At 60.0% G+C, this 55,756-nt stretch carries 59 protein-coding genes and 2 pseudogenes (2 of these 61 only partly in view); 4 read left to right on the top strand and 57 right to left on the bottom strand.

Annotation, left to right across the window (positions count from 1 at the left end; all coding sequences use genetic code 11):
- The 12 genes from phnD to ccmA form a co-directional block, all read right to left on the bottom strand.
- Positions 1-68, bottom strand: partial view of a phosphonate ABC transporter substrate-binding protein gene (gene phnD, locus ACZRJ6_RS21105; RefSeq protein WP_463969647.1) — the 5' portion only. The gene continues 934 nt to the left of window position 1, outside the view; the window shows 68 of its 1,002 coding nt (coding positions 1-68); its start codon is at positions 66-68; the stop codon falls past the left edge of the window.
- A gap of 32 nt (positions 69-100) precedes the next feature.
- A complete protein-coding gene (phnC, locus tag ACZRJ6_RS21110) occupies positions 101-934 on the bottom strand; it encodes a phosphonate ABC transporter ATP-binding protein (RefSeq protein WP_463969646.1) in 834 nt (277 codons plus the stop codon).
- Between the two features lie 252 nt (positions 935-1,186).
- On the bottom strand, positions 1,187-1,591 hold the full coding sequence (locus ACZRJ6_RS21115) for a hypothetical protein (protein WP_463969645.1): 405 nt from the start codon (positions 1,589-1,591) through the stop codon (positions 1,187-1,189).
- Positions 1,592-1,607: 16 nt separating this feature from the next.
- On the bottom strand, positions 1,608-2,801 hold the full coding sequence (gene ccmI, locus ACZRJ6_RS21120; RefSeq protein ID WP_463969644.1) for a c-type cytochrome biogenesis protein CcmI: 1,194 nt from the start codon (positions 2,799-2,801) through the stop codon (positions 1,608-1,610).
- Positions 2,794-3,267, bottom strand: a complete 474-nt coding sequence (locus ACZRJ6_RS21125; protein WP_463969643.1) for a cytochrome c-type biogenesis protein — start codon at positions 3,265-3,267, stop codon at positions 2,794-2,796. Before ACZRJ6_RS21125 ends, ccmI begins: the two co-directional genes overlap by 8 nt.
- Positions 3,264-3,800, bottom strand: coding sequence for a DsbE family thiol:disulfide interchange protein (locus ACZRJ6_RS21130; protein WP_463969642.1), 537 nt, complete (start codon positions 3,798-3,800; stop codon positions 3,264-3,266). The genes ACZRJ6_RS21125 and ACZRJ6_RS21130 overlap by 4 nt, the downstream gene beginning before the upstream one ends.
- Positions 3,797-5,785, bottom strand: coding sequence for a heme lyase CcmF/NrfE family subunit (locus tag ACZRJ6_RS21135; RefSeq protein ID WP_463969641.1), 1,989 nt, complete (start codon positions 5,783-5,785; stop codon positions 3,797-3,799). The genes ACZRJ6_RS21130 and ACZRJ6_RS21135 overlap by 4 nt, the downstream gene beginning before the upstream one ends.
- Before the next feature lie 3 nt (positions 5,786-5,788).
- Positions 5,789-6,244 carry a cytochrome c maturation protein CcmE gene (ccmE, locus tag ACZRJ6_RS21140; RefSeq protein ID WP_463969640.1) on the bottom strand — a complete coding sequence of 152 codons (456 nt, stop codon included), beginning with the start codon at positions 6,242-6,244 and terminating at the stop codon, positions 5,789-5,791.
- Positions 6,241-6,417, bottom strand: coding sequence for a heme exporter protein CcmD (ccmD, locus tag ACZRJ6_RS21145; RefSeq protein ID WP_133099115.1), 177 nt, complete (start codon positions 6,415-6,417; stop codon positions 6,241-6,243). Before ccmD ends, ccmE begins: the two co-directional genes overlap by 4 nt.
- Complete coding sequence (locus tag ACZRJ6_RS21150; RefSeq protein WP_463969639.1) at positions 6,414-7,169, bottom strand: heme ABC transporter permease; 756 nt, start codon at positions 7,167-7,169, stop codon at positions 6,414-6,416. The genes ccmD and ACZRJ6_RS21150 overlap by 4 nt, the downstream gene beginning before the upstream one ends.
- Before the next feature lie 78 nt (positions 7,170-7,247).
- Complete coding sequence (ccmB, locus tag ACZRJ6_RS21155; protein ID WP_133099117.1) at positions 7,248-7,916, bottom strand: heme exporter protein CcmB; 669 nt, start codon at positions 7,914-7,916, stop codon at positions 7,248-7,250.
- Positions 7,913-8,548 carry a cytochrome c biogenesis heme-transporting ATPase CcmA gene (gene ccmA, locus ACZRJ6_RS21160; RefSeq protein ID WP_149411407.1) on the bottom strand — a complete coding sequence of 212 codons (636 nt, stop codon included), beginning with the start codon at positions 8,546-8,548 and terminating at the stop codon, positions 7,913-7,915. The genes ccmB and ccmA overlap by 4 nt, the downstream gene beginning before the upstream one ends.
- Before the next feature lie 197 nt (positions 8,549-8,745).
- On the opposite strand from ccmA, the gene fliK reads away from it, so the two are divergent.
- Both fliK and ACZRJ6_RS21170 read left to right on the top strand, forming a co-directional pair.
- Positions 8,746-10,323: a flagellar hook-length control protein FliK gene (fliK, locus tag ACZRJ6_RS21165; RefSeq protein WP_463969638.1), complete on the top strand. Its 1,578-nt coding sequence runs from the start codon at positions 8,746-8,748 to the stop codon at positions 10,321-10,323.
- Positions 10,320-10,649 carry an EscU/YscU/HrcU family type III secretion system export apparatus switch protein gene (locus ACZRJ6_RS21170; protein WP_149411405.1) on the top strand — a complete coding sequence of 110 codons (330 nt, stop codon included), beginning with the start codon at positions 10,320-10,322 and terminating at the stop codon, positions 10,647-10,649. The genes fliK and ACZRJ6_RS21170 overlap by 4 nt, the downstream gene beginning before the upstream one ends.
- On the opposite strand, the gene ACZRJ6_RS21175 is transcribed toward ACZRJ6_RS21170, so the two are convergent.
- Positions 10,643-11,959: a hypothetical protein gene (locus tag ACZRJ6_RS21175; protein ID WP_463969637.1), complete on the bottom strand. Its 1,317-nt coding sequence runs from the start codon at positions 11,957-11,959 to the stop codon at positions 10,643-10,645. The genes ACZRJ6_RS21170 and ACZRJ6_RS21175 overlap by 7 nt on opposite strands.
- Positions 11,960-12,290: 331 nt before the next feature.
- On the opposite strand from ACZRJ6_RS21175, the pseudogene ACZRJ6_RS21180 reads away from it, so the two are divergent.
- Positions 12,291-12,554 (top strand): annotated as a pseudogene (locus ACZRJ6_RS21180) (type II toxin-antitoxin system RelE/ParE family toxin); the annotation flags it as partial.
- A 14-nt stretch (positions 12,555-12,568) separates the two neighbouring features.
- The gene (locus ACZRJ6_RS21185; protein WP_463969636.1) at positions 12,569-12,856 is read left to right on the top strand and encodes a HigA family addiction module antitoxin; all 288 of its coding nucleotides are present in this window, start codon (positions 12,569-12,571) and stop codon (positions 12,854-12,856) included.
- An 80-nt stretch (positions 12,857-12,936) separates the two neighbouring features.
- On the opposite strand, the gene ACZRJ6_RS21190 is transcribed toward ACZRJ6_RS21185, so the two are convergent.
- From ACZRJ6_RS21190 to flgK, 44 genes and pseudogenes are all read right to left on the bottom strand, one after another.
- The gene (locus tag ACZRJ6_RS21190) at positions 12,937-13,329 is read right to left on the bottom strand and encodes a DUF2802 domain-containing protein (protein ID WP_149411404.1); all 393 of its coding nucleotides are present in this window, start codon (positions 13,327-13,329) and stop codon (positions 12,937-12,939) included.
- Entirely contained in the window at positions 13,330-13,812 is a 483-nt protein-coding gene (locus tag ACZRJ6_RS21195; RefSeq protein ID WP_017849392.1) for a chemotaxis protein CheW, read from the bottom strand. It lies immediately after the preceding gene.
- A 73-nt stretch (positions 13,813-13,885) separates the two neighbouring features.
- On the bottom strand, positions 13,886-14,713 hold the full coding sequence (locus ACZRJ6_RS21200) for a CheW domain-containing protein (protein ID WP_463969635.1): 828 nt from the start codon (positions 14,711-14,713) through the stop codon (positions 13,886-13,888).
- Positions 14,714-14,797: 84 nt separating this feature from the next.
- On the bottom strand, positions 14,798-15,586 hold the full coding sequence (locus ACZRJ6_RS21205) for a ParA family protein (RefSeq protein WP_149411402.1): 789 nt from the start codon (positions 15,584-15,586) through the stop codon (positions 14,798-14,800).
- A gap of 51 nt (positions 15,587-15,637) precedes the next feature.
- Positions 15,638-16,525, bottom strand: coding sequence for a flagellar motor protein MotD (gene motD, locus ACZRJ6_RS21210; RefSeq protein WP_463969634.1), 888 nt, complete (start codon positions 16,523-16,525; stop codon positions 15,638-15,640).
- 15 nt (positions 16,526-16,540) lie between these two features.
- Entirely contained in the window at positions 16,541-17,281 is a 741-nt protein-coding gene (locus ACZRJ6_RS21215; protein WP_463969633.1) for a flagellar motor protein, read from the bottom strand.
- The gene (locus ACZRJ6_RS21220) at positions 17,281-18,399 is read right to left on the bottom strand and encodes a protein-glutamate methylesterase/protein-glutamine glutaminase (protein WP_463969632.1); all 1,119 of its coding nucleotides are present in this window, start codon (positions 18,397-18,399) and stop codon (positions 17,281-17,283) included. The genes ACZRJ6_RS21215 and ACZRJ6_RS21220 overlap by 1 nt, the downstream gene beginning before the upstream one ends.
- Before the next feature lie 49 nt (positions 18,400-18,448).
- Positions 18,449-20,638, bottom strand: coding sequence for a chemotaxis protein CheA (locus ACZRJ6_RS21225; protein WP_463969631.1), 2,190 nt, complete (start codon positions 20,636-20,638; stop codon positions 18,449-18,451).
- A gap of 12 nt (positions 20,639-20,650) precedes the next feature.
- Complete coding sequence (locus ACZRJ6_RS21230) at positions 20,651-21,439, bottom strand: protein phosphatase CheZ (protein ID WP_463969630.1); 789 nt, start codon at positions 21,437-21,439, stop codon at positions 20,651-20,653.
- A gap of 18 nt (positions 21,440-21,457) precedes the next feature.
- Positions 21,458-21,832: a chemotaxis response regulator CheY gene (locus tag ACZRJ6_RS21235; RefSeq protein ID WP_178114421.1), complete on the bottom strand. Its 375-nt coding sequence runs from the start codon at positions 21,830-21,832 to the stop codon at positions 21,458-21,460.
- 167 nt (positions 21,833-21,999) lie between these two features.
- Entirely contained in the window at positions 22,000-22,740 is a 741-nt protein-coding gene (gene fliA / locus ACZRJ6_RS21240) for an RNA polymerase sigma factor FliA (protein WP_133099133.1), read from the bottom strand.
- Positions 22,737-23,570 (bottom strand): flagellar synthesis regulator FleN, encoded by an 834-nt coding sequence (gene fleN, locus ACZRJ6_RS21245; RefSeq protein ID WP_460134917.1) that lies wholly within the window; start codon positions 23,568-23,570, stop codon positions 22,737-22,739. Before fleN ends, fliA begins: the two co-directional genes overlap by 4 nt.
- Before the next feature lie 124 nt (positions 23,571-23,694).
- Positions 23,695-25,011, bottom strand: coding sequence for a flagellar biosynthesis protein FlhF (flhF, locus tag ACZRJ6_RS21250; RefSeq protein WP_463969629.1), 1,317 nt, complete (start codon positions 25,009-25,011; stop codon positions 23,695-23,697).
- An 11-nt stretch (positions 25,012-25,022) separates the two neighbouring features.
- Entirely contained in the window at positions 25,023-27,158 is a 2,136-nt protein-coding gene (gene flhA, locus ACZRJ6_RS21255) for a flagellar biosynthesis protein FlhA (RefSeq protein ID WP_463969628.1), read from the bottom strand.
- Between the two features lie 176 nt (positions 27,159-27,334).
- A complete protein-coding gene (gene flhB / locus ACZRJ6_RS21260; protein WP_149411396.1) occupies positions 27,335-28,471 on the bottom strand; it encodes a flagellar biosynthesis protein FlhB in 1,137 nt (378 codons plus the stop codon).
- Between the two features lie 3 nt (positions 28,472-28,474).
- Entirely contained in the window at positions 28,475-29,260 is a 786-nt protein-coding gene (gene fliR, locus ACZRJ6_RS21265; protein WP_463969627.1) for a flagellar biosynthetic protein FliR, read from the bottom strand.
- A complete protein-coding gene (fliQ, locus tag ACZRJ6_RS21270; RefSeq protein ID WP_463969626.1) occupies positions 29,260-29,529 on the bottom strand; it encodes a flagellar biosynthesis protein FliQ in 270 nt (89 codons plus the stop codon). The genes fliR and fliQ overlap by 1 nt, the downstream gene beginning before the upstream one ends.
- Positions 29,530-29,547: 18 nt before the next feature.
- Positions 29,548-30,291: a flagellar type III secretion system pore protein FliP gene (fliP, locus tag ACZRJ6_RS21275; RefSeq protein WP_149411394.1), complete on the bottom strand. Its 744-nt coding sequence runs from the start codon at positions 30,289-30,291 to the stop codon at positions 29,548-29,550.
- Entirely contained in the window at positions 30,291-30,725 is a 435-nt protein-coding gene (gene fliO, locus ACZRJ6_RS21280; protein ID WP_463969625.1) for a flagellar biosynthetic protein FliO, read from the bottom strand. The genes fliP and fliO overlap by 1 nt, the downstream gene beginning before the upstream one ends.
- Position 30,726: 1 nt before the next feature.
- Positions 30,727-31,194, bottom strand: a complete 468-nt coding sequence (gene fliN, locus ACZRJ6_RS21285; RefSeq protein ID WP_133099140.1) for a flagellar motor switch protein FliN — start codon at positions 31,192-31,194, stop codon at positions 30,727-30,729.
- A gap of 34 nt (positions 31,195-31,228) precedes the next feature.
- Complete coding sequence (gene fliM, locus ACZRJ6_RS21290) at positions 31,229-32,197, bottom strand: flagellar motor switch protein FliM (protein ID WP_094950748.1); 969 nt, start codon at positions 32,195-32,197, stop codon at positions 31,229-31,231.
- Between the two features lie 9 nt (positions 32,198-32,206).
- Complete coding sequence (gene fliL, locus ACZRJ6_RS21295; protein ID WP_463969624.1) at positions 32,207-32,716, bottom strand: flagellar basal body-associated protein FliL; 510 nt, start codon at positions 32,714-32,716, stop codon at positions 32,207-32,209.
- Positions 32,717-32,866: 150 nt separating this feature from the next.
- Positions 32,867-34,180, bottom strand: coding sequence for a flagellar hook-length control protein FliK (locus tag ACZRJ6_RS21300; RefSeq protein WP_463969623.1), 1,314 nt, complete (start codon positions 34,178-34,180; stop codon positions 32,867-32,869).
- A gap of 95 nt (positions 34,181-34,275) precedes the next feature.
- Positions 34,276-34,623, bottom strand: coding sequence for an Hpt domain-containing protein (locus ACZRJ6_RS21305; protein ID WP_463969622.1), 348 nt, complete (start codon positions 34,621-34,623; stop codon positions 34,276-34,278).
- 31 nt (positions 34,624-34,654) lie between these two features.
- Positions 34,655-36,373 carry an ATP-binding SpoIIE family protein phosphatase gene (locus tag ACZRJ6_RS21310; protein ID WP_463969621.1) on the bottom strand — a complete coding sequence of 573 codons (1,719 nt, stop codon included), beginning with the start codon at positions 36,371-36,373 and terminating at the stop codon, positions 34,655-34,657.
- Positions 36,370-36,681, bottom strand: coding sequence for an STAS domain-containing protein (locus ACZRJ6_RS21315; RefSeq protein WP_463969620.1), 312 nt, complete (start codon positions 36,679-36,681; stop codon positions 36,370-36,372). The genes ACZRJ6_RS21310 and ACZRJ6_RS21315 overlap by 4 nt, the downstream gene beginning before the upstream one ends.
- Positions 36,682-36,791: 110 nt before the next feature.
- A complete protein-coding gene (gene fliJ, locus ACZRJ6_RS21320; protein WP_463969619.1) occupies positions 36,792-37,241 on the bottom strand; it encodes a flagellar export protein FliJ in 450 nt (149 codons plus the stop codon).
- Positions 37,242-37,244: 3 nt separating this feature from the next.
- The gene (gene fliI / locus ACZRJ6_RS21325; RefSeq protein ID WP_463969618.1) at positions 37,245-38,603 is read right to left on the bottom strand and encodes a flagellar protein export ATPase FliI; all 1,359 of its coding nucleotides are present in this window, start codon (positions 38,601-38,603) and stop codon (positions 37,245-37,247) included.
- Positions 38,593-39,369 (bottom strand): flagellar assembly protein FliH, encoded by a 777-nt coding sequence (gene fliH, locus ACZRJ6_RS21330; RefSeq protein ID WP_463969617.1) that lies wholly within the window; start codon positions 39,367-39,369, stop codon positions 38,593-38,595. Before fliH ends, fliI begins: the two co-directional genes overlap by 11 nt.
- 10 nt (positions 39,370-39,379) lie before the next feature.
- A complete protein-coding gene (gene fliG, locus ACZRJ6_RS21335) occupies positions 39,380-40,399 on the bottom strand; it encodes a flagellar motor switch protein FliG (RefSeq protein ID WP_463969616.1) in 1,020 nt (339 codons plus the stop codon).
- Positions 40,392-42,170 carry a flagellar basal-body MS-ring/collar protein FliF gene (gene fliF / locus ACZRJ6_RS21340; protein WP_463969615.1) on the bottom strand — a complete coding sequence of 593 codons (1,779 nt, stop codon included), beginning with the start codon at positions 42,168-42,170 and terminating at the stop codon, positions 40,392-40,394. The genes fliG and fliF overlap by 8 nt, the downstream gene beginning before the upstream one ends.
- 14 nt (positions 42,171-42,184) lie before the next feature.
- On the bottom strand, positions 42,185-42,514 hold the full coding sequence (gene fliE / locus ACZRJ6_RS21345) for a flagellar hook-basal body complex protein FliE (protein ID WP_133099151.1): 330 nt from the start codon (positions 42,512-42,514) through the stop codon (positions 42,185-42,187).
- A 145-nt stretch (positions 42,515-42,659) separates the two neighbouring features.
- Positions 42,660-44,048 (bottom strand): sigma-54-dependent transcriptional regulator, encoded by a 1,389-nt coding sequence (locus ACZRJ6_RS21350; RefSeq protein WP_463969614.1) that lies wholly within the window; start codon positions 44,046-44,048, stop codon positions 42,660-42,662.
- A gap of 5 nt (positions 44,049-44,053) precedes the next feature.
- Positions 44,054-45,247 (bottom strand): sensor histidine kinase, encoded by a 1,194-nt coding sequence (locus ACZRJ6_RS21355; protein WP_463969613.1) that lies wholly within the window; start codon positions 45,245-45,247, stop codon positions 44,054-44,056.
- 110 nt (positions 45,248-45,357) lie between these two features.
- Positions 45,358-46,833, bottom strand: a complete 1,476-nt coding sequence (locus ACZRJ6_RS21360; RefSeq protein ID WP_133099154.1) for a sigma 54-interacting transcriptional regulator — start codon at positions 46,831-46,833, stop codon at positions 45,358-45,360.
- Positions 46,834-47,004: 171 nt separating this feature from the next.
- Positions 47,005-47,301: a flagellar protein FliT gene (gene fliT, locus ACZRJ6_RS21365; RefSeq protein WP_463969612.1), complete on the bottom strand. Its 297-nt coding sequence runs from the start codon at positions 47,299-47,301 to the stop codon at positions 47,005-47,007.
- Positions 47,302-47,329: 28 nt separating this feature from the next.
- Positions 47,330-47,716, bottom strand: coding sequence for a flagellar export chaperone FliS (gene fliS / locus ACZRJ6_RS21370; RefSeq protein WP_463969611.1), 387 nt, complete (start codon positions 47,714-47,716; stop codon positions 47,330-47,332).
- Between the two features lie 140 nt (positions 47,717-47,856).
- On the bottom strand, positions 47,857-49,221 hold the full coding sequence (fliD, locus tag ACZRJ6_RS21375; protein WP_463969610.1) for a flagellar filament capping protein FliD: 1,365 nt from the start codon (positions 49,219-49,221) through the stop codon (positions 47,857-47,859).
- Between the two features lie 83 nt (positions 49,222-49,304).
- Positions 49,305-49,658 carry a flagellar protein FlaG gene (locus tag ACZRJ6_RS21380; RefSeq protein WP_463969609.1) on the bottom strand — a complete coding sequence of 118 codons (354 nt, stop codon included), beginning with the start codon at positions 49,656-49,658 and terminating at the stop codon, positions 49,305-49,307.
- Positions 49,659-49,731: 73 nt separating this feature from the next.
- Positions 49,732-51,471: a flagellin N-terminal helical domain-containing protein gene (locus ACZRJ6_RS21385; protein ID WP_463969608.1), complete on the bottom strand. Its 1,740-nt coding sequence runs from the start codon at positions 51,469-51,471 to the stop codon at positions 49,732-49,734.
- A 233-nt stretch (positions 51,472-51,704) separates the two neighbouring features.
- A pseudogene (locus ACZRJ6_RS21390) lies at positions 51,705-51,827 on the bottom strand (outer membrane lipoprotein carrier protein LolA); the annotation flags it as partial.
- Between the two features lie 44 nt (positions 51,828-51,871).
- Positions 51,872-52,801: a ketoacyl-ACP synthase III gene (locus ACZRJ6_RS21395; RefSeq protein ID WP_463969607.1), complete on the bottom strand. Its 930-nt coding sequence runs from the start codon at positions 52,799-52,801 to the stop codon at positions 51,872-51,874.
- Positions 52,802-53,111: 310 nt separating this feature from the next.
- Positions 53,112-54,740: a flagellar hook-associated protein 3 gene (locus ACZRJ6_RS21400; protein ID WP_463969606.1), complete on the bottom strand. Its 1,629-nt coding sequence runs from the start codon at positions 54,738-54,740 to the stop codon at positions 53,112-53,114.
- Positions 54,741-54,754: 14 nt separating this feature from the next.
- Positions 54,755-55,756, bottom strand: partial view of a flagellar hook-associated protein FlgK gene (flgK, locus tag ACZRJ6_RS21405; RefSeq protein WP_463969605.1) — the 3' portion only. The gene runs 1,047 nt beyond the window's last position; the window shows 1,002 of its 2,049 coding nt (coding positions 1,048-2,049); its start codon lies beyond the right edge, outside the window; the stop codon is at positions 54,755-54,757.

Below are 55,756 nucleotides of genomic sequence, written 5' to 3' on the forward strand. Positions count from 1 at the left end.
GCATTGCCCATCGCGACACTTGCCAACAAGACGGCGGACAGAAACACGTGGCCGATGCGGTTCAACATGGAAGGGATTCCTGTGGGTCGTGGATGGGGTTTCAAGCACGCGCCAGCGCCAGCCGAGGGGTGATCTCGGTGCGGCGGGACTGGTCGGAAAACATCAGGCTGGTGTCGACGTCGGCACCGTACAAATCATTGAGGAACTGGCTGCTCATCTGCGAGGCTTGGCCATCGAAATGAATCCGCCCGCCCTTGAGCGCCACGGCTCGCGGGCAGTAACGCATGGCGTAATCGACTTGATGCAGGGTCACCACCACAGTCTTGCCGTCGCGGCGGTTGATATCAGCGAGAATCTCCATAACCTTGCGCGCTGACTCCGGGTCGAGAGAGGCGATGGGTTCGTCGGCGAGGATCACTTCGGCACGCTGGGTCAATGCACGGGCAATCGCCACACGCTGCTGCTGACCGCCGGACAGGGTGGAGGCGCGCTGAGCGGCCAGATCAGCAAGGCCGACGCGAGCCAGGGATTCCATCGCGAACTGTTTTTCCTCGGTATTGAACAAGCCGAGGTTGCCTCGCCAGCGCGGCATGCGGCCCAGGCAACCGAGCAGCACGTTGTCCAGCACGCTCAAGCGGTTGACCAAGTTGAACTGCTGGAAGATATAGCCGATATCAGCCCGCAACCGCCGCACCTTGCCATTCAACCGCCCGCTGGCCTGCACTTCCCGGCCCAGTACCTTGACGCTGCCGCCGTTGCTCTTGTCGCAACAGGCCAGGCCCGCGAGGTGGCGCAGCAACGTGGACTTGCCGGAACCGGAAGCGCCAATCAGCGCGACCATCTCACCGGATGCGATGGTGAGTTCGAGGTCGACCAATGCGGACTTCTTCGCAAAGGTCTTGTTCAGATGATCGACATGGATAGCTGTAGTCATGGGCTTCTCTGTCTGGTTGAACAGCCGTCCGTGGCTGTATTTGAGTTCAAACGACAGTAAGCGCGGGGTGTGTCAGGCCTATGACTTGCACATGACCGGAGAAAAACCATTTGATGAAGGTTTGATGAAAGGTTGGGATGGGGGGCCAGCAACTGTGGCGAGGGGGCTTGCCCCCTCACCACAGGGGATTCGCCCATCATCAGGTTGCACTCCAGCCAGTAATGAAAAAGGCGACCCGAAGGTCGCCTTTTTTCATTGTGCGTATTGCTTGCTCAACCCCGGCGGTACGCCGTGGATATCGGTCTCTTCCCAAGGCCCGTTCGGGCTGATAGAGCGGCTCCAGCCGTTGCTCCAGCGGTAGTAGGTGCGCTGGCGGTAGAACGTATCTGACTGCTCTTCCAGCACATACACCTGCATCTTCCCGTCCCAATGGCTCGCAGCCCCAGGCGGCGGGGCGAAGGTGGCCGACTTGCTCGGCGGCGCCTTGGGCGGTGCAATTACTGGCCCGGAAGGTTTGGTACCAGGTTTGGTGCCCGGCTGGGTCGACGGCCCCGACGGCGGGATGGTCGGGCCGGTGGGCGCGGGAGGCCGATGAACCGCGCAAGCGCTCAACCCCAGAACCAGGCTGAGCAGGGTGATACGAGCGATGGCGGTCATGGGCGTTTCCTCGAAATTACTTATCCGGACTGTCGATGGTCAACTGCTGCGTCGCCGTGGTGCTGCTGGCCAAGGGTTGGCTGCGGCCGATCCATTCGCCGGCAGTCGGTTGACCGGCCCGGGAGATGCGCGCAACCAGTTGGACTTCGGGAAAGTTGGACAGTTTCAACTGCGGCATCATCGCGTCGGCGTCGCCCAGTTCGACGGTGATCGGCAGATCGGCCACGGTGACACGCTTGGCCGCCAATGGCGCAGGCGGACCTTTAACGGCGCGGGCGAAGATGAACACGCTGTCGCCCGGCAAGGCCTTGGCCTTCACATCAGCAGATAGATCGACGCGAACCTTGAGCACCGCGCCAACCTTGACCGGTGCCACGGCCCCGCCGCCCTCTTTCAACTTCTCTGCCGCGCGATCAATCCCACCTTGCAGCGCCGCACGGGAGTTGTCTTGCGGTGGCAGTAGGGCCAGCAGGCGGTTCCAGTAATCAATCGCCTCCTGATAACGCTGGCCTTCAAAGGCGGCAATACCGAGCAGGCCGAGGCTGGTGACTTCCTTCGGATCCAGCTTCAACGCTTCATCGGTCAAGGCCTGAATCTTGGGCGACCATTGTTTGTTGTCGGCAAAGTACTGCGCCTGAGCCCATTGCCCCAGCAGTTCCGGCTGACGGCCCGCCAATGCGACGGTACGTTCGAAGACTTTTGCGGCATCTGCCGAACGGTCCTGGGCCATGTAGGCGCGGCCGAGGAAGTACAAGCCTTCCGGCGAATCCGGCTGCGCTTCGGCAGCCCGCTCCAGGCGCTGGATCATGTCTTCCATGGACACCGGTGGCTGGGAAAATTCGCGGGTCAGTTCGACCTTGTCGCTGGCGCCGTAATGCAAGTACAGGGCAACGCCCAACACCGGCACGAGAAAAGCGGCCAACAACGGCAACGGCTTGCCCAGACGCGATTCCCGAGGCTTTTCAACGCCCTCGGTATCCGCCAGCAACTCACGGGCAGCTTCAGCGCGACCGGTATCCAGTTGCGCCGCATTGAGCACACCTTCGTCCTGCTGGGTTTGCAGTTCCGCCACGCGTTCCTGGTAGAGCGCCACGTTCAGCGCAGTGCGGTCCTCTTCACGCTGGGCACGGCGGCCGCGCAAAACCGGGATCAACAGGAAACTCAAGGCAACCAAAAGCAACAGACCTGCTGCGAGCCAGAAATCAATCATCAGTTTTTTTGTCCAGCAGTTGGTCGAGGCGTTGACGCTCATCGACGGAAAGCGTGTCCGACCCTTCGGCCGGGGCGGCGCGACGGCGGCGGATGATCACGACAATGATCACCAGCCCGCCCAGCAACAGCCCGGCAGGGCCGAACCAGAGCAGCGCGGTCTTGCCGGTGAGGGCCGGTCTGTAGCGCACGAACTCACCGTAGCGGTCGACCATGAAGTCGATGATCTGCTGATTGTCCTTGCCCTCGCCGAGCATGCGGAAGATCTCTTTGCGCAGGTCGGCAGCGATTGGCGCGTTGGAGTCGGCGATGTCCTGGTTCTGGCACTTGGGGCAGCGCAGTTCCTTGGTCAGTTCGCGAAAGCGCTCGCGGTCGCCGTCCTTGGCAAATTCGTAGGTATCGATGGCGGCGTGGGCCACGCCGGCCATGCTCAAGCCCAATACAGCAGCGGCTAACCAACGCTTCATGGCTTGGCCTCATCCACCAGCGCCTGGTATTTGGCGGCCAGTTGTTCGCGCCAGACCACTTCGTCGATCACGCCGACGAACTTGTCGCGGATCACACCCTTGGCGTCGATGAAGAAGGTTTCCGGGGCACCGTAGACGCCGAGGTTCAAGCCGAGATTGCCATCTTCGTCGCGTATATCCATCTGGTACGGATTGTGGAACTCTGCCAACCACTTCAAGGCCGCCGCGTTGTCATCCTTGTAGTTGACGCCGTAGATCACCACGCCCTGCTCGGCCAGTTTGTTCAGCACCGGGTGCTCGACACGACAGGAAATGCACCAGGTGGCCCAGACATTGACCAGCGCAGGCTTGCCGACCAGGTCGGCCTGGGTCAGGGTTTTGTCACCCTGCACCGTAGGCAACGAGAACGCCGGGAACGGCTTGCCGATCATCGCCGAAGGCAACTCGGTCGGGTCCAGATACAGCCCGCGATACAGGAACACCGCCACCAGCAGGAACACCGCCAGCGGCAACACCATCAACCAACGCTTCATACTGCTGCTCCCTGCATACCAAGAGCTTCACGCACCTGGCTCTTGACCTTGACTCGGTAACGCCGGTCCATCGCTGCCAGCAAGCCACCGAACCCGGTGAGCAGGGCGCCGAACCAGATCCAGCGCACGAACGGTTTGACGTGGACCCGCACGGCCCAGGCGCCATCGCCCAACGGCTCGCCCAGGGCGACGTAGAGGTCACGGGTGAATCCGGCGTCGATCCCTGCCTCGGTCATCACCGAATTTTGCACGGTGTACAAACGTTTTTCCGGGTGCAGTACCGAAATTTCCTTGCCGTTGCGAATTACGCGCACGGTGCCCTTGTCGGAGGTGAAGTTTGGCCCTTCGAAGTGCTTGGCACCCTCGAAGACAAACTGGTAACCACCCAGGTCCATGGATTCGCCCGGCGCCAGGCGCAGGTCGCGCTCGGCACTGTTCTGGCTGGACAACACCACGCCCAGGGCGCAAACGGCGATGCCGATGTGTGCGACCTGCATGCCCCAGTAGCTGCGGGTCAAGCTTGGCAAGCCTTTGATCAGGCCTTTGTGGCGGGTCTTGTCGAAAATGTCGCGTACGCCGGCCAGCAATACCCAGGCGGCGAGCATGAAGGTCGCCAGTACCGCCCAGTTGAAGTCGCCGTAGGCAATCCCGGCCACCACTGCCAGCGCGGCGCTGCCCAGCAGCACCGGGGTCAACATGCCCACCAGCCATTTCACTGGGGTGTCTTTCCAGCGCACCAGCATGCCGACCGCCATCACCACCATCAGCAGGCCCATCAATGGGATGAACAACGCGTTGAAGTACGGCGGGCCGACGGACAGCTTGGCGCCGGTCAGGGCATCGAGCACCAGCGGGTACAGGGTGCCCAGCAGGATCATCGATGCTGCTACCACCAGCACCAGGTTGTTGCCTAGCAATAGGGTTTCCCGCGACCAGAGGTTGAAGCCGACGTGGCTCTTGACCACCGGCGCGCGCAAGGCAAACAGGGTCAATGAGCCGCCGACCACGAACAGCAGGAAGATCAGGATGAACACGCCGCGCTCGGGGTCGGATGCGAAAGCGTGGACGGAGGTCAGCACACCGGAACGCACCAGGAAAGTCCCCAGCAAGCTCAGGGAGAACGCGGCGATGGCCAGCAACACGGTCCAGCTCTTGAATACGCCACGTTTTTCAGTGACGGCCAACGAGTGAATCAGCGCCGTGCCCACCAGCCAGGGCATGAAAGACGCGTTTTCCACCGGGTCCCAGAACCACCAGCCGCCCCAGCCGAGTTCGTAGTAGGCCCACCAGGAGCCCAACGTAATGCCGATGCCGAGGAAGGCCCAGGCGACGATGGTCCATGGCCGCGACCAGCGCGCCCAGGCTGCATCGAGACGCCCGCCCAAGAGTGCGGCAATGGCGAAGGCGAAGGCCACGGAGAAACCGACATAACCCATGTAGAGCATCGGCGGGTGGACGATCAGGCCGATGTCTTGCAACAGCGGGTTGAGGTCGTTCCCGTTCGTCGGAATTTGCGGCAGAAGCCGCGTGAACGGGTTGGAGGTCATGATCAAAAACAGCAGGAAGCCGATGCTGATCATGCCCATCACCGCCAGCACCCGGGCCAGCATCACTTGGGGCAACTGCCGGGAGAATATCGACACGGCAAAGGTCCAGCCGCCGAGGATCAGTGCCCACAGCAGCAGAGAGCCTTCGTGGGCACCCCACACAGCGCTGAACTTGTAGTACCAGGGCAAGGCGGTGTTGGAGTTACTGGCGACGTAGGCGACAGAAAAGTCGTCAGTCATGAACGCGTAGGTCAGGCAGCCAAAGGCAAAGGCGAGAAAGGCGAACTGGCCCCAGGCGGCTGGCTGGGCCAGGCTCATCCACAGGCGATCACCGCGCCAGGCGCCCAGCAACGGGACGATAGCCTGGACCACGGCGAAGCACAGGGCGAGGATCATCGCCAGTTGGCCCAGCTCTGGAATATAAAGTGCTGACGTCATCGCTTAGCCCTCCTTGGCAGGGGTTGGGGCCGATTGACCGCTGTCTTTCAACGCTTTGGTCACTTCCGGCGGCATGTACTTTTCATCGTGCTTGGCCAGCACTTCATCGGCCACCACCACGCCGTCGGCGTTGATCTTGCCCAGGGCAACGATGCCCTGGCCTTCGCGGAACAGGTCCGGGAGGATGCCGCGGTAGGTGATGGTTACGGACTTATTGAAGTCGGTGACCACGAACTGGACGTCCAGGGAGTCACCGGTACGTTTCAGGGAGCCGGCTTCGACCATGCCGCCAGCGCGGATGCGCGTGCCCTGCGGCGCTTCGCCGTTGGCAATCTGGGTCGGGGTGTAGAACAGATTGATATTCTGCTGCAAGGCACTCAGGGCCAGGCCGACGGCAGCGCCGACGCCTATCAGGATGGCAAGGATGATCAACAGACGCTTTCTACGCAGCGGTTTCACTTATCGGTCTCCCGGCGCAGACGACGCGCCTCTTGTTGCAGGTAACGCTTGCGGGCCAGGATCGGCGCGACGACGTTGAGGGCCAGCACCGCCAGGCAGATGCCATAGGCCGTCCAGACATACAGGCCGTGATGGCCCATGGCGAGAAATTCACTGAAAGAGGCGAAACTCATCCACGGGCTCCCAGGCTATTTTGTACTTGGGCCTTGACCCAACTGGCGCGGGGTTCACGCTTGAGCACTTCCAGGCGCATGCGCATCAGCAGCACGGCGCCGAAGAAGCAGTAGAAACCCAGCAGCATCAGCAGCAAAGGCGCCCACATTTCCACGGGCATCGCCGGCTTTTCGGTAAGGGTGAAGGTGGCGCCCTGGTGCAGGGTGTTCCACCACTCCACCGAGTACTTGATGATCGGGATATTGATCACGCCAACAATCGCCAACACCGCGCAGGCCTTGGCGGCGCTGTCACGATTGCTGATGGCGTTGCCCAGCGCAATAAGACCGAAGTACAGAAACAGCAGGATCAGCATGGACGTTAGTCGAGCATCCCACACCCACCACGAGCCCCAGGTCGGTTTGCCCCAGATCGCTCCGGTGACTAGCGCCACGGCAGTCATCCAGGCGCCGATGGGCGCAGCGCATTGCAGGGCGACGTCGGCCAGTTTCATCTTCCACACCAGGCCGACGATACCGCACACCGCTAGCATCACATAGCAGGACTGGGCCAACATCGCGGCAGGAACATGAATGTAGATGATGCGAAAGCTGTTGCCTTGCTGGTAGTCCGGCGGCGCGAAGGCCAGGCCCCAGACCAGGCCGGTGCCAATGAGCAAAACGGCGGCGACGCTGAGCCATGGCAGTATTTTGCCACTGATGCCATAGAACCACTTGGGCGAGCCGAGCTTGTGAAACCAGATCCAGTTCATTGCTGTGTCCATCACGGTTGCTTCAAGGCAGTGCAAGAAGCCAAGGGTCTTTACTGGCTAAATATTAGCCAGACCTCATTATTCGCCGACGCTTATTTTCAGGCCGGCGGCTATAGCAAAAGGTGTCAGGGTTACCGCCAGGGCGGTCAGGCTACCAAGCCACAAGAGGTAACCGGTTGCCGGCATGCCCATGAGCGCAGCTTGCAAAGCACCGCTGCCCAGGATCAACACCGGGATATACAAAGGTAAAATCAGCAGGGCCAGCAGCAGGCCTCCCCGTTTCAGGCCGACGGTCAGTGCCGCACCGACGGCTCCCAAAAGACTCAATACCGGCGTGCCAAGCAACAATGACATGAGCAACACCGGCAGGCACTCGGCGGGCAATCCCAGCATCATCGCCAGCAGTGGCGCGAGCAAAACCAACGCCAGGCCGGAAAACGCCCAGTGTGCCAGTACCTTGGCCAGAACCAGAAGAGGCAGGGGGTGCGACGAAAGGACCCACTGCTCCAGGGAACCATCCTCGAAATCACTGCGAAACAGCCCGTCCAGCGAGAGCAGGACGGACAAAAGGGCTGCTACCCAGACCAGTCCCGGAGACAAGGTTTGCAACAGTTTAGTCTCGGGTCCGACCGCCAACGGGAACAAGGCAATGACAATCGCGAAAAACACCAGCGGGTTGGCCAGTTCTGCCGGACGGCGACACAACAGCCGCGCTTCACGGGCGACCAACAGGGCGAAGACACTCATACCGACCACCGTCCCAGGTCCAGGTCACGGTAACCGGACGGCATCCGCGTCAGCGTATGGTGGGTGGTCAGGATCACCATGCCGCCCAATTCGCAGTGGTTGGCCAGGTGTTCTTCCAACTGAGCCACGCCCTGTTTATCGAGGGCCGTGAAGGGTTCGTCGAGAATCCACAGCAGCGGGCCGTCCAGATACAGGCGGGCCAGGGCCACGCGGCGCTGCTGGCCGGCGGACAGGGTATGACAGGGAACATCTTCAAAGCCCTTCAGGCCAACAGCGGCCAGGGCCTGCCAGATCGACTCGCGGGTTGCCGGGTGATGCAGGGCGCTGAGCCAACTGAGGTTTTCCTCGGGCGTCAGCACGTCCTTGATCCCCGCCGCATGGCCAATCCACAACAGATTGCGGGCCAGCTCTGTGCGTTGTTCGGCCAAGGGTTTGCCGTTGAGCCGCACTTCGCCCGCCGTTGGCGCCATCAACCCGGCCAACAGGCGCAACAGGCTGGTCTTGCCGCTGCCGTTGGGTCCGCTGATCTGCACCATGTCGCCGGCCGCCAGACGCAGTTCGAGGTGTTCGAAGAGCATCCGCAGGTCGCGCTCACAAGCGAGCGCTACGGCTTCTAGAAGAGGGCTGGTCAAGAGATCGCGGGCCTTTACGGTTCAAGTCGGCAATGGATCGGCCGTTATAGAGATGCAAAGTAAATGCATTGGCCGCCTGTTTTAGAGAGTTGGATCAATCAGTTGTGATGTTTTTGACACTCTCTTTGAAGACGGGCGGCATTATACATGCGATGCCCTACTCTAAAGAGGGCAATTTCCTTGAGACGGCGCGTGCGATGACCGGTGACATCAACCTTCCAACGCTTCCTCCAGCGGCCCCGGCCGGGCCTCGCCCTGCCCCGGCGGTCGGTGAATTGCTGAAACTGCTGGAGCCCCAGACCGGGCTGATCGATGCCGGAAAAACTGTGAACGCCGAGGTCCTGGCCCTCAAGCAAGGTGGCGAAGCCTTTCAGTTGTTGCTCAAGCTGACCCTGGAGGGCGGCCGACAAACCCTGGTGCAGGCCAACAGCACCCAACCGCTGCCGTTGGGCAGCAATGTGGCAGTGAGCCAGACCTCATCGGGCGACCTGGCCATCAGCCTGCAACAGGCCCTCAGCGCCAACGTAGCCGCTCTCACCCGCATCGACACCAACCAATTGCCAGTAGGCACATTGCTGCAAGCCAAAGTGCTGACCAGCCAGGCCTTGCCCCAGGGTGCCGGGCAGCCTGCGCTCTTTCGTTCGCTGATCTCGGTGCTCAACAATGCCCTGAGCGGCGCGACCCTGACCCTCGAAAGCCCACAGCCGCTACGGGTTGGCAGTCTGCTCAGCGCCGTGATCCAGGATGCGCAGACCTTGAGTTTCGTGCCCCTGAGCAATCGCCGGGATCAACTGGCCGTCAGCCAACAACTCGCCACCCAGCAGAGCCGCCAGGGCTCCCTGGAGGGCGTGCTCAAGGCCCTGCAAAACCTGCCCCGCAGCGACGACACGCCGGTGGAACTGCGCGCTGCCGTGGAGCGTTTACTGGCCGGATTGCCGGACTTGGCGCAAGTCAGCAATCCCAAGGCCTTGGCTCAGTTGCTACAGAACAGCGGTGTGTTTCTCGAAGCAAAATTACTGGCGGGACAGAATCCACAGGTGCCGCCCCTCGACATGAAAGGCAGCCTGCTGCGGCTGGTGGCAGAGTTGATGCCAGCCCTGCCCGCCAGCACCAACCTCAATGCGATCCTGGCGGCCAACACTCTTGCCCAAATGCTGCCCAGCTTCGTACGCAGCCCGTTAGGCACCCTCGGCCAGGTTGGTGCGAAGCCCTCCCCCGGCGGCTTTCCCTTGCCTGAACGGTTGATGCAACGCCTGGAAGGCGAAGGCAGCCTGGAAAACCTGCTGCGCCTGGCCGCCGGCGCCATCTCCCGCTTGCAGAGCCATCAACTGTCGAGCCTGGAACAAACCGGCACCACCGCCGATGGGCGGCTGCAAACCACCTGGCAACTGGAAATCCCCATGCGCACCTTGCAAGACATCGTGCCCTTGCAGGTCAAGTTCCAGCGTGAAGAACCGGCGCCAGACAAGGAACAGCCCGAACGCAAGATCGAACGGGACGCGAAAAAGATGCTCTGGCGCGTGGAACTGGCCTTCGACATGGAGCCCTTAGGCCCATTGCAGGTCCAGGCGCAACTGACCCAAGGCAAACTCTCCAGCCAGCTCTGGGCCACCCGCCCCTACACCGCCAGCCTGATCGAAAGCCACCTGGGTAACCTGCGCGAGCGCCTGGTGTCGTCTGGGCTCAACGTCGGCGACCTCGATTGCCACCTCGGCACCCCGCCCCGTGGCCCGAAAACCGGGCTTGAGCAACGCTGGGTGGATGAAACCGCATGAAAAACCCCACCCCGCCGCGCCAGGCCATCGCCCTCAAATACGACGGCAAAGCCGCGCCAACCCTGACCGCCAAGGGCGACGACGCCCTCGCCGAAGCCATCCTCAGGTTGGCGCGAGAAAATGAAGTACCAATTTATGAAAATGCCGAACTGGTCAAATTGCTGGCGCGGATGGAATTGGGCGACAGCATCCCCGAGGAGTTGTACCGCACCATCGCTGAGATCATTGCGTTTGCCTGGACGTTGAAGGGCAAGTTCCCGGTGGGGTACGACCCGGATGCGAGGCCGGTGGAGCGGGATGTGACGGAGCGTGGGGACGATTATTGAGCCCTCCCGCAGCGCAATCCACTCGGTAGCACTTGCTCCAGTACCCTTGCCGCAATCGAAGTCGGCACATGTGCCTTGTTGGCGTGCAACTCCAGCGCCTGGCTCAACGTCTTGCCTTCATAGCGGCTCAGCGCCTGAGTGAATACCTTCGCCGTTGCCGGATCCAGATCGCGAACAAACAGGTTGATAAACCCTGGGGCGATCACGGTATCGCGCACCCGTTGTATTTCTGCCGATATCGCGGCTGGATCACGGGCAACATGCTCGGCAAATAACGCTGCATCCTTGACTTCAATGGTGTTTGAGCCAGGAACACGTTCGGCGACCGTTACCGGCTTGGTGCCATCCCAGGCGGTTAACGAGTACTCGCTGACGACATCGCGGTTGTTCTCCACCGACTCTATAGTCCCTTGCCTGTTTTCCAGGGAGGCCTTGAAAAAAATGCTCAAGGTATCGAAGTTCATCAACGCCTCATCCGTGGAGCGCTTGAGGATGCGACAACACAAGGTAGCCAAGTCCACCTGAATATCGTGCACCGCCACTTTTTGCTCGCCTCTGGATACCGCTACGCCCAGCTTGCCATCAAAGTCTTTGGGCCACAGATAAAGCGCATCGCGGGTCAGCGCCTGATCAAACTTGCGCTCCATTGAACCCAGAAAACTTTGCAAAAGAGCGGCCCCCTGGGTGTGAACCTGGGGCATCGTCAGGCCTGGCAGACGATTTTGGATCATGTTTTTGACATCGTCGGCGCCCAAGGCAAATCGGCCCTTCAGGAACGACGTTTTACCCGCCGAAGGCGCACCCCGAACAATCGCAATGTCTTTTTTCTCGATGGGGTCCGGGCCGAGCAGCAATGACTGGAAGGTTGCCGCGTATTGGCTGCTCAATGTGGTGGTGAGGTTTTTCAGAATATTGGCATTGAGGCTATCGACTTCCGGCAGCCAGACGCCGGGGGCCATCAAGCGCGCTGTAAAGCCACCCCAGTCGCTTTTTTGCAGAGCCTTCAGCGCCTCGGGATCGCGGGTAAGTGCCTGCCATGACTCGATGCTGGGATCTGCTTTCAGGCAAGCCAGGCGGGCGTTATAGGTATTTTCGCCGCGCGCAAGCTTTAGCAGATTGCTCAACACTGACCGGGAGTTGTCTTGGTTGATGTAAGCCAATCCTGCGTCATGGAGGCCACAGCCCAAATGGCCATTTGCGGTGTTGCTCTTAAGCCTCAGATCGTCACTGCGTTGTTTGCTATCGATACTGTCAGGCACCCAAGCAGCAGGATGTGCGACCGGTATATTCCCAAGACTATTAGTAGGCATATGGAGCACCTTGATTGATCAAGATGGAAACATAATGGGGGAGCCCTGTACTGCATGTAGGACATAACTTACTGACGGGTAAGAAAGCCTAAAACCAGCAGGTCCAGCGCAATGGTAATAACTCCGGGAAGACTCAGAGTGCGCTCGCTGACGGCCAACCCGGAGTCTTCCGACAGGCATATAGGGTTGTCGCTCAGAACCCGCCCCTCTAGCCTCAGTAGTTTGAATCACATCAGCAGCGGGGCGTTATGAACCTGTCCACCCAATCAGATACGCGGTCATTGCGCAGCGTGATGCATCACATCACAATCGCACCATGATCGTCAGCTGAAAGCATAAAGGCCTCAGGGCGTTTTATGAGACTGGCTCAACTAAAGGAATCAACGCGAACCATGCAAATCGCTTGCGTCGCGCCTTGCTGATTCTGAACAGCGCCGGCCACTGGAGTGACTTGGCATTACCAGGCTGGCGCTTTCACCGGCTGAAAGGCGACCTTGTCGACTACTGGTCTGTGAGCATCAGTGGCAACTGGCGCATCATTTTTCGCATGCTCGATGACCAGGTCGAACTCGTTGATTATCTTGATTACCACTGAGTAGAGGTACCTATATGGGTATGCACAACCCTCCTCACCCAGGAGAAATTCTTCTTGAGGACGTGATCCCCGGATTGGGAATGACCATCACGGAAGTGGCTCGTCGCCTCGGCTTCGCCAGAGAAACTTTCTCAAGAATCCTGCATGGTCATGCCCCAGTCAGCCCTGACCTTGCGGTAAGGCTGGAACGAGCAGGCATCAGCACCGCGCGATTGTGGCTGTCGATGCAAAGTGGTTACGACCTGTGGCAGGCGGAGCATCGGGAGCAACCAAAAATAGAGCGATTTGCCCAGATTGAATGATCAACAATAAAAAACCGCTGAGCCAGTCTGGTCAGCGGTTTTTTTGTCGACAATTTGATCGTTACAACCAAAAATCCATGTCAGCTCTTGTGCAACTTACTCATCAACTGTGCCTCAGCCTGGGTCAAGCCGCAGGACTGGGTCAGCTCATCGACCGTAGCGCCCATGCCCACCAACTTCGCCGCTTGGGCAAAAGACAGGTTCGACGGATCGCGCTGTTCAAGCGCAGCCAGTTTGTCCGGCAATGGCGCCAGCACTGAACGCAACTCGTGCACGTCCTCCCCGACGCGCACAGCGCTTTGCTGGTAGTTGTCGACTCGCTTGGCCAGTTCACGCATGCGCTGGTCGCGCACAGCATCGCGCTCGGCCTGTTGCAGGGTCAATTCGCGTTGCTGGCGCATGTAGCGCAGCAAAATAACCAGTGTCCCGACCCACAGCAGGGCCAGGACGATCACCGCTACCTCAAGGATCAATCAGATGTTCTCCAGATCCGACCATTCTTCTTCGCTCATCATCTTGTCCAGCTCAACCAGAATCAGCAGTTCGCCGTTCTTGTTGCACACGCCCTGGATGAACTTGGCAGATTCTTCGTTACCGACGTTCGGCGCAGTTTCCACTTCCGATTGACGCAGGTAAACCACCTCAGCGACGCTGTCGACCATGATCCCGACCACTTGCTTGTCGGCTTCGATGATAACGATACGGGTGTTGTCGTTGACTTCGGTCGGGATCAAGCCGAAGCGCTGGCGGGTGTCGATGACCGTCACCACGTTGCCGCGCAGGTTGATGATACCCAGCACGTAGCTTGGCGCGCCCGGCACCGGGGCGATTTCAGTGTAGCGCAGCACTTCCTGCACGCGCATCACGTTGATGCCGTAGGACTCGTTGTCCAGTTTGAAGGTAACCCATTGCAGGATCGGATCATCCAAACCCTGTGCGGACGCTGACTTGTTCATACCCTGACCCCTTCAAGAACCGTTGATAACGGTGTGTGTTCGTAGGCAGCACAACGGTGCTGCGCTTTTTTATTCAAGTACGTTTGTTACCCGGCATAGCTTTAACCGCGCCGCTGGCAATCAGCTCCGCCAGTTCGGCGACGTCCAGCAACGCGCACATATGTTCGATCACGGTGCCCGCCAGCCATGGCCGCTGGCCACGGTGGCTGCGCCATTTGATTTCGTTGGGGTCCAGGCGCAGCGAGCGGCTGACTTGATGCACCGCCAGCCCCCACTCGTAGCCCTGGACCGAGATCACGTATTGCAGGCCCTGGCGAAAATCATCGCGATACCGGTCAGGCATGACCCAGCGCGCGGTGTCCAGCACCTTCAGGTTGCCTGCCTGGCTCGGCAAAATGCCGAGGAACCATTCTGGCTGACCGAACAGCGGTGTCAGCTCCTGGCCTTCCAGCGAGTAAATCGAACCCAGGCACACTAACGGCACCGCCAGGGTCAAACCAGCCACGTCGAACAGCAGGCACTCGAACGGCTCGGCGGCCCAGACTGGCCGGCCATCGCCCTCTACTGGCGGCGGGGTGATGCTCGGCGGCAGGTGAACATCAGCCACCGGTGTCACCACAACAGACGGCACCAGTGCCAAAGGCGCAGGCGCCTCCTTGGCAGGTTTCGTCACTGGAGCCTGAACCGGAACAACCAGGGCATCACGGGCCTGCTCTTCCAATACGGCCAGTTGAAACTCATCCAGGACGGTTTCCGGCTCGACGCTTGGCAGCTCGACGACTTCGTCCAGCACCAGGATCGGCTCAGGCAATTCATCCTCGGTCGCATCCTGCAACAACGCGTCCAGATAGGACTGCAAAGCCAGCTGCGGCCGGGTCTTGAGGTCGACAGGACGATTCATCTGTATGCCCACGCGCAAGCCCCGTTAACCCTGTATTCAAAGGTTATCGGCACAATGGCCCGCAGACTTGAATTCACGGTCATCTCACGCCACCTGCGCAACAAGCTGCTGCGACAGCAAGTGCTTGAGCAATGCCCGATACGCCAGCACGCCACGGCTTTTACCGTCGAACTGCGAAGGTACAAGCCCGGCACGGCTGGCATCGCGCAACCGGGTGTCCACCGGGATATAGCCTTGCCAGATGGTCTCTGGATAGGCATCGCGTAAAACGCGCAAGGTGCCGAGGGACGCCTGGGTGCGACGGTCAAACAACGTCGGGACAATGCTGTAGGGCAGCGCCTGTTTGCGCGAACGGTTGATCATCGCCAGGGTGCTGACCATCCGCTCCAGGCCTTTGACTGCCAGGTGCTCGGTCTGTACCGGAATCACCAGTTGCTGGCTCGCCGCCAGGGCGTTGACCATCAGCACGCCGAGCAACGGCGGGCTGTCGATAATGGCGTAGTCGAAGTCTTGCCACAGTTGCGCCAGGGTCTTGGCGATGACCAGGCCCAAGCCGCTCTGCCCCGGCGACTGGCGCTCAAGGGTGGCCAGGGCGGTGCTGGACGGCAACAGGGAAACCTTGTCATGACTGGTGGGCAGTAGCAGTTGCCCCGGCAAGCCGGTGGGTACGCTGCCCTTGTGCAGGAACAGGTCGTAGCAGCTGTGCTCCAGAGCGTCGGGATCGTAGCCGAAATAGCTGGTCATCGAGCCATGGGGGTCCAGGTCGATCACGACCACACGCTTGCCCGCCTCGGCCAGCAAGCCGGCTAAGGCGATGGAGGTGGTGGTCTTGCCGACTCCACCCTTTTGATTGGCAACTGCCCAGACTCTCATTCGGATTGTTCCTCCCGGCAGGCACAGGCTCGACCGAGAAATAGCATGGGGTTATAGAACCGGTGACGGAGAATTGACGGCACTCTCTCGACCCGGCGGCTTTACAGGCGTCGGTGCAGTTTGTGTGCCAGCCCGCTTCAATGCGGCATCCGGTCGCGCATTGGCGGTGCCGGTGCCGGTCAAGCTGCGGCGCACATCCAGGTTGCGTGACACCACCAACACCACCCGGCGGTTGCGCGCGCGGCCTTCGGCAGTGGCGTTATTGGCCACTGGCTGGAACTCGCCATAACCCACAGACGCCAGGCGCCCTGGGTTCACACCCTGCATCGCCATCATGCGCACAATGCTCGCCGAGCGGGCCGAGGACAGTTCCCAGTTGGTCGGGTACTGCGCCGTGCTGATGGGCAGGTTATCGGTAAAACCTTCGACGTGGATCGGGTTGTCGAAAGGTTTCAAAATCGTCGCCACCTTGTCGATAATGGTGAAGGCCATATCGCTGGGCATGGCGTCGGCGCTGGCGAACAGCAGGCTGGAGTTGAGCTCGATTTCGACCCACAACTCGTTGCCGCGAATAGTCATCTGGTTGGAGCTGATCAGGTCGCCAAAGGCGGCGCTGATGTCATCGGCGATGCTTTTGAGCGGATCGCTGCCGCCACTGACGCCGGCGTCGGTTTCATCGCTATCCTTGACCAGGGGCTTGGCCGGGGTCACGGTCTTCGGGCGTTCGTCACCAATGGGGATGGGCTTGAGGGCGCGGTCCGAGTCGTTGAACACGCCCACCAGCGCTTCGGAGATAACTTTGTACTTGCCTTCGTTGATCGACGAGATGGAGTACATCACCACGAAAAAAGCGAACAGCAAGGTGATGAAGTCGGCGTAGGACACCAGCCAGCGTTCATGGTTGACGTGTTCTTCAGGCTCGCGGCGACGACGACTCACAACACATACCTCCCATCAATCCATGAAGCCCTGGAGCTTCAATTCGATGGAGCGCGGGTTCTCGCCCTCGGCAATCGACAGGATGCCTTCGAGCAGCATCTCGCGATAACGGGACTGGCGCATGGCGATAGACTTGAGCTTGCTGGCCACCGGCAACAGCAGCAGGTTGGCACTGGCCACGCCATAGATGGTGGCGACAAACGCCACGGCGATACCGCTGCCCAGTTGCGAAGGGTCGCCCAGGTTGCCCATCACATGGATCAGGCCCATGACCGCACCGATGATGCCAATGGTCGGCGCGTAGCCGCCCATACTTTCAAAGACTTTGGCAGCATTGATGTCGCGGCTTTCCTGGGTGCAGAAGTCCACTTCCAGGATGCTGCGAATGGCTTCCGGCTCGGCGCCATCCACCAGCAATTGCAGGCCTTTGCGCGCGTAGTTGTCGGGCTCGGCATCTGCCACGCCCTCAAGGCCCAGCAGGCCTTCCTTGCGCGCCGTGAGGCTCCAGTTGACCACCCGGTCGATGCCGCCTGGCAAATCCACACGCGGCGGAAAAATAATCCATATCAGGATCTGCATGGCGCGCTTGAACGAACTCAGGGGCGACTGCAACAACGCCGCCCCCACGGTACCGCCTATCACGATCAACGCCGCCGGGCCGTTGGCCAGGGCGCCGAGATGGCCGCCTTCCAGGTAGTTGCCGCCGATGATGGCGACAAATGCGAGGATGATGCCCAACAGGCTCAACACATCCATCAGAGACAGGCCTCCACCAGGTGCTTGCCGATGTCGTCCAGGCTGTAGACGGCGTCTGCCAGGTCAGCCTTGACGATGGCCATGGGCATGCCATAGATCACGCAGCTGGCTTCATCCTGGGCCCAGATCGCACTGCCGCCCTGTTTGAGCAGGCGCGCACCTTCGCGACCGTCGGCGCCCATGCCGGTGAGCACCACCGCCAGAACTTTGTCGCCGTAGGACTTGGCGGCGGAACCGAAGGTAATATCCACGCAGGGCTTGTAGTTCAGGCGCTCGTCACCGGGCAGGATTTTGATCGCGCCACGGCCGTCGATCATCATTTGCTTGCCGCCTGGGGCCAGCAGGGCCAGGCCAGGGCGCAGGATGTCGCCATCCTCGGCTTCCTTGACGCTGATGCGGCACAGCTTGTCCAGACGCTCAGCGAAAGCCTTGGTGAACGCGGCAGGCATGTGCTGGATCAGCACGATAGGTGCCGGGAAGTTCGCCGGCAGTTGAGTCAACACCCGTTGCAGGGCTACCGGACCGCCGGTGGACGTACCGATGGCAACCAACTTATAAGCCTTGCGCTTGGGGGCCGGCGAATGGGGGCTGGGTGCCGCTGCACGAGCCGGCGCCACAGCAGCGCGCGCAACCGGTGCAGGTGCCGCGCGACCGAACGTGCTCGGCGCCACGGGAGGTGCTGCCACCGGGGCAGGCGCCGCAGCCCTGAAACTGCTGCGATTACTGCGCGAGATGCTGTGCACCTTCTCGCAGAGCATCTGCTTGACCTTCTCGGGGTTACGCGAGATGTCTTCGAAATTCTTCGGCAGGAAGTCCACGGCGCCAGCGTCCAGCGCATCGAGGGTCACTCGCGCGCCTTCGTGGGTCAGCGAGGAGAACATCAACACCGGGGTCGGGCAGCGCTGCATGATGTGCCGCACAGCGGTGATGCCATCCATCATCGGCATCTCGTAGTCCATGGTGATCACGTCCGGCTTCAACGCCAGAGCCTGATCGATCGCCTCTTTGCCGTTGGTGGCCGTTCCGACCACCTGGATATTGGAATCCGCTGAAAGAATTTCCGAGACGCGGCGGCGGAAGAAACCCGAATCATCCACCACCAGAACCTTGACTACCATAACCACTCCGTTAGGCGGGGCGAGGGACAACCGCCCCGCCCAGCCAGAATCAAATACGCCGTGCGGCGTAACGCTTGAGCATGCTCGGAACATCGAGAATCAGTGCGATCCGACCGTCACCGGTAATGGTCGCACCCGACATGCCCGGGGTTCCCTGCAGCATTTTGCCCAAAGGCTTGATGACCACTTCTTCCTGGCCTACCAGTTGATCGACGACAAAGCCGATACGCTGGGTGCCCACGGAGAGAATCACCACATGGCCTTCGCGCTGCTCTTCATGTTTGGCCGAGGCCACCAGCCAGCGCTTGAGGTAGAACAGTGGCAACGCCTTGTCGCGCACGATCACCACTTCCTGGCCGTCCACCACGTTGGTGCGCGACAGGTCGAGGTGGAAGATTTCGTTGACGTTGACCAGCGGGAAAGCGAAGGCCTGGTTGCCCAGCATCACCATCAGGGTAGGCATGATCGCCAGGGTCAACGGCACCTTGATGACGATCTTCGAGCCCTGGCCCTTGGTCGAGTAGATATTGATCGAGCCATTGAGCTGGCTGATCTTGGTTTTCACCACGTCCATGCCCACGCCACGGCCGGACACGTCGGAAATCTCGGTCTTGGTCGAGAAACCCGGTGCGAAAATCAGGTTGTAGCACTCGGTGTCCGTCAGGCGGTCGGCGGCGTCCTTGTCCATCACGCCGCGCTTGACCGCGATGCCCCGCAGAATGTTCGGGTCCATGCCTTTGCCGTCATCAGAGATGGACAGCAGGATATGGTCGCCTTCCTGTTCCGCCGCCAGAATCACCTTGCCGCCACGGGTCTTGCCCGTTGCTTCACGTTCTTCCGGGGTTTCGATGCCGTGGTCAACTGCGTTGCGCACCAAGTGGACCAGCGGGTCGGCCAGGGCCTCGACAAGGTTTTTGTCGAGGTCGGTTTCTTCGCCCACCAGTTCCAGGTTGATCTCTTTCTTCAACTGCCGAGCCAAGTCGCGAACCAGGCGCGGGAAGCGGCCGAAGACTTTCTTGATCGGCTGCATCCGGGTCTTCATGACGGCGGTTTGCAGGTCAGCGGTGACCACGTCGAGGTTCGATACAGCCTTTTGCATGGCTTCATCGCCGCTGTTAAGCCCCAGGCGCACCAGACGGTTACGCACCAGCACCAGCTCGCCGACCATGTTCATGATGTCGTCCAGCCGTGCGGTATCAACCCGTACGGTGGTTTCGGCTTCACTGACGGGTTGCTTGTCCGGGGTGGGGGCAGCAGGTGCTCGCGCTGGGGCCGGGGCAGGCACAGGTTTCGCAGCCACTGGCGCAGCGGCCTTGGCGGCAACCGGAGCCGGTGTGGCAACAGCGGCCGTGGCCGTGGCAGCAGCGGCAGGTGCGACGTCGGAGAACTTGCCCTTGCCATGCAGGTCATCGAGCAGGGATTCGAACTCGTGATCAGAGATCAGGCCATCGGCAGCGGGTGCGGCTGGCGCAGCAGCCGCAGCGACTGCCGGCAGCGCTTCAGCGGCAAACGAGCCCTTGCCATGCAACTGATCCAGCAATGCTTCGAATTCGTCGTCGGTGATTTCATTGCTGGCAGGTGCAGCCGCTTTCACTGGAGCGGGCGTCGCCGCCACGGCGTCGGGGGCAAACTGGCCCTTGCCATGCAACTGGTCGAGCAACGACTCGAACTCGTCGTCGGTAATGTCTTCGGTAGTCGGCACCATTGTTGGTGTCGCGGCTACCGGAGCCTCAGCCTGGGCCTTGACGGCATTGAGCGAGTCCAGCAGTTGTTCAAATTCGCTGTCAGTGACATCACCCTCAGGCTCGGCCACAGGTTCAGCCACCGGTGCAGGTGCAGGTGCATTGGCAGCCGGTTCTGCCAGGCGCGCCAGAGCGGCCAGCAGTTGCGGGGTGGCGGCAGTGATCGGTGCACGTTCGCGCACTTCACTGAACATGCCGTTGACCGCGTCCAATGCTTCCAGAATCACGTCCATCAATTCCGAGTCGACGTGCCGCTCACCCTTGCGCAGGATGTCGAACACGTTCTCGGCGATGTGACAGCACTCCACCAGCTCATGGAGCTGGAGGAAGCCGGCGCCCCCTTTTACAGTGTGAAAACCGCGAAAAATTGCATTGAGCAGGTTCGCATCATCCGGTCGGCTTTCCAGCTCAACCAGTTGCTCGGACAGTTGCTCCAAAATTTCGCCGGCCTCTACAAGAAAATCCTGAAGGATTTCTTCATCGGCGCCGAAGCTCATGTACGTGTGCTCCTAAAATCCAAGACTGGACAGCAAATCGTCTACGTCATCTTGCCCTGACATAACGTCTTCACGTTTATCGGCATGAATCTGCGGACCTTCACCCTTGGCGAGGTGTTTTTGTGGATCTTTTTCCGAGAGGATCGCTTCGCGGTCATGTTCAATACCGGCAAAACGATCCACCTGCCCGGCCATAAGCACCAGTTTGAGCAAATTGCTTTCCACTTCAGTGACCAGTTGGGTCACTCGTTTGATCACCTGGCCGGTGAGGTCCTGGTAATCCTGGGCCAGCAGAATGTCGTTGAGGTTGCTGGAAACCGTGCGGTTTTCCTGCTCACTGCGCGACAGAAACCCTTCGACCCGACGCGCCAGCTCACGAAATTCTTCGGCGCCCACTTCCCGGCGCATGAAACGGCCCCAGTCGGTGCCCAGCGCCTTGGCTTCATTGGACATGCCGTTGACCAGAGGCGTGGCGTTTTCCACCAGATCCATGGTGCGGTTCGCCGCCGCCTCAGTCAGCCTGACCACATAGGACAGGCGTTCGGTGGCATCGGTGATTTGCGAGATTTCTTCGGCCTGGGGCATGTGCGGGTCAATCTGAAAATTGACGATTGCACTGTGCAACTCACGGGTGAGTTTGCCCACTTCCTGATACAGGCCGCGATCACGGGTCTGGTTAAGCTCATGGATCAACTGCACCGCATCGCCGAACCGGCCTTTTTCAAGGCTTTCGACCAACTGGTGAGCATGTTTTTTCAGGGTCGATTCGAAATCGGCCTGCGATGATTCGTTATGCTCCATAGCTCCCCCGTGGCGACATCAATGGTTGATGCGTTCGAAGATTTTTTCGATCTTCTCTTTCAAGGCCAATGCGGTGAATGGCTTGACCACGTAGCCGTTGACCCCGGCCTGGGCGGCTTCGATGATCTGTTCACGCTTGGCTTCGGCGGTCACCATCAGCACGGGAAGGCTGCGCAGTTTTTCATCAGCGCGCACATGACGCAGCAAATCGATACCGGTCATGCCCGGCATGTTCCAGTCGGTTACCAGAAAGTCGATGCTCCCGCTGTTGAGGATCGGAATCGCTGTAATGCCGTCATCCGCCTCGACCGTGTTAGTGAACCCAAGGTCACGCAACAGGTTTTTTATGATCCGCCGCATCGTTGAGAAGTCATCAACGATGAGGATTTTCATGTTCTTGTCCAATTCGACCTCCAAGCAGTCTTAAACGCGTCCAGCACCTGGCGCGCCATTTCAATCAACAGGCGTTACACAAAAAGGACTGCTGGGGTACACCATGGGCTAACCCGCCCACACCAAGAGCATGGACGGTGTCGTTCGCAGTGTCCCCACACTGCCTGTCAGCGCGCTCGCCACTCTCCCAAACGCCCCCGCAAGCGGGCCGCGCACTGGCTGTGTAACTGGCTGACCCGCGATTCGCTGACCCCCAGGACCTCACCGATTTCCTTGAGGTTCAGCTCTTCGTCGTAGTACAGCGCCAACACTAGTCGCTCACGCTCCGGCAAATTGGCAATCGCGTCCGCCAGTGCGCCCTGGAAGCGTTCATCTTCCAGATCGCGCGACGGTTCAAGATGAGCACTCGCGCCGTCCTCATGCAGCCCTTCATGTTCGCCGTCCTGCAACAGGTCGTCGAAACTGAACAAGCGACTGCCCAAGGTATCGTTCAAAATCCCGTAGTAATCGTCGAGACTCAATTGGAGTTCGGCCGCAACTTCGTGATCTTTAGCGTCACGACCGGTTTTTGCTTCAATTGAGCGAATTGCGTCACTTACCATGCGGGTATTGCGGTGGACCGAACGCGGCGCCCAATCACCTTTACGCACTTCGTCGAGCATCGCGCCACGGATACGGATACCCGCATACGTCTCGAAACTCGCACCCTTGCTCGCGTCATATTTGGTCGACACTTCGAGCAAGCCGATCATGCCTGCCTGGATCAGGTCTTCGACCTGGACGCTGGCGGGCAAGCGTGCCAGCAAGTGGTAGGCAATGCGCTTGACCAAGGGCGCATAGCGCTCAATCAATTCGCCTTGGCTATCACGAGCCGAACTTTTGTAAAGGTTATAGCCGCTGGCTGTCATAACACCGGTCCTGCGCTCGTCTGATGCACCAATCGCTCGACGAAAAACTCCAGATGCCCCCGGGGATTGGCGGGCAACGGCCAAGTATCGACCTTCTGAGCAATAGCCTTGAACGCCAGTGCGCACTTCGAACGAGGGAATGCTTCATAGACTGCACGCTGCTTTTGCACAGCCTTGCGCACACACTCGTCATAGGGAACTGCGCCAACATATTGTAAGGCGACATCGAGGAAGCGATCCGTGACCTTGGTCAACTTGGCGAACAGGTTGCGTCCTTCCTGCGGGCTTTGGGCCATATTGGCCAGCACGCGAAAGCGGTTCATGCCGTAGTCGCGGTTAAGCAGTTTGATCAGGGCGTAGGCGTCGGTGATCGAGGTGGGCTCGTCGCAGACCACCAGCAACACTTCTTGCGCTGCGCGCACAAAGCTGACCACGGACTCACCAATCCCGGCGGCGGTGTCGATCACCAGCACGTCGAGGTTGTCGCCAATATCGCTGAAGGCCTGAATCAGGCCCGCATGCTGCGCCGGGCTCAGATGCACCATACTCTGGGTGCCAGAGGCAGCCGGCACGATGCGAACCCCGCCGGGGCCCTGCAACAGCACGTCGCGCAGCTCACAGCGGCCTTCGATGACATCGGCCAATGTATGTTTGGGCGTCAGTCCCAGCAGAACGTCAACGTTCGCCAGTCCCAGGTCGGCATCCAGCAGCATGACGCGGCGGCCAAGCTCTGCCAGGGCCAGGGACAAATTCACTGACACGTTAGTTTTCCCGACGCCACCTTTGCCGCCGGTCACCGCGATCACCTGTACGGGATGCATGCTGCCCATTTTATTTCTTTACCTTGTCTTGCTTAGACGCAGGCTACATGAGGTGGTCGCGCGAACTACTGGCAGACCATCGATGTAGGTACTTTTTTGCACTGTCGTTTTAAAATTGAAGGCCATGTTGCCCTCAGCCGACCCGTTTGGCCGGACTGTGGTAGAGATCCGCGAACATGTCAGCCATCGCTTCCTCACTGGGTTCTTCCTGCATTTGCACGCTGACAGCACGGCTGACCAACTGATGACGGCGCGGCAGATGTAAATCATCCGGAATCCGCGGCCCGTCGGTCAGGTAGGCGACCGGTAATTCATGACTAATTGCCAAACTCAGCACCTCGCCCAGACTCGCCGTTTCGTCGAGTTTAGTCAGGATGCAGCCCGCCAGCCCACAACGCTTGTAACTGTGATACGCAGCGGTGAGAACCTGTTTTTGGCTGGTTGTTGCAAGCACCAGATAATTTTTTGACTTGATCCCGCGCCCAGCCAGGCTTTCCAGCTGCATGCGCAGGGCCGGATCGCTGGCTTGCAGGCCAGCGGTGTCGATCAACACCACACGTTTGCGCAGCAGCGGATCGAGGGCGTTGGCCAGCGACTGGCCTGGATCGACATGGGTCACCGGCACGTTGAGGATGCGGCCCAGGGTCTTGAGCTGTTCCTGGGCGCCAATGCGGTAGCTGTCCATGCTCACCAGCGCGATGTTCTGCGCGCCGTACTTGAGCACGTATCGGGCTGCCAGCTTGGCCAGGGTGGTGGTCTTGCCCATGCCGGCAGGGCCGACCATGGCAATCACGCCACCCTCTTCCAGGGGTTCGATTTCCGGGGTAGCAATCATCCGCGCCAGATGGGCCAGCAACATGCGCCAAGCCTGGCGAGGCTCTTCAATTTCGGTGGTCAGCGCCAACAGATCGCGGGACAACGGGCCGGACAGGCCGATGCGTTGCAGGCGGCGCCAGAGGTTGGCCTGTTGCGGTTTGCTGCCCTGCAATTGGTTCCACGCCAACGAGCCAAGCTGCACTTCCAGCAGCTCACGCAGGCCGTTGAGTTCAAAACGCATCGAGTCGAACACACGCTGATCGACCGGGGCGGCCTGTGCGGGCGCCGCAGGACGTGGTGGCTCGACAAAGGTCGGCTCCACCAGCGGCTCGGAGGCAGTCAGCGGCAGGCCGGCGAACAACTGGCGATTGGTGGTGGCGTCGCTGTCGCCGCGCATGCTCAATTCGGCCTGGGCCGAGACAATGCGCGAGGCAGTCTTGCGCAGCTCGTCTTCCAGTTCCATGTTCGGTACGCGCGGCGCCAGCGCCGAGGGTTGGTAATCCAGGGCAGCCGTCAGCTCGACACCGCCGGCAATGCGACGGTTACCGATAATCGCGGCGTCGGCGCCCAGCTCATCACGAACCAGTTTCATGGCCTGACGCATATCGGCGGCGAAAAAACGCTTCACTTGCATAACCCACTACCTCAGCCGTTGGGGCCTACTGTCGCGACGATAGTCACTTGCTTATTGTCAGGAATTTCCTGATAAGCCAAAACGTGCAAATTCGGTACTGCCAGGCGTCCAAACCGCGACAACATCGCCCGAACGGGGCCTGCCACCAGCAGAATCACCGGCTGGCCCTGCATTTCCTGGCGCTGTGCGGCGTCGATCAACGAACGCTGCAGCTTTTCAGCCATGCTTGGCTCCAGCAGAACGCCCTCTTCCTGGCCTTGCCCTGCCTTCTGAATACTATTGAGCAATATTTGTTCCAACCTTGGTTCCAAGGTGATCACAGGTAGCTCGGAGTCAAGCCCTACAATGCTTTGGACGATGGCGCGGGACAATCCGACGCGCACCGCGGCAACCAGTGCGGCAGTATCTTGACTCTTGGCGGCATTGTTGGCGACGGCTTCGGCAATGCTGCGAATGTCCCGAACGGGCACCTGTTCGGCCAACAGCGCTTGCAGCACCTTGAGCAGTTGCGACAGCGACAGTATTCCCGGCACCAGCTCTTCAGCCAGTTTCGGCGAGGCTTTGGCCAGTAACTGCATGAGTTGCTGGACTTCTTCGTGGCCAATCAGCTCGTGGGAGTGCTTGTAGAGAATCTGGTTAAGGTGGGTGGCGACCACCGTGCTGGCATCCACCACGGTGTAGCCCAGGGACTGCGCCTGGTTGCGCTGACTGGCTTCGATCCACACGGCCTCCAGGCCAAAAGCCGGATCTTTGGCGGTTATGCCGCTGAGGGTACCGAAGACCTGGCCGGGGTTGATCGCCAACTCCCGGTCCGGGTAGATTTCGGCTTCTGCCAGGGTCACGCCCATCAAGGTCAGGCGGTAGGCGCTGGGGGCCAGGTCGAGGTTGTCACGAATGTGCACCGTGGGCATCAGAAAGCCCAGGTCCTGGGACAGCTTCTTGCGCACGCCCTTGATCCGCGCCAGCAATTGCCCGCCCTGGTTACGGTCCACCAGGGGAATCAGGCGGTAGCCCACTTCCAGGCCAATCATGTCGATAGGCGTCACGTCGTCCCAACCCAGCTCCTTGGTTTCCTGGGCACGGGACGGCGATGGCAGCAATTCCTGCTGACGTGCAACTTCTTGCAGCGCCTGGACCTTGACCCCGCTCTGCTTTTTCCAGAACAGGTAGGCCGCGCCCCCCGCGAGGGCTGCCATGGAAAGAAAGGACACATGGGGCATGCCAGGCACAATACCCATCACCGCCATGATGCCGGCCGCCACCGCCAGAGCCTTGGGCGAGGAGAACATCTGCCGATTGATCTGCTTGCCCATGTCTTCGGAGCCCGAAGCACGGGTCACCATGATCGCGGCAGCGGTGGATAACAGCAGTGATGGCAATTGCGCCACCAAACCGTCACCGATGGTCAGCAAGGCGTAGACCCTGCCGGCGTCGCCGAAGGTCATGCCATGCTGGAAGATACCAACCGCCATACCGCCGATCAGGTTGATAAACAGAATCAGCAGGCCGGCGATGGCGTCACCGCGCACGAACTTGCTGGCGCCGTCCATGGAGCCGTAGAACTCGGCTTCCTGGGCCACTTCAAGGCGGCGGTTCTTGGCCTGGTTCTGGTCGATCAGGCCGGCGTTGAGGTCGGCGTCGATAGCCATTTGCTTGCCGGGCATGGCGTCGAGGGTGAAGCGCGCGCTCACCTCGGAAATCCGCCCGGCGCCCTTGGTCACTACCACGAAGTTGATGATCATCAGGATCGAGAACACCACGATACCGACCACGTAGTTACCGCCGATCACTACCTCGCCGAAGGCCTGGATCACCTTGCCCGCAGCGGCGTGGCCGTCCTGACCGTGAAGCATGACCACCCGCGTGGAGGCCACGTTGAGCGCCAGCCTCAGCAAGGTGGCGACCAGCAAAATAGTGGGGAAAACCGCGAAATCCAAGGGCCGCAGGGCGTAGACGCAAACCAGCAGCACGACGATGGACAGGGCAATGTTGAAGGTAAAGAACACGTCGAGCAGGAACGGCGGCATTGGCAACATCATCATTGCCAGCATGACCAACAGCAACAACGGTACGCCCAGATTGCCTCGTGAAAGGTCTGTCAGCGTGCCTCGGGCATTGTTGAGCATTTGAGAACGATCCACCGGCATTCCTCGTTTCCTTGAAGCAAACTTTTGACGCCAGAAGGCGACGTGAAGGCGTCATTGCAAGAAGCCTTCCAACTTTTGCTTGAAGGAGCAGATCGTTCTCTCGCCCGATGAGGTTCAAGACGGTATCTACGACGGGGGGCCTGACTTAGAAAGGGTCATTGCAGGCAACAGAAGCCTCAAGAATCGCGGCGCAAATCCGGTGGGATCGGCAGATCCTTGAGGGGGTCTGGGCGCTTGCCCTTGCCCGCGCGGTATTGGCGGATCTGATAGACGTAAGCCAATACTTGGGCCACGGCCAGATAAAGACCGGCAGGAATTTCGTGGTCCAGGTCGGTGGAGTAGAAAATCGACCGGGCAAGTTCCGGCGATTCCAGCAGCAGGATGTCGTTGGCCACGGCGATTTCGCGGATTTTCAGGGCGGTAAAGTCGCTGCCCTTGGCCAGCAGCATCGGTGCGCCGCCCTTCTCCGGGTCGTACTTGAGGGCCACGGCGTAGTGAGTCGGGTTGGTGATGACCACATCAGCATCGGGAACCGACGACATCATCTTGCGCTGGGACATCTCGCGCTGCAGTTGGCGAATGCGCTGTTTCACTTCCGGCCGGCCTTCCTGGTCCTTGTGCTCGTCGCGCACCTCCTGCTTGGTCATCAGCAGTTTCTTGTGGCTTTCCCACAACTGTACCGGGACGTCGACGGCGGCGATCAACAACAGGCCGAGGGCCATCCACAGTGAACTCCAGCCCACCACCTGGACGCTGTGGATGATTGCCAACTCCAGCGGTTCATGGGCGATGCGCTGCAGATCGTCGATATCCGCTGACAACACCGCCAGAGCCACAAACAAAATAATGAAGAACTTGGCCAGGGCCTTGAGCAACTCAATCAGCGCCTTGGCCGAAAACATCCGCTTGATCCCGGCACCGGGGTTCATCCGGCTGAATTTGGGCGCCAGGCTGCCGGCGGCAAACAGCCAACCACCGAGGGAGATCGGCCCAATGATTGCTGCCAGCAGCAACGTGACCAGCACCGGCTGCATCGCCAGGATGGCAATTTTCCCCGAGTGCAGCAGGTAGATACCCATGGAGCGCTGATCCAGCAGCACCTCGCGAGGCAAGGAGAAGTTCAGGCGCATCAACTCCATCAGGTCAATCGCCAGGCCGCCACCGTAGATCAGCAGGCCACCGGCACCGGCAAGCATCACCGCGAGGGTATTGAGCTCTTTGGAGCGGGCAATCTCGCCCTTTTCCCTGGAGTCCTTTTTTCGTTTGTCCGTGGGGTCTTCTGTCTTGTCCTGACCACTCTCGCTCTCGGCCATGGCTCAGCGCGCCCGTGCCAGATCACGTAAAAACTGCAAGGCGTCACTGGCCAGCGGTTGATACTGATTGAGAATGTCGGCCATGCCGACCCAGAAAATCCCCATGCCCAGCACCAGGGTCAGGGGGAAACCGATGGAGAAGATGTTCAACTGCGGCGCCGCCCGGGTCATCACGCCAAAGGCGATGTTGACCACCAGCAGCGCGGTGATCGCCGGCAGCACCAACAGCAAGGCGGCGCCCAGCACCCAACTGAGGCGACCCACCAGCTCCCAGAAATGACTGACCACCAGCCCCTCACCCACCGGCAAGGTGGTGAAACTTTCGGTGAGCACTTCGAATACCACCAGGTGGCCGTTCATGGCCAAAAACAGCAAGGTCACCAGCATGGTCAGAAATTGCCCGATTACCGCCACCGACACACCGTTGGTGGGGTCGACCATGGAAGCGAAGCCCATGCCCATCTGGATCGAGATCACTTGCCCGGCGATCACAAAGGCCTGGAAAAACAGTTGCAGGGAAAAACCCAGCAGCGCGCCGATCAGGATCTGCTCGGCAATCAGCAGCAACGCACTCAGGTCTAGGGCATTGACGGTGGGCATCGGCGGCAAGCCAGGGACAAGCACCACTGCGATCGCTACCGCAAAAAACAGGCGCACTCGCGTTGGAACCAGGGTAGTACCGAACACCGGCATGGTCATCAGCACTGCGGCGATGCGAAACAGCGGCAGCATGAATGAGGCCACCCAGGTGCCGATCTGCGCGTTGGTCAACTCCAGTAGCGGGCTCATCAGCCGATCAGCTGCGGAATACTGCCATACAGCTGCAGGATGTATTCCATGAAGGTTTGCACCAGCCAGGGACCTGCGACGATCAGGGTGACCAGCATCACCAGCAGACGCGGGAGGAAGCTCAAGGTTTGTTCGTTGATCTGGGTCGCGGCCTGGAACATCGCCACCACCAGGCCCACCAATAGGCTGGGCACCACCAGCACAGCCACCATCATGGTGGTCAGCCATAACGCTTCGCGAAACAGGTCGACTGCGACTTCTGGGGTCATGAGGCGTTACCTATCGAACTAAACACCACCAAAACTGCCAGCCAGGGTGCCGATAATCAGCGCCCAACCATCCACCAGCACAAACAGCATGATCTTGAACGGCAAAGAAATGATCAGCGGCGACAGCATCATCATACCCATCGCCATGAGCACACTGGCCACCACCAGGTCGATGATCAGGAACGGGATGAAAATCATGAAGCCTATCTGGAATGCAGTCTTCAGTTCCGAGGTGACGAACGCCGGCACCAGGATGGTCAGCGGCGCCTGGTCAGGGCTGGCAATGTCGGTGCGCTTGGACAGGCGCACGAACAGCTCAAGGTCGCTGGAGCGGGTCTGGGACAGCATGAAATCCTTGATCGGGCCCTGGGCCTTGTCGATCGCGTCCTGGGCCGTCATTTTCTCGGCCAGATACGGTTGCAGGGCTTGCTGGTTCACCTTGTCAAACACCGGGGCCATGATGAACAGCGTCAAAAACAACGCCATGCCGGTGAGGATCTGGTTCGACGGCGTCTGCTGCAGGCCCAGGGCCTGACGCAGGATCGAGAAGACGATGATGATGCGGGTGAAGCTGGTCATCAGCATGACGAACGCTGGGATAAAGCTCAGCGCAGTCATGATCAACAAGATCTGCAGGCTGACCGAATACTCCTGCGCCCCGGCCGCGTTGGTGCCCAGGGTGATCGCCGGGATCGACAACGGGTCGGCCCCCAGTGCCAGAGGCGCAGCCAGCAACAGCATGAGCGTCAATAAAACGCGCATCACTTCTTATCCTTCTGGTCCTTGCCCAACAACTCCATCAGGCGCTGGGCGAACTCCGGCGTAGCCGTTTGGGTCTGGGCCACGTGCACCGGCTGCTTGAGTACATGCAGCGGGGAGATGCGCCCGGGAGTGATGCCCAGCAGAACCTGTTCTTCACCCACTTGCACCAGCACCAGCCGGTCACGCGGGCCAAGGGCTCGCGAACCCACCACTTCGATGACCTGGGCATTACCCGGACCAATGCGCTGCACCCGGCGCAATAGCCAAGCCAGGACGAAAATCAGCCCGACCACCAGCAACAAGCCCAGTACCAGCTGGGTCAGTTGCCCGGCCATGCCGCTGCTGACAGCAGGCGCTGCCGCTTGAACCACCGGTTCAGCCGCCAAGGCGCTTAATGGCAGCGCCCACAACAGTCCCACCACCAAGCGCTTCATGTCAGCGCAACTTCTTGATGCGTTCGCTTGGGCTGATCACGTCCGTCAGGCGGATGCCGAACTTTTCGTTAACCACCACCACTTCGCCATGGGCGATCAGCGTGCCGTTGACCAGCACATCCAGCGGCTCGCCGGCCAGGCGGTCGAGTTCGATCACCGAACCCTGGTTGAGTTGCAGCAGGTTGCGGATGTTGATTTCGGTGCTGCCCACTTCCATGGAAATCGACACCGGGATATCGAGGATCACGTCCAGGTTCGGACCGTCCAGGGTCACCGGCTCGTGGTTCTTCGGCACGCTGCCGAACTCTTCCAGGGGCAGGCGATTGCCCGCCGGTGCGGTGGCGGCATCGGCGGCCAGCAGCGCGTCGATATCGTCCTGGCCGACATCACCGGTTTCTTCCAGGGCCGCTGCCCATTCGTCAGCCAGGGCCTGGTCTTCGGCGGAAGTGTTCTCGTGTTCGGTAGCCATTACATGTCCTCGGCGAAGCAAAAATAATTGTTGATCAGCGACGGTTGATCGGTTCGATCACTTGCAACGCCAGGTTGCCTTTGTGGGAACCCAGCTTGACCTTGAACGACGGCACGCCGCTGGCACGCATGATCAGTTCTTCCGGCAACTCGACGGGAATAATGTCCCCCGGCTGCATATGCAAAATATCGCGCAAACGCAGCTGGCGACGGGCCACGGTGGCGCTCAGGGGTACGTCGACGTCCAGCAGGTCTTCGCGCAGGGCCTTGACCCAGCGTTCGTCCTGGTCGTCCAGGTCGGACTGGAAACCGGCGTCGAGCATTTCCCGTACCGGCTCGATCATCGAGTACGGCATGGTCACGTGCAGATCGCCGCCACCGCCATCGAGTTCGATGTGGAAGGTGGAAACCACAATGGCTTCGCTGGGGCCAACGATGTTGGCCATGGCCGGGTTCACTTCCGAGTTGATGTACTCGAAATTGACTTCCATGATCGCCTGCCAGGCTTCTTTCAAATCGATGAAAGCCTGCTCCAGCACCATGCGCACCACCCGCAATTCGGTGGGGGTGAATTCGCGGCCTTCGATCTTGGCGTGACGGCCGTCGCCACCGAAGAAGTTATCCACCAGCTTGAATACCAGCTTGGCGTCGAGGATAAACAGCGCAGTACCGCGCAACGGCTTGATCTTCACCAGGTTGAGGCTGGTGGGCACGTACAGCGAGTGCACGTATTCGCCGAACTTCATCACCTGCACGCCGCCCACCGCCACGTCCGCCGAGCGGCGCAACATGTTGAACATGCTGATACGAGTGTAACGGGCGAAACGTTCGTTGATCATTTCCAGGGTCGGCATGCGTCCACGGACGATGCGATCCTGGCTGGTCAGGTCGTAGCTTTTGACGCTGCCGGGTTCGGCAGCCATTTCGGTCTGTACCAGACCGTCGTCGACGCCGTGGAGCAACGCATCGATTTCATCCTGGGACAGCAGGTCCTGCACGGCCATGTCGTGATCCTACTGCAATACGAAATTAGTGAAGAGCAACTGTTCGACCACGACTTTGCCGATTTCCTTCTGAGCCACTTCCTGCACGCTGGCAGTCGCTTTCTGGCGCAACATCTCCTGGCCCACCGGAGTGGTGAGGCTGTCGAAGCTCTGTGCGGAGAACAGCATCACCAGGTTATTACGGATAACCGGCATGTGCACTTTGAGGGCATCCAGGTCCGCCTGGTTACGCGCCAGCAGGGTAATGCTCACCTGCAAGTAGCGTTGACGGCCGTTCTGGTTGAAGTTGGCGACAAAGGCCGGGAGCATCTGCTCGAAGATTGCCGGTTGCTTGACGTTGCTGTTGGCCTCTACGACAGGCGCCGGTTTGCTCTGGGCGCTGTGCATGAAGTACCAGGTCGCGCCCACCGACAAGCCGATCGCCAGGAACAAGGCCAGGACAATCAGCAGGATAAGCTTGAGCTTGCCCTTGCCTGCCGGTGCGGGTGCTGCTGTTGCTGCGTCGTCAGTCTTCGCCATGCCAATAATCCGTCACTATTCGGGTTTTCACAGATCTACGGCAAGGCAAGAGCAAGTGTTATGCCAGAGTTGTCTGATCAAACTGAAGAGTGTGGGTACAGGCTTATTGTGGCGAGCGGGCTCGCCACAGAGGAAGCTTTCCCAGCCAGATCAGGCGTAGTAATCCACGGCACTGGAGCCGATCACTGTACGGACAGCCGGCGCGGCGACTTCGGCCAGGTCACCAGACCCGCCCCCCTCACGCCCATCACCGCGCTCGCCGCTGCCACTGACGCCACGGCTCTGATTCTGCTGTTGCTCCTGACCCTGTCCCTGCCAACCGCGAGACTGGTCGGAAACATTGACGTCCACTTGGCCCATGCCCTGCTGGGCGAACATTTCCCGCAGCCGCCCCGACTGGCTTTCCAGGGCTTCACGCACCACCGCATGACTGCTCATGAAGTTGACCTGGGCCTGCTGGTCCGCCGTGATGTTCACGCGAATATCCAGGCGACCCAGTTCCGCTGGTTGCAGCTGAATTTCTGCCGACTTGAGGTTGGCGCTGGACAGGTACATGACCCGGTTCACCACTTCCTCGGTCCAGCCGCCCTGGTGCATAGCCAACGGCTGATTGTTGAGGGGCAAGGCATTGGCGGTTTTCGGCGTCGCTGCCTGGGTCAATGCCGCCAGGCGATTGGCGAAGTCGTCGACACGGGTGTCACTGCTGGCGTTCTTAAGGTCTTTGAGGCCGTCTTCGATCAAGCCACTGAAAGCCTTGTCACCGCCCTGGTCAGTGCTGTCCTTGGCCGCCTGTTGATCCACCATGGCCGCCAGGCCGTTGGCGAAACTTTGTGCGGCGGTGGGCTCAGCCTGGGTTGGAGCGGTTTTTTGTGAGGCCTGGCTGCTGGCCGAGACGTGCCCACCCTGCTCCATCGCCAGGCGTACGGCCGGCAATGCATCCAGTGGATCCGCTTCTGGATCGAAGGCCGACTTGACCTCTTCAGTGGCAACCGGCAGCGCAACAACGGCAACCGGCGTGGCAGCGTCGTCCACAGGTACTGGAGCGGGAAGCGGCACTGGCGTGACTGCGGCCGTCAGCGCCGGGTCAACAACCGGGTCGACCGGTGGCTGCTGAACCAGCGCAGGGTCCTTGGTCGTATCGTCATCGGTGCTGGCCGCTGCGTCGGTCTTGCTCGGCGAGCCAGGCAAGTTCTTGCCGCTATCGGCAACCGCTGGAGTGCCAGCGGCAGGCTTGTCATTACTGAAATCTTTCTTGGCGCTGGTGTCGGCAGGCTTGTCGCGGCTTGGTTTGGGCGCCATGTCCGTGGACTTGGTCGGCGTTACCTGCGACTCCTTGGCGTACACCTGAGCGAAGCCCGGCCCCTTGGCACGCGGGTCCGCGACCACTGCCGGAGCATTGGCGGAGGAAGCTTTAGGCTTGACCGCAGGGGCAGCCTGAAGGAGCGAGTTCGGGGCGAGAGGCATAAGTGAGTCTCCACTGCACAGGGTCGAGGGCGCAGTAAGAAGAGGTAGAGCAAGAGTCGGGCCAGGTTTATGGAAGGCTTCGACTCTCGCGGGGATCAAAGCTGGAAGCGCTGGCGCTCGTGCTCATACAACGGCCGTATAAAGGCAAACTCATGATCAATCTCGTCCACCAGCGCCCCCAGGCCAACCTGCGCCTGCTTCGCCGATTCGTCTTCCAATCGCCGACACAGTTCCGCCAGGCGCAAAGCCCCGAGGTTGCCACTGCTGCCCTTGAAACTATGGGCAATCTTGCCCAAGGTGTTGGCATCATTGCGAGCATCACGCAGCGCTTGCACGCGTTTTTGCGAGTCATCCAGAAACGTATCCAGCAGCTTCGGATACTCGCCTTCCATTACGTCCTGCAAACCCATCAACACATCAGGGTCCAAATGAATCTCTGCCACTTGTTCGCTCCTTGATCAAGAATCGGCGCGATTATGCCAGAGCCTCCCAGGAAAACTCTACGCAGACACTGCGCCCACCGTCCGACCAGCGTACATCGCTACTGAGCTGGCGGACCAGGCTCAGGCCGCGTCCGGACAGACGGTCGACGTCCAGCGGCCGCGCCAGCACCTGCTCCACGTCAAAGCCTGGCCCACTGTCTTCGATACGCAGGGTCAGGCAACCACCCACCGGCGTCGGCACCACGTTGACATGCACTCGCACAAAGCCGCTGTCCAACTGCCCCAAGCGCTCATTGCGCTGGCGGTAATAGTTGGCGAAACCCTGGGCGTCACGCTTGAGGCGCGAGTCCAGGCCCAGCACGCCGTGCTCCAGAGCGTTGGAATACAGCTCGGCCATTACGCTGTACAGCGCCCCGCTCTGCCCCCGCAAGCCGTGGATTTCCAGCAACAACTGCAGTAAGTAAGGCAACGGGTTGTAACGCTTGAGGGTCTCGGCGCGAAACTCGAAGCTCACCGACCAGTCCAGCGGGCACGACTGGCCGCTGTCGGAGTAGACCATGGCCGGCGACCGCAGAGGCTGGTCGGGCAGCAGGCTGACTTCCACCATGCTGATGTCGTCCCGCACCTGGCCGCGAAAGCCGGCGAGCGCCCGTTCGATTTCTTCGAACAGCTGTTCAGGCTGGCGATTGGCAGCAAACACCTGCAGTAACCGCTCGGCACCAAACAACTGTTCATTGGCGTCCGCGGTATCGAGCACACCATCGGACAACAAGAAGACCCGGTCGCCCAACGCCATCGGCCAGACCTCGGTGCGATCACTAAAGGACTCGGCCGCCAACACCCCCAAGGGTAAATGCCGCGACACCAGCGGCGTGCGCCGGCCGCTGGCGACCTCATGCACATAGCCGTCGGGCATGCCGCCGTTCCATACTTCCACCATCCGGCGCTGGGCGCTCAGGCACAACAACGTCGCGCAGCAGAACATATCCACCGGCAGGATACGTTTGAGCTTGGCGTTCATTTCCCGCAGGGTTTGCGCCAGGCCGTAGCCCTTGGCGGTCATGCCGTAGAACACTTCGGCGAGCGGCATCGCGCCGATAGCTGCCGGAAGGCCATGGCCGGTAAAGTCGCCCAGCAAAACGTGCATATCGCCAGAGGGCGTATAGGCCGCCAGCAACAGGTCACCGTTGAACAAGGCATAGGGTGATTGCAGATAACGAATATTCGACGCTGCATTGAGGCAGCCGGAATGGGCAACCTTGTCGAACACCGCCTTGGCCGCCCGCTGCTCATGGAGCAGGTAGTCGTTGTGCCGGGCGATCAGGTCGCGCTGCTGCAACACCGTGGCCTGCAAGCGGCGCAGACGATCCATGGCGTTGATCTTCGCCGCCAGGATCACTTGGCTGTAAGGCTTGGCCAGGAAGTCGTCACCACCGGCGTCCAGGCACCGGGCCAGGGCTTCGTTCTCGCGCAGGGAGGTGAGGAAGATAATCGGCACCAGCGCCTCCCCCGCCAGGTGCTTGATCTGCCGGGCAGCCTCAAAGCCGTCCATCACCGGCATCAGCGCGTCCATCAATACCAATTGCGGGCGCTCGCGAGCGAACACCTCCACGGCTTCCTGACCATTGCTGGCAGTCAGCACCAAATGGCCCTGGCGGCGGACGATGGTCGACAGCAACAGAAGATCGGCGGCGCTGTCTTCGGCGATCAGGACGGTCAGGGCTTCGAGCACCGGGGCCAAGGTGCTCAACTGATGTCGAACAGTTTGTCGAAGTTGGAGATGGCGAGGATTTTACGTACGTCGGAGCTGCTATTGATTACACGCACGTCAGGCTCCCGGCCCTGGCCATCGGCGTAGTCGCGCAGCAGCAGAAGCATGCCCAGCGCAGAGCTGTCGAGGTAGGTGGCTTCCTTCAAGTCCACGACGTAAGTCTCGGGCTTCTTGACGAGGCGTTCGTAGGAATCGCGAAACTCTTGATGTTTGCCGAAATCGAATCGCCCCTTGATCGAAATCGTCACCTTTTGCCCGTCTGCGGATACTTCTGTAGCAACTGACATACAACTGCTTCCTTGTCATTGGCAATGTGCAACAAGGTTTAGCAGGTGAAGAGGGGGTGGGCAACTGCGCCTATGGCAACACACTGAAAAAGATGCAGGAACAGCTGCTATCAGTATTGGTCTTGGCGCGGCAAGCGCTGGGACAATTCATCCAGCAACTTCTGCTCGCGCTTGTCTTCCAGGGTGCGGGCTTCTTCGATGTAGCGCCGCACCAGCTTGCGCAGGCCTTCGACCCGGGCATAGGCCTGTTGCCAGCCTTCGCGGGCCTTGTCGAGGTTGTTCTGGTGCCAGGCCAGGCTTTGGCGCTGCTGGCCGACAGCCGTTTCCAGCTGGTTGAGGAAGTGCTGGTAATTCATCAGCCACTGCCCGGAAACGCCGTGGCTGCCGCGGTCGATCCATTGCTGCTGGTATTCGCCGCGAAAGCGCTCCAGGTCGCCCAGCTTGCTTTCCGCCAGGCGCACCTGGCCCTGGAAATGCCCCAACCGTTGGACGGCGGTGCGTTCGGCGCTTTCGGCCATCTCCACCACTGGCGCCAGGCGGGATGCGCGACTTGTGGCCACGGCTTAACCGCCGGGCGCAGGTGCGAACACCGACGCCAGGTGCCCTTCGCTCTCGGCCATGCTGATGTTGTCGTTGAGGCCCTGGCGCAGGTAGGTGACCAACTGCGGTTGCAGGGCAATCGCCAGGTCAGTCTCACGATCACCGCCGGGCACGTAGGCGCCAACGCTGATCAGGTCGCGACTCTGCTGATAGCGTGACCACAATTGCTTGAACTGCTGGGCGCGGGCCATGTGTTCAGGGCTGACCACCGACGGCATCACCCGACTGATGGACGCTTCGATGTCGATAGCCGGGTAGTGTCCTTCCTCGGCCAAGCGCCGGGACAACACGATGTGGCCGTCGAGCACGCCCCGGGCCGAGTCGGCTATTGGGTCCTGCTGGTCATCGCCTTCGGACAGCACCGTGTAGAACGCCGTGATCGAGCCGCCACCGGCCTCGGCATTACCGGCCCGTTCCACCAGCTTGGGCAGCTTGGCGAACACCGACGGCGGATAACCCTTGGTGGCCGGCGGTTCGCCGATGGCCAGGGCGATTTCCCGCTGGGCCTGGGCGAACCGCGTGAGGGAGTCCATCAGTAACAGGACATTCTTGCCCTTGTCGCGAAAATATTCGGCAATACGCGTGCAGTACATCGCTGCGCGCAAGCGCATCAGCGGCGCATCATCCGCCGGCGAAGCAACCACCACGGAGCGCTTGAGGCCTTCCTCGCCGAGAATGTGTTCGATGAATTCCTTGACCTCGCGGCCCCGCTCGCCGATCAGCCCGACCACGATAATGTCCGCCTCGGTAAAGCGGGTCATCATGCCCAGCAGCACACTCTTGCCCACGCCGGTACCGGCGAACAGGCCCAGGCGCTGGCCGCGGCCCACCGTCAATAAACCGTTGATGCAGCGAATGCCCACGTCCAGCGGCTGGCTGATGGGGTTGCGCTTGAGGGGGTTGATGGTGGGGCCGTCCATCGGCACCCAGTCTTCGGCTTTCATCCCGCCCTTGCCGTCTAGGGCGCGACCGGCGCCGTCGAGTACCCGGCCAAGCATGCTCATGCCCATGGGCAAGCGGCCGGTGTCGGCCAATGGCACGACCCGCGCACCGGGAGCGATACCGGCGAGACTACCAACGGGCATCAGGAAAATCTTGTTGCCGGAGAAGCCCATCACTTCCGCTTCGACCTGCACCGGGTGATAGCTGTCGTCGTTGATCACCATGCAGCGGCTGCCCATGGCAGCGCGCAGACCTTCGGCTTCCAGGGTCAGGCCGACCATGCGCAGCAGCCGACCTTCGAGGATTGGCTGGCCCGGCAATTCGGCGACTTCGGCATAGCCGCCCAGGCGCTTGGCGAAGCTGGTGCGATCAAGGCGCATCAGGAGCGTCCAGGTCGTCGCTTAATTCAAGATGCAGATCAGCTGCCGCCGGGTGCAGTGCCTGCTCGTGCAACTGGTCAAAAAGTTTGGCCATGATCTGGCTGATACGCGTCTCGACGCTGGCATCGATACGGCTGTGTTCGGTCTCGACCCGGCAACCGCCCGGCTGCAGCGCGGCATCTTCAACGATGCGCCAGGTTTCCTCATGGCGTTCACGCAGGCCTTTGACCTGCTCGAAATCCTGGGGATTGATGTACAGGCGCACATTGCCCACGCCCAACGGCAGCAACTTGAGGGCTTCGCGCATGACGCTTTCGATCTGGGTCGAGTCCATCTTCAGCTCGCGCTGGATCACCTGGCGAGTGATGTGTTCCACCAGGCCGACCATGGTCTTTTCGATCTGCGAATCCTGGTCGGCGATGGGTGCAAACAAGTTGCCCATCAACCGCTCCAGACTGGCCAGCTTGGCGCTCAGGGCGGCGTCAGCTTCCTGGCGGACCTTGAGAGTGGCGCTATGGAAGCCTTCTTTCTCGCCGGTGGCAAAGCCTTCGTTGTAAGCCTCCTGACGGATGCTTTCCAGCTCTTCCAGGGTCAGTGGCTGGACTTCGTCCAGGGGCACTTCTTCCATTTCCACCGGGGTTTCTTCAACAGGTTCCGGCTCGGGCTCGGGCCGGTGCGGGTCGAAGCTGGGCAGCGACCAGACGTCGAACCCGCCGACGTCACGGGCGCGAATCAAATCGCTGGGCGTCTCATCTTTGTTCGACATGTGCGGCGCCTTAAATCATTTCTTCGCCGCCCTTCCCGCCGAGAACGATTTCTCCGGCTTCGGCCATACGGCGGGCAATGGTGAGGATTTCCTTCTGCGCGGTTTCCACATCGCTGACGCGTACCGGGCCCTTGGCCTCCAGGTCGTCGCGCAACAGTTCGGATGCCCGCTTGGACATGTTCTTGAAGATCTTTTCCTTGACGCCCTCATCCGAGCCTTTAAGGGCAAGTACCAGCACATCGGAGGAGACTTCGCGCAGCAGCGCCTGGATGCCACGGTCGTCGACATCCGACAGGTTGTTGAAGACAAACATAAGGTCTTCGATCTGCACGGACAGGGTGTCGTCGATCTCACGGATCGAGTCCATCAACTGGCCCTCGATGGAGCTGTCGAGGAAGTTCATGATGTCCGCCGCACGCTTGATGCCACCCAGGGTGGTGCGCGAGGCGTTGGAGTTGCCCGAGAATTGCTTCTCAAGAATGGTGTTCAGTTCTTTCAAGGCCGCCGGTTGCACAGTGTTCAACGACGAGACCCGCAGGATGATGTCCAGGCGCACCTTGTGGTCGAAATGACCAAGCACTTCGCCAGCCTGGTCCGGGTCCAGATACGCCACGACAATGGCCTGGATCTGCGGGTGTTCGTAGCGGATCACGTCCGCCACGGCACGGGGTTCCATCCACTTCAGGCTGTCGAGGCCGCTGGTGTTGCCGCCCAGCAGGATGCGGTCGATCAGGCCGTTGGCCTTGTCCTCGCCGAGGGCGGAGGTGAGCATCTTGCGAATGTAGCTGTCGGAACCGACGCCCAGGCTGGTCTGGTCGCCGACGATCTCGACGAACTCGCTCATCACCTGTTCGACCTGCTCGCGGTGCACATTGCGCATTTGCGCCATGGCCACACCAACACGCTGAACCTCTTTGGGGCCCATGTGGCGCAGCACTTGGGCGGCGTCGGTTTCCCCCAGGGACAGCAGCAGCACGGCGGCTTTGTCGACCCTGGAGAGTTTGGCTACAGCAGCTCGACTATCACTCATCTGCGTTGATCCACTCTTTCACGACCTGGGCCACACGACCCGGATCTTCTGCCACCAAACTCTTGATTGCGTTCAACTGTGCGTCATAGCCTTCGCTCGGGCTAGGCAGCAAGATGCTTTGTGGGCCGCCGAGGCTGACACGGTCGTTGGCCAGTTCGCCATCCAGGCCGCCCATGCCACCCAACTCGACATCGCTGCCGCCAAAGGGTGCCAGTTGCTTCTTGCCGTGGCCGGTGATGTTGTTAAGCACCGGGCGCAGCACGCCGAACACCAGCACCAGGATGAACAGCACACCCAGCACTTGTTTGACGATATCCCAGAACCATGGCATCGAGTAGAACGGGGTCTCGGCGATCACCTCACCGCGCTCCAGGGAGAACGGCATGTTGATCACGCTGACGCTGTCGCCACGGCTGGCATCAAAGCCCACGGCGTCCTGCACCAGGCGGGTGAAGCGCGCCAATTCGTCGGCGCTCCACGGTGCGCGGCTGGTTTCGCCGTTGGCGGCGTTGATCTTGACCTGATCATCCACCACCACCGACACCGACAGGCGATTCAAGCGGCCTTGTTGCTGCTTGGTGTGGCTGATGGAACGGTCCAGCTCGAAGTTCTTGGTGGACTGTTGACGTTTGTCCGCAGGGTACGGCGCAAGCATCGGCTGGCCGGTGGCCGGGTCCATGATTTGCTGACCGTTGGCGTCGAGCAGCGGCTGGCCGGGCTGGATCGCGGCAGCGGTAGCCGCAGCGCCACCGGTGGTTTGCGGGGCCGAAGCCGGGGCTGGCGGCTGATTGCTCAGGGCGCCGGGCACGCCTTGCGGGCCACTGCTGGCGGTGCGTTGTTCGCTGGTCGACTGCTCACTGCGCAGCGCCGGTTGATCCGGATTGAACTGCTCGGACGTCGACTCGATCGCGCTGAAGTCCACGTCGGCAGACACTTCAGCCTTGTAGCGATCATTGCCCAACACCGGTTGCAGGATGTTATGCACCCGCTGGGTCAGCATGCTTTCCATACGACGGCTGTAGTCGAACTGCTTGCCGGCCATGGTCAGTGCGGAGTTTTCCGCCTGGTCGGAGAGCAGGTTGCCCTTCTGGTCGACCACGGTGATTTGCGACTTGCTCAACTCGGGAACGCTGGTGGCCACCAGGTTGATGATCGCCAGGACCTGGCCAGGCTCAAGGGAGCGGCCGGAAAACAGCTCAACCAAGACCGAGGCGCTGGGTTTGCGTTCATCGCGCACAAACACCGAGCTTTTCGGAATCGCCAGGTGCACGCGGGCACCCTTGACGTTATTCAGGCTGGAGATAGTGCGTGCCAGTTCGCCTTCCAGGCCACGACGGTAGCGGGTGGCTTCCATAAACTGGCTGGTACCCAGGCCCTGGTCCTTGTCGAGGATTTCAAAACCGATATTGCCGTCGGTGGGGGTGACGCCGGCTGCCGCCAGTTTCATCCGCGCACGGGATACGTCATCGGCTTTTACCAGCAACGCGCCGGAATTGGGCTCAACGGTGTAGGCGATGTCGGCGGTGGCCAGGGTTTCCATGATCTGCTTGGCGTCCATACCCGCCAGGCTGCCGTAGAGCGGCCGGTAATCGGGTTGCTGGGACCACAGCACCACGGCAAAACCAATCGCCACGCTGGCAGCCAGGCCGACCATCAGGCCTACCTGACGCAACATGGTCATCTCGGAAAGGTTTTCCAGGAACGACAGGCCAAACAGCGGCGGTTTGCCGTCTGTCTTAGCGGGTGCGTTATCCACGACTGCTTCTGCCATGACTCAAATCGTCCTTAAACCGGCATCTGCATGATGTCTTGATAGGCCTGAACCAGCTTGTTGCGCACCTGGGTCAAGGCCTGGAAGGAAACGCTGGCCTTTTGCGAGGCGATCATCACGTCGGTCAGGTCCACGCCGCTCTTGCCGATCTCGAAGGCAGTCGCCAATTGGCTGGAAGCCTGCTGGGTATCGCTGACCTTGTTGATGGCTTGACCAAGCATGTCGGCAAAGTTGCTCTTGCCCAATTCCGGCACTTGCGTGACGGATTTCGAGCTAGCCATGGCATCCATTTGCATGGAGCGCATATCCAACATCAACCGATTGAACTCAACACCTTGGCTCATGAACTTCTCTCTCCGACGACCCGCAATTTTTTGACACTACGTCTGCGGTTAATAGGGTGGTAGCAACAAGGGTGCCAGCTCCGTGGCTGCTTGTAAGAAAAGGCGACTGATCCTGTCGCCCCTAAGGTTTTCACGTGGGAAATTTTCAGGTGGCGAAAAGGTAGGCTTCCACGTCCATCCCGGCATCGCGCATTTGCGCCAGCTTGTAGCGCAAGGTCCGCGGGCTGATGCCCAGCCGCTCGGCAGCCTCTTTGCGACGGCCGCGCTCGGAGCGCAGGGTGTCGATGATCATCTGGAATTCGCGGCGGCGCAGGTCGTCGCCCAATGCGCCAGCCGATTCGGCGGGAGCGGCTTCAACCTGCGGGGCAGCCAGGCTGGGTAGCGGCGCAGCGCCACTGCTGCTGTTACCCAACACCAGGCAAAAGTCCTGAGGCTGGATCAAGCCGCCCTGCTGCAAAATCAACGCACGCTGGATCGCATTGTCCAGCTCGCGCACATTGCCTGGCCACGGATAGCTGATCAGGCACGCCTGGGCGTCAGCTGATAACCGCGCCTGGGCATGCTTCATTTTATTGACGTACTTGCTCAGCAGGCGCTCGGCCAGCGGGATGATATCCGCCGGGCGCTCACGCAAAGGGCGCCAGGCCAGAGGGAACACCGAGAGCCGGTAGAACAAGTCTTCACGGAAGCGCCCCGCCGCCACTTCACCCGCCAGGTCACGGTTGGTGGTGGCGACCACGCGGATATCCAGCTGAATCGGCTTGCGTGCGCCGACCCGCTCCACTTCGCGTTCCTGCAGCACCCGCAGCAACTTGGCTTGCAGGCCCAGGGGCATTTCCGAAATTTCATCGAGCAGGATGGTGCCGCCGTCGGCCTGTTCAAACTTGCCGGCTTGCGAAGCGATAGCACCCGTGAAGGAGCCTTTTTCATGGCCGAACAAGGTGGCTTCGAGCATGTTGTCGGGGATCGCCGCACAGTTGATCGCGATAAACGGCTGGCTGGCGCGGTGGGATTGCTGGTGGATATAACGCGCCAGCACTTCTTTGCCAGTGCCGGACTCGCCAGAGATCAGCACCGTGGAATCACTGCGTGCCACACGGGCCGCCAGCTCCAGCAATTGAGCACTGGCCGGTTCAAAGGCAATCGGGCCTTCGCCATCGGCGGCACCGAGAGTGCCAAGGGCGTGACGGGCGACCAGTTCGATCAAGGCCTTGGGCTCGAAGGGTTTTACCAGGTAGTCCGCCGCGCCCTGACGCATGGCCTCCACAGCGCGCTCGACGGCGCCATGGGCGGTCATCAGCAGCACCGGCAATTGCGGCTGGCGGGCGCGCAACAGGCCGAGCAGCTGGTGGCCGTCCATGCCCGGCATGTTGACGTCACTAACCACCAGGCTAAAGGATTCGTGCTCTACAGCCTCCAAGGCCTCCTCGGCAGAACCGACCGCCCGGTAGTCATGGCCCGCCAACAGCAGCGTGTCAGCCAATGCTTCACGCAAGGCGCGATCGTCTTCAACCAATAAAACCTTGATAGCCATTACCTTTACTCCGCGCTTGGCGCGCTTGAAAACAGCGGCAGCGTCATCAGCGCACAGGTGCCGCGACCCAACCGGGAACGCAGCTGCAATTCTCCCTGATGTGCCCGCGCCACTGCCTTGACCACGGTCAGGCCCAGCCCGGTTCCGTTGGTCTTAGTGGTAAAAAAGGGTTCACCCAGGCGCTGCAACACCAGCGGATCGATCCCGCTGCCGCTGTCGCTGATGCACAGCCGCAGGGTATCGGCGCGGGTGTACAGGTGCACCTTGAGCTGCGCACCGGGGCCGCTGGCCTGGGTCGCGTTTTCAATCAAGTTGAGCAGCGCACCCACCAGCGTGTCGCGATTGCACAGCAACTCCCCCAGATGGCTGTCGCACTGCCAACGTACCGACACGTCTTGAATATGGGTGGCCGCAGCGGCTTGCAGGGACTGCATCAGCGCCGACGGCGTGACACGGTCGGTCAGCGGCAACTCGCCGCGGGCAAACACCAGCATGTCGCGCACCTGGTGCTCAAGCTCGTGCAGACGCTCCTTGAGCCGACCGGCAAAACGCTGATGAGTGGCCGCCGGCAATTGCTCGTCAGTCAAATGACTGGCGTAGATCAGCGCGGCCGACAGCGGGGTACGAATCTGATGCGCCAGAGAAGCGACCATGCGCCCCAGGGACGACAGGCGCTCATGGCGCGCCAGTTGATCCTGCAGGTGACGGGTTTCAGTCAGGTCGTTGAGCAAGACCAATTGGCCGGGCTCGGCGTCCAGGGAACGGGTGGCGATGGACAGCCGACGACCGTCCTTGAGGGAGATTTCGTGACCGTCGTCTTCGCGTGGCGCAAAGCAGCGGGCAATGACATGGCGCCACAGCTCGCCTTCCAGTGGCAAACCCAGCAAGTCGCAGGCCGCCGGGTTGGCTTCGCGCACGCGGCCCTGATCGTCGATGACGATAACGCCACCGGGCAACAGGTCGAGGAGGTTTTGCAGGCGGTTGGCCAAGCGTTCTTTCTCGGCCAGCTCTGCCATGCGCTGGGCACTGACCACCGCCAACTCGCCTTTGAGCTCAGAAACCCGGGCCTCCAGCAGGATGTAGGAATCGGTCAACTGACTGGACAGCGAGAACGCCTGCTCAAGCCCAAGCCGGCTGATCTGCTCTACGGAAGGCCCCTGAGTGTCAGGGACTGAAGATAGTTGGGCGACGTGGGGCATCGTGCTCTCTCGCTTGGCTGACCGTCAGTTAAACGGAACGTTGCGAGAGCTGTAGCAATACCCGTGCCTAAAAAAAACCACCTATATATCAGTGAGTTGAAAAACAGGCGTCAATCATCCGCCTGTTCATCACCTTCACGACGGCTCATGCCGTACTTGCGCATCTTCTCCACCAGGGTGGTACGACGGATGCGCAGGCGCTCGGCGGCACGGGCAACGATGCCATTGGCGTCGTCCAGGGCCTGCTGGATCAGCCCTTGTTCCAGGCTGCCGAGGTAGTCCTTCAAGTCCAGGCCTTCGGGCGGCAGCATGGCAGTGGCGCCGAAGTCCGGGGTGTGGCCGTTGATGGCCACCCGTTCTTCCAGGTCACTGCGCAGGCTGTCCACCAGTTGCTCGTCTTCGTCGTCGACGTAGCGAAATTTCTTCGGCAACTCGACCACGCCAATGACCCCGTACGGGTGCATGATCGCCATGCGCTCCACCAGGTTGGCCAACTCGCGGACGTTGCCCGGCCAGCCGTGACGGCACAGGGACATGATCGCCGCCGAGTTGAAACGGATTGAACCGCGTTTTTCGTGCTCCATGCGCGAGATCAGCTCGTTCATCAACAACGGGATGTCTTCCACGCGCTCACGCAGGGGTGCCATCTCGATGGGGAATACGTTGAGGCGGTAGTACAGGTCTTCGCGGAAGCTGCCGACCTCGATCATGCTTTCGAGGTTCTTGTGGGTCGCGGCGATGATGCGCACGTCGGCACTCTGGGTCTTGTTGCTGCCCACGCGCTCGAAGGTGCGCTCTTGCAGGACTCGCAACAGCTTGACCTGCATCGGCAACGGCATGTCGCCGATTTCGTCGAGAAACAGGGTGCCACCATTGGCCAGTTCAAAACGCCCGGCACGGCTGGTGATCGCCCCGGTAAAGGCGCCCTTTTCGTGGCCGAACAGTTCGCTTTCCAGCAGCTCTGCAGGAATCGCCCCACAGTTGACCGGCACAAAAGGCCCGTCGCGGCGCTTGGAATGGTAATGCAGGTTTCGCGCGACCACTTCCTTGCCAGTGCCCGACTCGCCGAGGATCAGTACGCTGGCATCGGTATCAGCCACTTGCTGCATCATCTGGCGCACGTGCTGGATGGCGCGGCTGGTGCCGACGAGGCTGCGGAACAGGTTGGGTTCGCGGTGACGTCCGCGCTCGCGGGCCTGGTCGTACATCTCGCGATAGACCTGGGCACGGTGCAGGGAGTCGAGCAATTTGCTGTAGCTGGGGGGCATTTCCAGGGTGGAAAGGACGCGGCGGCGCTGGTCTTCCGGAAGCTCGACAGAAGAAATATCGCCCATTAGCAACACTGGAAGGAACTCATCCCAGGTTGAGAGTGTCTTTAACAGGCCCAGAACTGCGCCAGGAGCGTTTACCGTCCCGATCAGCACACAGATGACTTCACGGCTCGACGACAAAGAGCTGACCGCCTGCTGCCAATCGTGGCTGCCGCAGGGCAGATTTTCTTCGCCAAGAAAATTCAAGATCACCGCCAGGTCGCGGCGGCGAACGCTATCGTCATCGATCAGCAGAATTTTGGTTTCACGCCACATGCAATAACAACTTCCCTAGTAAAACTCTAATGCCCTCGATTCGGGGCAATCTAGATAGCTGTAGGCATTTTCTGCGCTACGGCCACCTGACGTCTGAAATAGCACTAGTTAAGTCAAAAAAATGTGCACAGTCAAATTTATGACGCGCCCGTTCGGATTAACTGAGCCAGATCAGCCGAACAGATGGTAAACCTTTGACGCACTCTTCGCTCGATTGATCTGCGACATCTCTTCGAAAATCGCCTGGCGCTCCCCGGTCGTCACCTCAAGCAACTGCTGGTAAACCACCAACAGGCTCTCCAGTTTTTCCCGCAGGGCATCCTCGTCGACCGGCGCCTCGCAGAGCACGTCGTCAATCACGTTACGGCAGCCCAGGTCCAGTTCGCCGATGGCGTCCCAGTTACGTTCTGCCAACGCGTCGATCAAGGCTTCGCGGGTTTCATCAATGCGTTGCAGTGCATGGCTCATGACGTGTACCTCAAGGCCTCAGGCCTTATTATGTTGCGATGGCATCCCAGCCTTCTTTTACGGTAATCAGCAGACGAGCGACTTCGTCGATCAAGTCAGCATCATTCACACGATTGGCTTCCACCAGGCGGTTACTCATGTAGCCATACAGGGCGTCCAACTGATGCACCGCTGCCGGATCTTCAGCTTTTTCCGGCTCCAGGCCGTCGCGCAGACCGGTGATGATTTCAATCGCCTTGCCCAGCATTAGCCCTTTTTGTGCAATATCACCACGACTCAACGCGCCCTTGGCTTGAGCCATACGATCGAGACCACCTTCCATCAGCATCTGCACCAGACGGTGCGGGCTGGCTTCGGAGACCTGAGCGTGGGAATTGACCTTCTGGTATTGGCGAAGGGCTCTCATAGGGTTCATGTTGCTACCTCAGTTACAGGCCACAGTCGAATAGGTTTGCTTAACCAGTTTTTCGACAGCACCGCAAAAAACTTTAATCCAGACTTCAAGACCCGGACCACCGGCACATGCTTTTTCGGAGCGTTGAACGCCCCGAAAAATCAGCTCGACTTCGGATTGTTCAGCGAGTTGAGGGTGGTCATGATGCTGGAGCTGCTGGCGTTGATCTGGGCGATCATGGTGTCCATCGCCGTGTACTTGGCGCTCAAGGACTTCTGCAAGGCCTCCATACGCCGATCCAGGTCGGCCTTCTGGGTGGTCAGGTCGGTCAACTTGGTGTTGAGGTCTGTCGCCCGCGAGGCCAGCGTCCCGGTGGTGCCTACATAGCTCGCGGTCGCCTTGTTCATGCGGGTGACCAGACCAGTGTCGCCGGTGAACAGCTTGGCAATATCGCCAGCACCCTTAACCACAGCCTTGTCCCACGCCTTGTCCTCCAGGCTCAGCAGCCCGGTTTTCTGGTCAGTGGTGATGCCCATCTGGGCCAGACTGGTCATGCTGCCAGCACCCGAACCGTTGACCAGCTCACTGCGCAGGCTGGCAACCAGCTGACGCATCGACGCATCGCCGGTCAAGGCGCCCGCCGTGGTGGTGGAGGCATCGCCCGTGGCGGTGACCTTGGTCTGGGTGTTGATGGCGGTCATCAGGGCGTTGTAAGCGGTGACGAACGACTGCACCGAGGTCTTCAGCGTGTCGGTGTTACTGGCCACAGTGATGGTGATCGGCTTGTCCTTTTCAGCAGCCACCAGATCCAGGGTCACGCCGCTGATGGCAGATGTCACCTTGTTGCTGGTGGACTCCATCTCGATGTCGTCGATGGTGTACTTGGCGTTCTGCGCCGGCTTACCCGCGTCGTAACCGGTGGCCAGGTCCGAGTCACCGCTGAGGGTGATGTCGGTGCCTACGCCACTGGTGTTGGAGCCGATGACCAGACGTGCGCCATTGGCGTCACTCAGCACGTTGGCACTGATGCCCTGGGCGGAAAGCTGGGTATTGATGGATTCACGCAGCTGCTGCAGCGTCGCACCGCCCGGAACCAGTACGTCGTAACTTTTGCCCGACTGGGTAATGGTCAGCGTCTGAGTTTCATCGCTGGCATTGGCCTTGCCCGAAGCACCACCCTCGACAATCTTGCTGGTGACTTTCGAAGAGGTTGCCAGATCCGTGACCTTCACGGTGTATTTACCGCTGGACGCGCCGTCACCCAGGGTGACCTTGACGTTTTTTTCTTCAGAGGTAGTAGCAGCCAGCCCGTTGAACGAGGCCACGTTGTTCAACTTGGTGATCGCCGCCTGGTAAGCTTCCAACGCCGTTTTCACCGAGCCTACAGCCGACAGCTTGACGGTCGCGTCTTTTTGCTGAGCGGTGATCTGGGCCAGCTTGGGCGCCTGTTCAGCACCCACCAACGCCTTGACGATGGCTTGCGTGTCGTAGCCCGAGCCTGGGCCGGAAATCGTTGAACTAGCCATTTGCTATTCTCCTTGTCCTGCGGCTGCCGCTTTATTGGCGCACTAACGCCCAGGCAGCAATCAGAAACATGTTTCGTGCCAACTCAAGCCTTTGCTTCAAACAGCAGGCTGCTGGCATCGCTCAGGTTCTGCGCCAGCTTCAGCGCGGTCTCCGATGGAATCTGTCGAATTACTTCGCCACTGTCGGTGGCGATAACTTTGACGACCACTTTGCCGGTGGTGTCATCAATGGAGAAATCCAGGTTACGTTGGGTCGCCTGCACAAACTCACGAATATCGGTTACAGCCTTTTCCAGCGCCATGCGCTGCGGCCCCTCGGCGGAGGCCGGCTCAGTCTCAACCGCAGGCTTGGCCTGAGCAGTAGAGACATTATTGGCCTGATTGGCCTGGGTTACGCCAGCCGGGTAAGACGCGTTCAGCTTGATGCTCATGTCCATTTCATCACCTCCAAACTGAAAAAACGAAAGGGCACGTATACGCGCCCTTCCGTTATTTAACCGCTAGCCGTTATTACTGAAGCAGCTTCAGAACAGCGGATGGCAGTTGGTTGGCCTGGGACAGGATCGCGGTGGAAGCCTGTTGCAGGGTTTGTTGCTTGGTCAGTTCAGCGGCTTCGGAAGCGAAGTCAGCGTCTTCTACACGGCCTTTGGCGGCAGTGGAGTTCTGCGAAATGCTCTGCAGGTTGGCCACGGTGCTGGCGAAACGGTTTTGCACCGCACCCAGCTGCGAACGCTGGCTGTCGATCTGCTGCATGGCATCGTCCAGAGCCTGGATGGCTTGCTGGGAAGAAGCTGCGGACAGGATGTTCAGGTCGGAAACGCTGGTTTCCATGGTGACGGCAGTTTTGGTGCCGGCATCGGAAACGGTTTTCAGACCCAGTGCGACCAGACCAGTACCGGCGCTGCCGTCCTTGATGGTGATGTCTTTGTCAGCGAACAGGTTCAGGGTGCCATCAGCGTTTTTGGTGGCGTTTACACCGGTGCTGGCGCTGTTGATCGAAGCAACGATTGCGTCAGCGGTGTCACCCTTCTTGAACTTGACTTCAACGCCATTCACATCAATGGAGGTGTCAGCGGTCAGCTTGGCTTGAGTAGTGCCAGCCGACAGGCCCAACAGCGACAGAGAACCGCTTGTGGTGTTAGACAGCTTGATGTCTGCACCGTCACCCGAGGTCAACTTGACTCGACCTTCAGTGAAGGTGGCCGAGGCACCAGCCGTAGCGCCGCCAGCAGCGGCAGTCAGGGCAGTGAGAACGCCCGCCATGGGAGCGTCTTTAGCCCACTTTACCTCAGTGCCATTCACAGAGATGGAACCGGCAGCGGTCAAATTGCTGGTAGTGGCAATGTTAGCTGCAGGAGTGAGTTTGAGGCTGGCCAAGCCATCAGTGCTGGCAAGGACTTCAGGGGGGCCTGCGCTGTAAGCTACAACAGCACCAGCTTCAAGCTTGATAGCTTTGGTGGATGTCAGTGTCAGGATGCCAGTAGCGTCGGCACTGGCAGTAACACCGGTAGTAGCTGTCTGTTTGTTGATAGCCTCAACTGCAGCCGCACCCTTGTCAGAACCGTCGCCAACACCGAGGGTGATTGTTGTGCCATTTATTTTGAAATTATCGCTAGCCACAGTGGCGCCGGCAGCAGCGGTACCTGTCGTAGTGGCTTTATCAATGAGTACCGAGCCAGTAGCAGTAGCAGCCAGGCCTTTCAGCGCGGTGCTGTCAACGCTAGCTTCTTTGTAGTTGCCTTTCAGGGCAGTAGAGCTGATGTCGGTCATGCCGAACGAAATGGTTTCGTTAGCGTTGGCGCCGATCTGGAATGCTACGTTGCTGAACGAACCGTCGAGCAGGTTACGACCACCGAAGGTAGTGGTGCTGGCGATACGGTTCAGCTCACCCACTTTAGCGGTGAATTCTTGCTGCAGGGAAACACGGTCAGCGTCGCTTTTATCACCGTTGGCTGCTTGCAGGGCGAGTTCACGCAGACGCTGCAAGGTGTTGGTGGATTCTTGCATCGCGCCTTCAGCGGTCTGGGCGATGGAAACACCGTTGTTGGCGTTGGCGATCGCAACGTTCAGGCCTTTGACCTGGTTGTTCAGACGGTTAGCGATCTGCATGCCGGCAGCGTCGTCTTTGGCGCTGTTGATTTTCAGGCCGGAAGACAGACGGTTCATCGACTGGCTCAAAGCGTCGGATGCTTTGTTCAGGTTCTTCTGGACGCCCAGGGAAGTGATGTTGGTATTTACGGACATTGCCATGACGAAATCCTCGTGAGTTGGATACTGCGGCTTCCGGCCCTGGCAACCGCCGGGTGTGGCCTAGAGAACCTTCGTAATAGTTATCGTCGTGAATGCAGGTTGCTTGAGGGTTTTTTTGAAATTTTTTACTAGCCCCGTGCCACTCCTTGCAATTCAAGGCCTTACAGAGGCGCGAATTGCCAGCAATCACGGGTTACTGGCGTCAGAACTCCGCCCCAAGACACGCCGTCAATTATTGTAGGAGCGAGCTTGCTCGCGAAAAACCTGAGGGCGCCGCGCGCATTCTGAATGCCCGCGTCATTGTTAACGTTTTTCGCGAGCAAGCTCGCTCCAGGTGTGCACAAAAAAACGCCCAGGCTCTTTCGAGCCTGGGCGTTTTTTGTGCAGCTCTATTAAGGCATCACGGCCGATAAATAATCGCCGAGCCCCATGACAGGCCCACGCCGAAGCCACTGATGGCCACGCGCTTCCAGTCGGAGTCCATCGCATGCTTTTCCAGCAACAGAGGAATGCTCGACGACACGGTATTACCGGTCTCGACCATGTCTTTGATGAACTTCTCTACCGGCGCGTCTTCGAAACGCCGAGCCACGGCGTCGACAATCGCCGCACTGCCCTGGTGGATGCAGAACGCATCAATCTCGTCGGCCTTGAGGTCCGACTCGTTGAGCAGCTCGTGCAGGTGCGCCGGCACCTTGAGCAGGGCGAAGTTGAAGACCTGGCGGCCATTCATGAAGAACACACCGTCGCTGACCTTCAGATGCGGTGCGCCGGAGCCATCGGTGCCGAACTTGGCCTTGCCCAGCTGCCACGGCGCGTCTTCGCCCATCCAGGTGGCGGTGGCGGCGTCGCCGAAGAGCATGGTGGTGTTGCGGTCTTCGGGGTCGACGATCTTCGAGTATGGGTCGGAGGTCACCAGCAGGCCGTTTTTCAGGCCGGTGGCTTCCATAAAACCTTTCATTGCGTAGATGCCGTAGACGTAGCCGGAGCAACCCAGGGAAATATCAAAGGCCGCCACGTGGGTCGGCAGGCCCAGCTTGTCCTGGACGATGGCGGCGGTATGAGGCAGGCCTTCTTCATCACCGTTCTGGGTGACGACAATCAGCACGTCGATGGATTCGCGCTTCAAACCTGGGTTGTTGGCAAACAAGGCATTGACTGCCTCGACACACAGATCGGAGGTTTCCTGCGCGGCATCCTTGCGCGGCAGAAAAGCTGAACCGATCTTGCCAATGATGAACTCTTCATCCTTGGCGAATTTGGCACCCTGGGCGTAGTTATCAAGCCCATCTACTGGCACGTAACTGGCGATGCTTTTTATGCCAATCATTGTGGCTTCCCAATACTAAATAGCTGGAGAACACCCCTGAATGCATTCAGGAGTGCTGACAATAAAGGGGATAACCCCGCAAAAAACACGCCGAAAGCGGCCATCCATTCACTGACCAAAGCCCCTAAATCCGACTCGGCGGAGGTCTGGCGGTGACCTATCCTTTTCACACGATACAGTGAAGATGCGCTTTATGACTCATAGGTCACTCAATTTCGTGCGCTTTGTGCAAAACCCTGGAGGTTGCGCACACCTAAAACGACAACGGCCCACCCTGTTTCCAGGGTAGGCCGTTTTGTCCCAGCACCCATTACATCTTGTTGAACAGGCTCAACTGGGAGATTTTCACGAACGCCAGCTGCGAGGCTTCCAGCATCGCCTTCTGGAAGGCCAGCTCAATCGACACCGTGGCTATGTCCGTGTCGGCAATGGACGAGATGGTCGACTTGTTGGCCAGGACCATGCTGGTGTTTTCCGATTCCTGGATCTGCAGTGAGTTCAGTCGCGCACCAATGGAGCCACGCACCATGTCCACCTGGGCATAAGAGGCCTGCAGGTTGGTGATGGTGGCGTTGGCCACATCGGTCAGCTTGCCCTGGGCGACCGGATCGCCATCGGACGGCGCTTCCAGGGCCTGACGCAACTGGCTGAGGGTATCCAGTGCACTTTGGGTCTTGTGGGTGCTGGAACCCACTGCAAACTGATCGCCAATGTCCGGTGCGCCGCTGACCTCAAAGGTCACCCCGGCGGCGGTGATTTTGGCGGGGACCGCGGGGATGACCGGAGGGCCGGGAATAGCCGGCGTACCAGGAACCATGGTGCCGTTGGACACCGGCTTGCTGTCGGCATTTATTGGCTGGGCGTACACCTCGTAATCGGTCGCCGAGGTGAACTTGATCACCGCCCCTTTGTTCGGAAAAGTGCTTGAGTAGTCCGTTTGGCTGGTGACCTGGCCCGCCGCCAACTGCGCGGTGGAGGTATTACTCGGCGTGCGCGACACGTTGAAGCTGTCCGGCTTGCCTTCCAGGGTGTAGACCCGGTCCTTGTACACCGCATCGGTGTCGGCGCCGGGCTTGATGTCCTTGAGGTTCTGGCTGACATCGAAGCTCACGCCCCGCAGGCTGATGGACGAACTGCCTTCCTTGGTCGCATCGAATACGCCGTTACCGGCGGTCTCGGAGGTAATGTCGTTGCCCGCCGAATCGCTCACGGTGTACTGGGTGCTGCTGATGAAGGTCAGTTTGTACGGCTGGCCTTCGGTGAAGCTGATGTCATATTTTGACTGCGACGTCACCGCGCCGGCCGACACCCAAACCTTGCCATCATTGACTGCTGGCGGTTGCAACGTCGCCTGGGTACGTCCAGCGTTGGCCGTGCCTTCCAGGACGCTCTTGCCGGTGTCGTTCGCCACCATCGACAACGTGTCGGATATCTTCAGGCTCAACGGCGTTTCATCACCCTGATAGCTGTAGGTACCGTCGCTGTTGCGGGCATACGGCGGCGTATCGCTCTTGCCACCAGCAAACAGGTAGTGGCCGGACGAATCCTTGCTATTGAGCAGGCTAAACACCTGCTTTTCAATCTCGCCGATCTCCGAAGCCACTGCCTTGCGGTCATCATCGCTGATACCGCCACCGCCTTTACCGGCCACTTTGAGCGCCAATTCACTGGCACGCTGCAAGGCCGTATTGATGCCCTCGAGCACACTTTCCTCGCTGTTGAGCGAGTTCTTCATGCTGCTCATATTGCCGGCGTACTGGCCCAGCATGTCTTGCTGTTGTTGCAACAGCAGCAAGCGCGCAGCGCCCACCGGATCATCCGCGGCAGTCTGGATACGCACGCTAGAGTCGATCTTTTGCTGGGTATTAGTGACGTTGGAAAAGTTGCTCGAATAGCGCGAAGCACTGGTATTGAAATACTGTTCAGTCGAGATGCGCATCGTCTCAATCTCCCTTAAAGACTATTAATCAGCGTGCTGAAGGTTTCTTGCGCAGCCTTGATGATCTGCGACGACGCGGTGTAGTACTGCTGGAATCTGATCATGTCGCCCGCCTCTTCATCCAGGTTGACCTGGGACACCGAACTGCGACTGGCCTTGGCGGCATCCAGCATGGCGCCGGTGGCGCTGTTGTCGACATTGGCCTGGCTGGCCTTGCCGCCCACCGCGGACACCAACTGGCTGTAGGCGGTGGTCATGCTCACGCCTGCGTTGTCGTCGGTAGCACCCACGGTTTTCTTGGTTTGCAGGCCAAGCAGTTGCAGGGCATTGCGGTTGTCCAGGGCAGCTCCGGCATTGAACGACACGCTGAAGCTGTCGCCATCTTTCGGCGCGCCACTGATGACGGTGTCGACGCCAAAGGTCATGGGATTGTTGGCAGCGTCCTTGATCACGTTGCCGGCCGAATCCAGCATCGGCACCTTGATCGTCAGTTTGTTGTCCTGACCCGGAATGACGGTGCCGTTGCCGATGACATTGCCTTTGGCGTCGTTAACCACATAGCTCTGGGTGCCGTCGGCGGCCGGTTTACCGAAGACCATTTTCACCGGCATCGACTGCTTGATCGCCGCTTCCAACTGGGCCGTGGTGGCGCCACCGTGGATGTCCAGAGGCAAGGACAGGGTCGGTGCGCCGAACACACCGGTGCCGCTGTTGTTTTTATTGCCTTCGGCCAGCAACGGCCCCGAGAACGCCAACTTGTTCGGGTCGGTCATCACGACCTTGATATTCGTCGCACCATTGGCGGTGGGGCTGACCTTGAACGTGTCGCCGTTGGCCATGGCGCCCTTGCCGTCCAGGGCCAGGGTGATACCGTCGATCACCGGAGGCGGCGTGGTGGTGGTGTTGAAAGAGCCCATGGCCTTGCCGTCCGAGCGCACCACGGTGTAATTGTTGGCGTCGGAGAAGGTCACTTTGTAATCGAGTGTCGACAGCTTGCTGGCGTCGGCGATGGTCAC

The organism is Pseudomonas sp. C321, from assembly GCF_055407105.1.

Bases quoted from the DNA above. Each gene is read 5' to 3' on its own strand.
- fliO (WP_463969625.1), bottom strand. From the start codon at position 30,725: ATGAAGCGCTTGGTGGTGGGACTGTTGTGGGCGCTGCCATTAAGCGCC.
- ACZRJ6_RS21185 (WP_463969636.1), top strand. From the start codon at position 12,569: ATGGGTATGCACAACCCTCCTCACCCAGGAGAAATTCTTCTTGAGGAC.
- fliE (WP_133099151.1), bottom strand. From the start codon at position 42,514: ATGAGCCAAGGTGTTGAGTTCAATCGGTTGATGTTGGATATGCGCTCC.
- fliI (WP_463969618.1), bottom strand. From the start codon at position 38,603: ATGCGCCTTGATCGCACCAGCTTCGCCAAGCGCCTGGGCGGCTATGCC.
- flhA (WP_463969628.1), bottom strand. From the start codon at position 27,158: ATGCCGGTGGATCGTTCTCAAATGCTCAACAATGCCCGAGGCACGCTG.
- fliG (WP_463969616.1), bottom strand. From the start codon at position 40,399: ATGAGTGATAGTCGAGCTGCTGTAGCCAAACTCTCCAGGGTCGACAAA.
- fliK (WP_463969638.1), top strand. From the start codon at position 8,746: ATGACCGGTGACATCAACCTTCCAACGCTTCCTCCAGCGGCCCCGGCC.
- fliN (WP_133099140.1), bottom strand. From the start codon at position 31,194: ATGGCTACCGAACACGAGAACACTTCCGCCGAAGACCAGGCCCTGGCT.
- fliL (WP_463969624.1), bottom strand. From the start codon at position 32,716: ATGGCGAAGACTGACGACGCAGCAACAGCAGCACCCGCACCGGCAGGC.
- ACZRJ6_RS21300 (WP_463969623.1), bottom strand. From the start codon at position 34,180: ATGCCTCTCGCCCCGAACTCGCTCCTTCAGGCTGCCCCTGCGGTCAAG.
- ccmI (WP_463969644.1), bottom strand. From the start codon at position 2,801: ATGATTGATTTCTGGCTCGCAGCAGGTCTGTTGCTTTTGGTTGCCTTG.
- fleN (WP_460134917.1), bottom strand. From the start codon at position 23,570: ATGGGCAGCATGCATCCCGTACAGGTGATCGCGGTGACCGGCGGCAAA.
- ACZRJ6_RS21135 (WP_463969641.1), bottom strand. From the start codon at position 5,785: ATGACGTCAGCACTTTATATTCCAGAGCTGGGCCAACTGGCGATGATC.
- ACZRJ6_RS21380 (WP_463969609.1), bottom strand. From the start codon at position 49,658: ATGGACATGAGCATCAAGCTGAACGCGTCTTACCCGGCTGGCGTAACC.
- ACZRJ6_RS21125 (WP_463969643.1), bottom strand. From the start codon at position 3,267: ATGAAGCGTTGGTTAGCCGCTGCTGTATTGGGCTTGAGCATGGCCGGC.
- ACZRJ6_RS21355 (WP_463969613.1), bottom strand. From the start codon at position 45,247: ATGCCCCACGTCGCCCAACTATCTTCAGTCCCTGACACTCAGGGGCCT.
- fliM (WP_094950748.1), bottom strand. From the start codon at position 32,197: ATGGCCGTGCAGGACCTGCTGTCCCAGGATGAAATCGATGCGTTGCTC.
- ACZRJ6_RS21200 (WP_463969635.1), bottom strand. From the start codon at position 14,713: ATGAATCGTCCTGTCGACCTCAAGACCCGGCCGCAGCTGGCTTTGCAG.
- fliF (WP_463969615.1), bottom strand. From the start codon at position 42,170: ATGGCAGAAGCAGTCGTGGATAACGCACCCGCTAAGACAGACGGCAAA.
- ACZRJ6_RS21195 (WP_017849392.1), bottom strand. From the start codon at position 13,812: ATGAACAAGTCAGCGTCCGCACAGGGTTTGGATGATCCGATCCTGCAA.
- fliS (WP_463969611.1), bottom strand. From the start codon at position 47,716: ATGAACCCTATGAGAGCCCTTCGCCAATACCAGAAGGTCAATTCCCAC.
- ACZRJ6_RS21350 (WP_463969614.1), bottom strand. From the start codon at position 44,048: ATGGCTATCAAGGTTTTATTGGTTGAAGACGATCGCGCCTTGCGTGAA.
- ACZRJ6_RS21225 (WP_463969631.1), bottom strand. From the start codon at position 20,638: ATGAGCTTCGGCGCCGATGAAGAAATCCTTCAGGATTTTCTTGTAGAG.
- fliD (WP_463969610.1), bottom strand. From the start codon at position 49,221: ATGGCTAGTTCAACGATTTCCGGCCCAGGCTCGGGCTACGACACGCAA.
- ACZRJ6_RS21175 (WP_463969637.1), bottom strand. From the start codon at position 11,959: ATGCCTACTAATAGTCTTGGGAATATACCGGTCGCACATCCTGCTGCT.
- ACZRJ6_RS21400 (WP_463969606.1), bottom strand. From the start codon at position 54,740: ATGCGCATCTCGACTGAACAGTATTTCAATACCAGTGCTTCGCGCTAT.
- ACZRJ6_RS21205 (WP_149411402.1), bottom strand. From the start codon at position 15,586: ATGAGAGTCTGGGCAGTTGCCAATCAAAAGGGTGGAGTCGGCAAGACC.
- fliT (WP_463969612.1), bottom strand. From the start codon at position 47,301: ATGAGCCATGCACTGCAACGCATTGATGAAACCCGCGAAGCCTTGATC.
- flhB (WP_149411396.1), bottom strand. From the start codon at position 28,471: ATGGCCGAGAGCGAGAGTGGTCAGGACAAGACAGAAGACCCCACGGAC.
- phnC (WP_463969646.1), bottom strand. From the start codon at position 934: ATGACTACAGCTATCCATGTCGATCATCTGAACAAGACCTTTGCGAAG.
- fliA (WP_133099133.1), bottom strand. From the start codon at position 22,740: ATGACAGCCAGCGGCTATAACCTTTACAAAAGTTCGGCTCGTGATAGC.
- ACZRJ6_RS21360 (WP_133099154.1), bottom strand. From the start codon at position 46,833: ATGTGGCGTGAAACCAAAATTCTGCTGATCGATGACGATAGCGTTCGC.
- ACZRJ6_RS21170 (WP_149411405.1), top strand. From the start codon at position 10,320: ATGAAAAACCCCACCCCGCCGCGCCAGGCCATCGCCCTCAAATACGAC.
- ccmB (WP_133099117.1), bottom strand. From the start codon at position 7,916: ATGAGTGTCTTCGCCCTGTTGGTCGCCCGTGAAGCGCGGCTGTTGTGT.
- flhF (WP_463969629.1), bottom strand. From the start codon at position 25,011: ATGCAAGTGAAGCGTTTTTTCGCCGCCGATATGCGTCAGGCCATGAAA.
- fliH (WP_463969617.1), bottom strand. From the start codon at position 39,369: ATGTCGAACAAAGATGAGACGCCCAGCGATTTGATTCGCGCCCGTGAC.
- ACZRJ6_RS21315 (WP_463969620.1), bottom strand. From the start codon at position 36,681: ATGTCAGTTGCTACAGAAGTATCCGCAGACGGGCAAAAGGTGACGATT.
- ACZRJ6_RS21150 (WP_463969639.1), bottom strand. From the start codon at position 7,169: ATGAACTGGATCTGGTTTCACAAGCTCGGCTCGCCCAAGTGGTTCTAT.
- ACZRJ6_RS21230 (WP_463969630.1), bottom strand. From the start codon at position 21,439: ATGGAGCATAACGAATCATCGCAGGCCGATTTCGAATCGACCCTGAAA.
- ACZRJ6_RS21235 (WP_178114421.1), bottom strand. From the start codon at position 21,832: ATGAAAATCCTCATCGTTGATGACTTCTCAACGATGCGGCGGATCATA.
- ACZRJ6_RS21395 (WP_463969607.1), bottom strand. From the start codon at position 52,801: ATGATTGGCATAAAAAGCATCGCCAGTTACGTGCCAGTAGATGGGCTT.
- ACZRJ6_RS21130 (WP_463969642.1), bottom strand. From the start codon at position 3,800: ATGAAGCGTTGGTTGATGGTGTTGCCGCTGGCGGTGTTCCTGCTGGTG.
- fliQ (WP_463969626.1), bottom strand. From the start codon at position 29,529: ATGACCCCAGAAGTCGCAGTCGACCTGTTTCGCGAAGCGTTATGGCTG.
- fliR (WP_463969627.1), bottom strand. From the start codon at position 29,260: ATGAGCCCGCTACTGGAGTTGACCAACGCGCAGATCGGCACCTGGGTG.
- ACZRJ6_RS21385 (WP_463969608.1), bottom strand. From the start codon at position 51,471: ATGGCAATGTCCGTAAATACCAACATCACTTCCCTGGGCGTCCAGAAG.
- ACZRJ6_RS21215 (WP_463969633.1), bottom strand. From the start codon at position 17,281: ATGGATGTGTTGAGCCTGTTGGGCATCATCCTCGCATTTGTCGCCATC.
- ccmD (WP_133099115.1), bottom strand. From the start codon at position 6,417: ATGAGTTTCGCCTCTTTCAGTGAATTTCTCGCCATGGGCCATCACGGC.
- ACZRJ6_RS21115 (WP_463969645.1), bottom strand. From the start codon at position 1,591: ATGACCGCCATCGCTCGTATCACCCTGCTCAGCCTGGTTCTGGGGTTG.
- ACZRJ6_RS21220 (WP_463969632.1), bottom strand. From the start codon at position 18,399: ATGGTAGTCAAGGTTCTGGTGGTGGATGATTCGGGTTTCTTCCGCCGC.
- fliP (WP_149411394.1), bottom strand. From the start codon at position 30,291: ATGCGCGTTTTATTGACGCTCATGCTGTTGCTGGCTGCGCCTCTGGCA.